We start from the raw sequence: 57,671 nt of genomic DNA on the forward strand, positions 1-57,671 counted from the left end.
ATTATCGATAGATGCCACTATTCATCTCCATTTTGCCCATGGCGCGAAACCAACCCCAAGAACCGCTCAAAGAACGCAATGAGCTTCGCCAAAACCCGCTGCTTCTTCTGCCCGTGCCCACCGTCCGAGGAGAACCGGCTGGTCGGCGGCATGACCTTCGTGATAGCAGTTCCCGTGGAACGAATCACGCCGTCGCGGAAGGCTGATTCCACAAAAGCACGGGTTTCCTCGGGCTTTAAGCTCTCTTCTTCAATGATCTGACCAAGCTCCTCTTCGCGCTTTCGGTCAACAAATGCTCGCCACTCTGCATCGAGCTCACCTGATGCAGAGACCGAGTCTACGAAGTTCTCGATGAGGTCTTTCTTGTTCCTGAGGGTTGGCGAGGAATCGACTGCTCTCGTGATCTGGGCACGAATCTCCACATCATCGCCGTTGCCCTTCGCTTCGCGGAACTTCGCGACAAGCATCAAAATGAAGTCAACGTTGATCTCGACCTGTTTGATCAGCTCGATCTCAAAGACGATGTCGTCGAGAATTTGCTCCTTGTCCGAGTCCTTGCCGGAGCGGAAGTCAGCGTAGATATCGAGGTAGATGCTTCGGTAGTCCTGACCTTCTCGGTCTGAGAGGACTGCGTTGCCTTCGAACTCGTCGAACGAAGTGAGAATGTTCTGGAGCCGGAGAATCGAGCCAAAGAGAGTTACGAACTCCTTTTGAGCCTGTTCACCCACAATCCGTTCATCGAGCGGGAATTTAGCGAGAAGCTCCTGCACTTTGGCTTCGTAGTCAGCAAAGTAGTCTCCATACGGCTTGAGAATGGCGATGCCCCGAGCTTCCTTGTTGCCAAAGAGCGAGAGCGCATCGTTCGTCTCCGCCTCAAGGTCACGGAAGCTAATGATGTTCCCGTACGCTTTCACCGAATTGAGAATACGGTTCGTACGGGAGTAGGCCTGGAGCAGACCATGGGCGCGAAGTTGCTTATCCACAAAGAGCGTGTTCAATGTGGTCGCATCGAAGCCGGTGAGGAACATGTTGACCACGATCACAAGGTCAATCTTTCGCTCCTTGAGATTTAGGGAAAGGTCTTTGTAGTAGTTCTGAAACTTGTCCGCTGATGTATCGAAGGACGTGCCGAACATCCCGTTGTAGTCTTTGATTGCCTCGTCAAGAAAGTCACGGGCCGCACCAGAGAGGTGGTTGGTCTCAAACTCCTCTTCCTCAAGTGCTCCGTCTTCAACGGCTTCATTCGCGGCGTACGAAAAGTTAATTCCTACCTTCAGCTGCTTATCAGGAACTAGCCCGGCTTGCTGACGTTTGAACTCTCCGTAGTAGGTCCGGGCTGCGTCGATTGATGCGGTGGCAAAGAGCGCGTTGAAGCCTCGCAAACGACGCTCTCCAAGGGAGTACGTGCTAGTTCGCTTCGTCTTCTGATCGAAGTGTTCCAGGATGTAGCTGGTCACCAAGCCGATTCGTTCTGAAGCAAGGAGTGCCCGTTCGGTGTCAATGGCTGAGACCTTCTTATCCAAAACGTCTCCCATCTTCACCGTGTTCACGTAGTCGATCCGGAACGGAAGGACGTTCTTGTCAGTAATCGCATCGACGATGGTGTAGGTATGGAGCTTTTCCCCAAAAGCCTGTTCGGTCGTCTTGAGGTTCGGGTTTCCGCCACTCGACATGTTCTCGGTGAAGATCGGGGTTCCGGTGAAGCCAAAGAGGTTGTACCGCTTGAAGGCGCGGGTGATCGCCGTGTGCATATCACCGAATTGAGAGCGGTGACACTCATCAAAGATCACCACGATGTGACCGCCAAAGACTTCATGTCCCTTATTGGCGTTAATGAAGTTGGCGAGCTTCTGGATCGTCGTGATGATGATCCGCGCATTCTTGTCCTCAAGCTGTCGCTTCAGAACTGCCGTGGAGGTGTTGGAGTTGGCTGCACCTTTTTCGAAGCGGTCGTACTCGCGCATCGTCTGGTAGTCGAGGTCTTTGCGGTCCACCACAAAGAGCACTTTGTCCACGCTCGGCATCTTGCTCGCAAGTTGAGCGGTCTTAAACGAAGTAAGCGTCTTGCCTGATCCAGTGGTGTGCCAAACGTAACCTCCTGCTCGCACCGAGCCTAGCCATTTCATGTTCGACGCCACCTCTATTCGCTGGAGGATTCGTTCGGTTGCGGCGATTTGGTACGGACGCATCACGAGGAGCATCCGATCTGCTGTGAGGACGCAGTATCGAGTGAGGATATTCAGCAGGGTGTGCTTCGCAAAAAACGTCTTGGCGAAAGCACTCAGTTCCTGAATCGGCTTGTTCTGCGAGTCGGCCCACCACGATGTGAACTCAAACGAGTTGGAGGTCTTCTTGATCTTCTTCGTTCCGGCAGCATCGGCAATGTGCTGGCGGCGGGTGGTGTTGCTGTAATACTTGGTCAGCGTTCCGTTGCTGATCACGAAAAGCTGGACGTACTCAAACAGGCCCGAACCAGCCCAGAAAGAGTCTCGCTGGTAGCGGTCGATCTGGTTGAAGGCTTCGCGGATGTCCACCCCGCGTCGCTTCAGTTCGATGTGAACCATCGGCAAGCCATTGACCAAAACTGTCACGTCGAACCGAGTGGCGCGTGTCCCGGCGGTCTCATACTGGTTGATAACCTGCAACCGGTTGTTGTGGATATTCTGTTTGTCGATCAGCTTGATGTTCTTGGTCGTGCCATCGTCGCGATGGAGAAGCTGAACCGAGTCCTCCTGGATGCGAATTGTCTTTTCAGCAATGCCGTCGTTCTGCCCGGCGATGTTACTTTCAAAGAATCGCTTCCATTCGGCGAGGCTAAACTTCACATCATTCAGAGCCTCTAGCTGAGCCTGTAGGTTTGCGACGAGCTGCTCTTCTGAGGTGAACTTGAGGTAATCGTAGGCTTGCCCCTCTAAAATCCTGATGAGTTCCTTTTCCAGAGCGTCTTCACTCTGGTAGCTCGTCTCACGAACTTTCGATTCTGGGATGTACTGCGCAACGACCGTGCTCTCGTTGGAAACAGCAATCGGATCGTAGTTGTAAGGCGCTCGATCCTCGCTCATGCGGTCGCCTCCTGGAAAGTTAGGAGCTTGTCACGGTAATACTCGTACTGCTGGCGGCGGGCGTTGAGTTCGGCAGGAAGACCTGAGCTGAGATCGTTCACGAGGGCATCGAACTTATCTAGTAAATCAGCAATCCGCTTCTGCTCTTCAATCGGCGGGACGGGCACGAGTACTTCAGCCAAGTTGCCGACTGCCAAACCAGGCTGAGCGCCAGATGATTTAAACTTGTTTAAGTTCATGGACGTAAGCATGTAGTACGCAAAATCGACATCCATGGCGTCAGAAGGCTCCGTAACTACAGCATGTTCAGTCGCGTAAAACTCACCCGACGCTCTCTTTACATTTCCGCAGAGTGCGCCTTGCCGTCCGATCAGCAGGTACTTCCCGGTGTGACTTGCCGATCTTCCATAACCGCGTAGTCCATTCCCCCCATAGACTGGAAATCGCGATTCACTAGACTTCGCAGAAGCGATGGCTGTCGCGGAAAGATGTTGTCCAGCTTTCATGCTAAATATCTCGCTCATTTTCGCCCATCTGATCCGTCTTGTTGATTGATTGATTGATTGATTGATTGATTGATTGATTGATTGATTGCTCGGCGAAGGTCAATAACTGGTCACGGTAGAAGGTATACTGAAGTCGTCGAGCCTCCAGCTCAGCCTCCAGCTCAGCCTCCAGCTCAGCCTCCAGCTCAGCCTCCAGCTCAGCCTCCAGCTCAGCCTCCAGCTCAGCCTCCAGCTCAGCCTCCAGCTCAGCCTCCAGCTCAGCCTCCAGCTTACTGAAGGTATCGAGCACTTTCGCTATTTCTCGCTGAACTTCAATTGGCGGCACGGGAATCCGAACCTTCAAAAACCTTCCTTTGGAGATGTTGATTCGAGTTACTCCACTTGACGCTCGTTCAATTTGTTTGCGAATTAGGCTCGACCGAAAAAGGTATTTGCTAAACCCTGGCTCGATTAACTGAGAATCCCTAAATCGTAGACAAAAGCAGAAGCTATTGAGATAGAGAGGCTCTACCGGCTCTGTCGTTACAACGGACGACATGCCAACCTCTTCGGCTGTTTCTGAACTGCCTGTAAACAAGACATCGCCAAGGCGCAACCTGTTTTGACGTTCAGTAACTGTTACTTTTACGAAGTCTGGAGCCAACTGATTGACGGCAAGGTTAGCAAAAATGTTTTTGTAGCTCACATAGCGAGCATTTCCATCGGTAAAGTCTGCCTTTGATTTGCCACTCAATCCGGCGACTGTATCAGCAACATCCGACAGGGTCACGAAGGCGACACCTTCAGGGCAATGATTCTTGATCAGGCGTTCAATACTGCTCATTCCGAGTCCTCCATTTCACTTTTCTTACCAGCTTCCAGAAAGCGGTCAAAGTCACTCTGGAAAATCCGATCCTGGACAATCCTGTACTTCTCGAACTCCGTTTCCGCGTGGAGCTTGGCTTGCTCGTGGCTAATCCGCCCTGGCCCGGTGAGTACCTCGCGCTCGTTGAATTCCAGGAACCCATCGAGCCGCTTGGCCCAATCCTCCATCGACATGGGAATCTTTCGCTTAGCTTGGTCCTCGGCGTAGTCGAGGTACATGGAGACGATCCGCTCCATGTGTTCCATCTCCTCATCGTTTAGGTAGTTCTTGGCAATCGAGACGTCAGACTTGACGATTTTTCCCACGGGAGCGGACTCCCACGTCGTGAGACCCATGTGCTCTTTCTCGGCGTCTGCCCGTTCGATGATGAGTTCGGCGGCAGTGTGGCGGTGAACTGCCCAGTGCATCTTGTTTTGCACCAGAGCGAAAAAGAGTTTGGTTGTTTGGGCCGCCTGGTCGTAGTCAAAGGCAGAAGCGTAGAGGTCGGTGACTTTTTGGTAGAACTTCCGCTCCGACAGACGGATTTCTCGGATAAGCTGGAGTTGTCGGTCGAAGTATTCGTCCGTGAACATGTGCCCCTTCTTGAGGCGATCCACGTCCATGACCCATCCCTGGATGGTGTAGAGCTTCACAATCTGACCAGCCCACTTTCGGAACTGCACCGCGCGTTCGTTCTCGATCTTGAACCCGACTGCGATGATCGCTTGCAGACTGTAGAGCTTGGTGTTGTAGGCCTTGCCGTCGGCGGCAGTTATCAAATGCTGTTTGATAACTGAAGATTCTTCGAGCTCGTGATCAGCGATAATCCGAAGCAAGTGGTGGTTTACGGTTTGCACCGTGACGCCGTAGAGGGTCGCCATCATCTTTTGAGTCAACCAGAGGTTCTCTTCTAGATAGAGCAGCTCGGTAGATTCAGATTCGCCGCCAACCGATGCGATGAATGTCAGGTATTCCGCCGCCGAAGCGCGCATTTTATCCATGTCCTGCTTCGGCTTTTCGGGCTTGTCGCTCATGCTGGACTCCCTTCGAGGTCGGCTACGATGGCGTCAATTTGGGTGCGTAGCTCAGATTGGCGAGCCACGATACCTGCGATTCTCGCGTTGAGGGCCGTGATGTCGATGGCTTCGCTCGTATCTTCCTTCTCCACGTAGCTGGAGACCGAAATGTTGTAGTTGTTCTCCTCGATGTCTGCCGCTGTGACCAACCTCGTGAAGTGCTCCTCAGTCTGACGGGCGTTGAACGCATCGAGAATTCTCTGCTGATGCTCAGGAAGGAGCCTGTTCTTGTTTCCCACACGCTGAAAGAGTGCGGAGGCGTCGATGAAGAGAATTGCGTTATCCTTCTTCGACTTTTTGAGGACGATGACGCACGTGGCAATTGGTGTCCCGAAGAACAGGTCGGGCGGAAGCTGAATGACAGTGTCGATGTAGTTGTTGTCGATCAGGTACTTGCGAATCTTCTGCTCGGCCCCGCTCCGATACAGGACACCGGGGAACTCAACGATTGCGGCGGTCCCGTTGACGGCAAGCCAATGGAGCATGTGCATTGTGAACGCAAGGTCGGCGGCTTTCTTTGGAGCGAGCACACCGGCTGGTGCGAACCGTGGATCGTTGATCAGGAGCGGATTAGCGTCTCCGTCCCATTTGATTGAGTAGGGTGGGTTGGAAACAATCGCTTCAAACGGTTCATCATCCCAGTGGAGCGGATCAGTCAGGGTGTCGCCGTGTGCGATGTGGAACTTCTCGTAGTTCACGTCATGCAGGAACATGTTGATCCGAGCCAGGTTGTACGTCGTCAGGTTGATTTCCTGCCCATAGAAGCCTTGGCGAACGTTTTCCTTGCCGAGCACTTTGGCGAACTGGAGCAAAAGTGACCCGGAACCTACAGCGGGGTCATACACCTTATTGACCTGAGTCTTGCCAGCCACGGCGATCTTCGCCAAAACCTCGGAGACTTCCTGCGGGGTGAAGAATTCACCTCCCGACTTTCCGGCTTGAGAGGCGTACATGGTCATCAAGAATTCGTACGCATCACCGAAGAGGTCAATCGAGTTGTCTTCGTAGTTGCCGAGCGGTAGGTCTCCGATGGCATCTAAGAGTTTTACGAGCTTCTCGTTGCGCTTTGCCACCGTTGGCCCGAGCTTTGCACTGTTTATATCAAGGTCATCGAACAGACCCTTCAGGTCATCTTCGCTCTCCGTCCCTACAGCCGAGCCTTCGATGTTGTTGAAGACTCTTTCAAGGGTCTCATTGAGGTTTTCGTCACTCTTGGCTCGTTTGCGGACGTTTACGAATAGCTCAGACGGCAGAATGTAGAACCCTTTCTCAGCAACCGTTTCGGTGCGCCCAAGCTCCGCATCCTTGTCGGACAGTTCGGCGTAGTTGAAATCTACTTCGCCAGCCTCCTTTTCGAGCTTATTGATGTAAGAAGACAGGTTCTCGGAGATGAACCGATAAAAAAGCATCCCGAGTACGTAAGACTTGAAATCCCAACCATCCACCGAGCCACGAAGATCATTGGCGATTCGCCAGATGGTCTTGTGAATCTCCGCCCTCTGAGTCTCGCTTGTGGTTGGCGGCATCAGACCCTAGCCGCTCCTGGAGGAGAGCCGTTTAGCCGGTGACTGCCTTCAAATGAAATCATAATTCTAGCTTCATTTTGACCCATTTGCCGGGTGCTCACATGGTAGCGAGATGCAAATGGGTTAGAAAGGCCTTCGCACGTTTGAAGTTACTTTTGGTTTGAGCTGAGAATGAACCAAGAATGGGCGCATGCCCCGTTGCTACCTGTGCTCCAAACTGATCCCGGTCGAGGAACGTCCATTGCGGCGGCGGGTTCGTGTTGGCGAGATCGAGAAGAAGAAGTACGGCGCGGAGCGAGCCAGGTTCGTGCAGAGCCAGTACGGGATGAGGGTCGTCTGCAAGTCGTGTGCGGCGTTCCAAGATCGCTAGGCGCGGCAGAGGGAGCTTCATGAGCTTCACATGTTTCTGACGGCGGTCGTGGTGATCGGATTGGTCTCTCTGACTCTGTGGATACGCTGAAAAGACCCCGCTGGTGGTGCGGGGTTTTGGTGGGTGTCAGTTGGAGTCGTACTTGACTCCTCGGATATAGTCGGCGGCCTTTTGTGCCTGGGCGGCGGCAATCACGACGGCCTTGGGACCAACTACGCATACTGGCGACTCCTGGAGTTTCTCCTCTTCGGTACATGGGTCGATGAAATCACCGGCAAACTGGTGCTGAGCGCCAAGCAAGCCGCATATCTCACCGGAAACGAACGCAAGTGGCTCAGCCACCGTTTCGCTTTGCAACCTCTGCTCGACGACTTCTCCCGAGAAGTCTTTCCCTTGGACACGGAGGGAATTGTCTTTAACCATTACTTCTTAGCTAACCGGGCTGGCCAGGTTGTAACCGACATTCCAGATTGGTTGTTGAGCGCGGCCAGCGCCGAACGACGGAGCACAGGTGGAAAGCGCGTCGAGTTCTCGACGGGTAGGGACTGGACGCCGAGAGAGTCTGCAAAAGTGTTGAAGTCGTTGAGAGAAGAAGCGACTATTGCGGCCGTCACGGCCGGTTGTGCCGAGACCCAGCGCCTCCTTTCCTACTTGAACAGCCTCGCTCCGAACACCTTTGTGAAGATTCGAAAACGCGTTCCCCAAGCACATGTGGTAGCCGATGCGGTCGAAGCAGACGTCGAGCGGCAACATAACCTCCTTCAGGCCATCGAGCAAATGTGTCAACCCTTCTACAAGCCGGTTGAGAACTCGCCCCGTGCGTACACGCTCAACGAATCGTTCCCACGCCTAAAGCGGGAAGTTCGATGTGTCCTCACAGAGGGCTGGTTGAAGGCCGACTTAGCTTCTGCACAGCTTGCCATTGCAGCGCACATCTGGAAAGTACCCGTCGTCGTGGAATTCCTGGCGTCAGAGCAATCCATCTGGTTGGAACTACAGGCTTGGATGAAGACGACAGGTGACCCCGAATCGAAATCTAACCTGAAGGAAATGATGTATAGCCTGCTGTTCGGGATGTCGCGTAAGAACCTGAGCGCGAAAGCGAGAGGCATGTTTCCAGGGTACAAGCACCCTTGGCTACGCCTGAGGCGACATAATATTGTCGCAGCGATGTTGAAAGCGCGAGAGGACCAGTTTGAAGTGTTGCGGCGCACCGGCAAGACTGAGGATGCCTTTGGACGCACGCTGATTCTTCAGCCAAAGGGTCGGTCACACGGTAGCCACCAGCCAGATACTGCAAACCGTATCCTGGCCCAAGTTGCACAAAGTTGGGAACTCCGATTGATGTTGCCAATCCTAGACTTGGCCGAGGCTCATCGAGGTACGAACGGATTCACAGTCACCATGTGGCTTCACGATGGCGTATGTATCAACGTTCACGATGCTAGGCGCATCGAAGGTTGGAAGGAGAGAATATCCTCGGCAGTTGCAAAGCAAGCTGGTGAACTCGGAATTCCGACCAGATTAGTCTGGGAGTAGTTTCCTTATGAGATGCAATGCTGGTTCTGGTTCTACTTGAATCAGCATTGCTAATCTCTGATTTCCATTTGTTAGATTCAGTGATTTCATTTATCCATTCCCTCTGTTTGCTATGCTTCCAACCATTCTCTTTCCTTAATCTTCTAGCAGTTCCTTCAGATTCTCCAATAGCCCGTGACGGGCTTGCCCCTACCTACTTCTCTGGTTTCTTCCTCTTAACTCTCCTAATTGGGATTACCCATAACTATTCATCCCTAAGCGCCGCACTTTGAACCTGAGAGCCTGCAGAAATTTCGCACCAGCGCACTAAGGCAGGTCGACCACAAACGCGGTTTTGCGAGCCAAATGCTTTGCATGAAGTGCTTCATCAACAACACACCTCGGTCCATAATCACTCAAGGCCATGGAGTCCATCATCACCATCCCGGAAGTAGGTCAGCTCGTCGAGGTGCGTCGGCGACAGTTCGTGGTGACCAGGGCTCGTCCATCCGGCCTGGACGGAGTAGAAGCGCAAACTGTGCTTGAACTCGCCTCTGTAGAGGACGATTCCTCTGGAGAGCAACTCACCGTAGTCTGGGAATCTGAAATCGGGGCCAGACTCGGCGAAGCCGCATCAATTCCAGAACCCACTCGATTCGACGACCCGGCCCAAATCGACGCATTCCTGTCCGCAGTCCGCTGGGGCGCCATCAGTTCTGCGGATACTCGCACCCTCCTGGCCCCTTTCCGCAGCGGAATCGAAATCCACGACTACCAGCTTGAGCCGCTTGTCCGCGCGCTCCAAATGCCGCGCGTTAATCTGCTCATCGCAGATGGCGTTGGTATCGGTAAGACGGTGGAAGCCGGACTCGTCGCGCAAGAACTCATTCTCCGCAATCGCGCCCATAACGTCCTCGTGGTTTGCCCGGCCACACTGCAAATTCAGTGGCGCGACGAAATGCGGGACAAGTTCGGTCTTGAGTTCCGCATCGTGGACAGCGATACGCTCAAGCAACTTCGGCGAGAGCGCGGCATCCATGTCAACCCCTGGAAACACTTCCCACGGCTCATCACCAGCATCGACTTCCTCAAGCGTGAGCGTTCGATGCAGCTGTTCCGCGAGCTACTCCCACCAGATGGTCGACCAACCTACCCTCGGACCTTCGACTTGATGATTCTTGATGAAGCCCACGGCTCCGCGCCATCCGGTTCAGGAAAGTATGCGACCGATTCTCAACGAACGTTGGCCATCCGAGAATTAGCCCCTCACTTCGAGCACAAGATGTTTCTCTCGGCCACCCCGCACAACGGATACTCCGAATCCTTCACCGCGCTCCTTGAACTCCTGGACCCCCAACGTTACGTTCGTTATCGAGGCTCAAATGATGCAGACAAGGTCGCCCAATACATGGAGCGCATCAAGGACCAGTTGCAATCGGTCACGATGGTGCGTAGGCTCAAGGACGACATCCCGCCGCATGGCGATGGCACACCACGCTTCCCCGCGCGAAAACTTGAGCGGCTAGAGGTCGACTATATGGAAGCGGAGCGGAATGCCCATGAGCTCCTGGAGAATTTCTTCAAATCGAGAGCAGAAACTCAAGGCAACCACTCCGGTCGCTATGCGACCGAGTTCATGCATAAGCTGCTCAAGAAGCGGCTGTTCTCGAGTCCCCTGGCATTCCACGAGACGCTGTCCAAGCACGCCAACACGCTACGACATGGCCGCGGAGAGCAGGCAAAGAAGGTTGACCCCGACCTCCTCAAAAAGCGCATCGCTGCCCTGGAAGAATCCACGTCGAACGAGCAAGAACGGGAGGAGCGAGAAGACGACGCGGTCGTGGAAACCACGCGTGCAGCGGCCCCGCTGACACCCGAGCAAGATAGTCTGCTCAACGAGCTACTTCGCTGGTCAGAGCAAGCTTCTCGGAGCGCCGATGCGAAGACCCGCGTCCTCTTGTATTGGCTCAAGAAGACCCTGAAGCCCAACGACCAGTGGAACGACGAGCGGGTCATTCTCTTCACCGAGTATCGCGACACCCAGAACTGGCTGTTTCAGTTGCTGAATCAAGATGGCCTGGGTGATGTCGGTCGACTTGAGACCATGTACGGAGGCATGGATGACGACAAGCGCGAGGCGCTCAAAGCCGCCTTCCAAGCCAACCCCGCGCAATCACCCCTACGCATTCTCCTCGCCACCGACACGGCTAGCGAAGGCATCAACCTTCAGAACCACTGTAACAAGCTCGTCCACATCGAAATCCCCTGGAATCCGAACCGGATGGAGCAGCGCAACGGGCGCATCGACCGCCACGGCCAGAAGCGACCTTGCGAGGTGTACCACTTCGTTGGCCGAGGATTTGAAAGAGGCGGACTTGAAGCAGACCTCTACTTCCTATTCCGAGCTTGCCAGAAGGTCAACCAAATCCGAGAAGACCTCGGCAAGGTCGGTCCCGTCATCGAGCAGCAAGTCGAGGAAGCCATGCTTGGCAAACGAACCGAGCTTCAGACGACTCAGGCCGAGGCCGCATCGACTCCCATTCGCAAGTTGCTCACCGCAGAGCGCAAGATGCGAGAGCAAATCGAGTTGCTTCGCAACCGACTGGAGGAGACCAAGCGAGACCTTGGCATCTCGCCCGAGGCCATCCAAGCCGTAGTCGAAGTCGCGCTCGCACTTGAAGACCGTCCCGGACTAGAGCCGGTGCAAGTCATCGGAATCCCGAAGGCGTTCAAGATGCCTGCGCTCACCGGACCCTGGGAAGCCGCCCGAGCAGGCAACCCCCATCCGTACACCCAAGAGCCGCGGCCCATCGTTTTCGACCACGCCTACGTGGAAGGCCGTGATGATGTCGAACTCATCCACCTCAACCACCGCCTCGTTCAAATGTCGCTCCGACTCTTGCGTGCGGAAGTCTGGAGCAGCGGCAACCGTCGAAAGCTATCTCGAGTTTCCGTCAAAGTCGTCTCCGACACGTACCTAAGCACACCTGCTTTGATTGCCTTCGGTCGACTCGTCGTTCTAGGTGCGACCCACCAGCGACTCCACGAGGAAGTCATCACCGCAGGTGGCATTCTCAGGCCGGGTGGGATTGCCCGCATGAAGGTCGAGGACGTCCAACTTGCCCTTGAGCATGCTGAGAATGGGCTTGTAAACAAAACCTATCTTGAGCAAATCCAGACAGACTGGCCAAGCCTCGGCCCCGCGCTTCAGAACGCCCTCGACATCCGCATGCGCGAAGTCACCCGCAACCTCGAAGGCCGCTTCCTAGAAAAGGCCGACCGAGAAAAGAAGGACGTCGAGAAGATTCTCCGCGAACTCGATGCCACCATCCGCGCCGAACTCAAAGAGCCAGACAACCAGCTGACGTTCGAATTCAACGAACTTGAGCGCGACCAATACCGCCGAAACGTCGATGCCATCCGGCTCCGTCTTGAGGAAATCCCGGCTGAAATCGAGGAGGAGAAACGACTGGTCGACCGCCGCTACGAAAGCCCGACGCCACGCCTTTTCCCGGTCTGCGTCCTGCTCGTCGTGCCCGACACCATGGTAGAGGGAGCGAGATGAGAAGGCCGCCGAAACTTGAGTGGATGGGGTTGATGGATGTCGTCGGCCCCTTCGTCACCCCTGCCATTGTCGCCGAGGCATTCCCCAGCGGCCTCGAAGGTCACGACTCCGGTTTGCTCAAGGGACTCCGTAGCGCCTACAAAACCTGGGAAGACTCCGACGACCCCGTCTGGCATAGAGAGTGGGTCAATGTGGTCCTCAGCAACGTCCTGGGCTACCAAGAAAAGCACATTCTCCAGGACCAGGCCATCCCCGAGTCCATCAACTACGTCGACCGGACCCATCACACCACCATCCGGCCAACCTTCATCATCCATCAACCCGAATTCCCCGACCGGGGCCGCATTCTCGTCATGCGACTGCCCAAAGGTGAGTCGACCTCCAAGCCCAAAGCGGAAGCCAAGTGGCAAGCCTCGCCCATCAGCCAGATGCAGATGCTGCTCCAGGCGAACAACGAGAAAGTCGGCTTGGTCACCAACGGCGAAGAATGGGTTCTGGTCAACAACTGCGGAACCGGTGCCGTGGGCTTCGCCACCTGGTACGCCTATCTCTGGCTTGAGGAGCACGACACGCTCCGCAGTTTCCGGTCGCTCTTGTCCATCCGACGTGTCTTCGGCGGCGAGCCCGGAAGTCGACTAGTCGACCTTCTCGCGAAGGGTGCCGAAGACCAACAGGATGTCACCGACCGCCTGGGCTATCAAGTCCGCCGAGCGGTCGAAGAACTGGTCGGCGCCTTCGAGCGGCTCGACCGCGACTCCAACCGAGAACTCCTCAAGGGCGTTGGAGAAACCGAGGTCTACGAAGGCGTGCTCACCGTGATGATGCGTCTGGTGTTCCTCTTCTGCGCCGAGGAACGCGGGCTGCTCCATCTAGGCGAAGACCTATACGACCGGTTCTATGCCGTCTCCACGCTCCGCGAGCAGTTGCATGATGACGCAAGCAAGCTCACCGAGGAAGTCCTCGACCGTCGCTCATCGGCCTGGTGTCGGTTGCTGGCGACCTTCCGCATGGTCTACCAAGGAGTCGCTCACGAAGACCTGCGCATCCCTGCCTACGGCGGAACGCTCTTCGACCCCGACCGATTCCCGTGGCTCGAAGGCCGGCATGCCGATGGAACCAACGAGCCGCCTCACGTCAGCGACCGCATCGTGTTGCACCTGCTCGACTCGCTCCAGGTGCTGCGCCAGGGCCAGGAAGCCCGCAAGCTATCGTTCCATGCCCTCGATGTCGAGCAAATCGGCCACGTTTACGAAGGCCTGCTCGACCACACAGCGAAGCGAGCGCTCAAGCCCGTGCTTGGTCTGGTCGGCAAGGAAGGCGACGAACCCGAAGTCGACTTGGAGACGCTGGAAGCCAAGGTCGCTGAAGGTCGCGACAAGTTCATCGTGTATCTGAAGGACCAAACCGGCAAGACCGAGCGTGCCCTGGGCAACTTGCTAGACCAAGTAACCGATGCCGAGAACCTCCGTAAGTTGCGGGTGGTCTGCGGCGACGACCACGACCTCTTCGAGCGGGTCAAACCGTTCGCCAACCTGATTCGCGAAGACAGCTTTGGCAACGTCCAGGTCTATCCCGAGGGCGCGCTTTACGCAACCGTGGGGAGCGACCGGCGCAGCACCGGCACCCACTACACGCCGCGCATGCTCACCGAGGAAGTCGTCAAGTACGCTCTGGAGCCGCTGGTCTATGTCGGCCCCGCCGAGGGGTTGCCCGAGGAGGAGTGGACGCTCAAAGATGCCAAGGCTATCGTCGACCTCAAGGTCTGCGACATGGCGATGGGTTCGGGTGCATTCCTCGTGGCGGCCTGCCGATTCCTTTCCATCAAGTTGGTGGAGGCGTGGGCGGTTGCCGAAGAGAAAGCCGCCCGCCGACTGGGCTTCTCGGCCGAAGGTCACTTCTTCACCCATCGCATTGAGGGCGACCACCACGCCAAAACGCCTGGCACGACCGTCGCAACACCGTTTGGCGATATCGCCGTTGCCGACCCGAGCCAGGAGTTGATTCCAAACGATGCCGAGGAGCGGTTGGCGATGGCGAGGCGCATCGTCGCTGACCGATGCCTCTATGGCGTCGACCGGAACGCGATGGCGGTGGAGATGGCGAAGTTGTCGCTCTGGCTTACCACCCTGCGCAAAGACCGGCCGTTCACCTTCCTCGACCATGCCCTGCGCCATGGCGACTCCCTGCTCGGCGTCACCGAGCGGCAGTTGGAGTTCTTCAATGTGAACCTAGAAGAGGATAAGCAGTCACAAGCCCTCTTCTTAAGGTGGGTGCCGGAGTACGTCGAGAAGGTGCGCAACCTACGCCAACAGATTGCCCGCATCCCCAGTCACGACCCCGAGGCGATTCGGCGTAAGCAGAGGTTGTTCGACCAGGTGCGAGAATTGGAGAAGCCGCTCAAGTTTGCCGCCGACGCTCTATTGGCGTGCGAGCTTTCGGAAGGCAATGCTCAGAACACATTGGTAGGACGGACAAAGGTGCAGATGACCTTGACCGAGGTTCCCGCAGGAGACCGCGTCAAGACGGTCTATCCAGAACTATCTGGACGACCGACTCTTCACTGGGAACTTGAGTTCCCGGATGTGTTTGACCAGGGCGGATTTGATGCAGTCGTTGGCAACCCGCCTTATCAAGGTGGCAGGCAAACCGCTACACATCAAGGACCAGACTATCACGCTCTGATTTGTCTTATCAACCTAGTGCCCGGAACGGTCGACCTAGTTTGTCACTTCTTCAAAAGGGCGTTCCTGCTCATCGGCAACGGAGGTGCTGTTGCAGTTGTTTCGACAAATTCTGTTAAGGAGACTTCGAATCGGGAGGCTTCGCTAGATTTCGTCCTTAGTTCCGGGGGGGCAATTTACCGTGCCACATCCGAGGCTCACTGGGGCGGAGCGGCGGCGGTGACGACTCTAAATGTCTGGATTTACAAGGGGCCCTGGGATGGTAACTACTTCATCGACGGAGCAAAGGTCGAGACAATCCATAGTTCGCTCGATGCTGATGTTGACTTGGCTCAGATTGAAAAACTGAAGCACTCTTTCCGCTACTCAGAAGGAACCAAACTGTATGGAGACGCCTTCATAATTAGCAAAGCCCAGCTAGGTACCATTCTGCGTGACAATCCAGGGCTCGGCGATTACCTACGTGTCTATGTTAACGGAGATGTTTTGAATGACACTCCCGACTGCGTGGGAACGGATGTCGTTGTGGACTTCGGTGAACTAGACGTCCAAGAGATTTCTGGTTGTGAAAGTATCATCAGAACTCTTTCATCGCAAGTAGCATACGAGCGCAGAAATCAGACTCGACAAATCCACGAGCATCGCCCTTGGCTTCATTGGGATAAGCGCACAAGATTCTTTGAAGAGGCAAGGAGCCGAGAACGCATTCTTGCCTGCGCAATCGTTTCGAGGCGACTGATGTTTGACTATGTCGACCCTCAAAAACTGTTCGCCCACGGTATCAAGTTGTTCTTGGATGATACTGGCTACCTGCTTGCGGTGTTGCAATCGAGTATTCACACTGCGTGGTCTCGGGTGGTCGCTTCGCGCATGAGACAAGAGACGCGATACTCGACCACCGACTGCTTTGATACTTTTCCATTTCCGCCATTTTCCCGCGAGTTAGCCGAAGCTGGCAATCAGCTTGATGAGGCAAGGAGAGCTAGTCGTGAGAATCGGCAAATCGGACTTAACGGGCTATACGCGCTCGTCGATGATATCAACTGCCAAGAGGAGGACATCGTGGCAGTTCGACACGCAATTGTTTCGGTTGACGTGGCAGTTGCGTCGAGTCTTAGCTGGGACCCGACTTTCCTTGAGCATGGCTTCCACCCTTGGCATCCTGGAACGAGATTCACCATCTCGCCCCAGGCCCGCAAAGAAGTCCTCCGCCGCCTGCTGAAGCTGAACCACGAGCGCTACACCGAAGAAGTCGCCGCCGGCCTTCATGACAAGAAGGCTAAGAAATCCTCCGCCACCCCCGGCTCAACCCCCAAACGCGGCCGCAAACCTAAATCCTCGCAGCCGGATGCTACCGACCTCACCTCCCCCCGCCGCAACCTCTTCGACACCCAACTCACGTTCGGTGAGGTCGACAACTAGACAATATGGGTCGGCCAGAGACGCTCAATTTGATGGTACATCTCCATCAAGAGGAACTTCTCGCGTCCGATTGCGTCCTTAAGGTCCTTCGGAAAGCGGGCCATATCTTCATAGGTTGCTAAGACCACGAACTCCACTTGGTCGTACTCAAACTTGAAGTCGTACGGAACGCGCCATTCACGCTCGTGGGAGTAGTCGCAAGTCGACTTGTTCTCCCAATGGGCGTCTCGATACGCCTTAGGAGCATAGCCAGGCAGGAATGGCGTGATGAATGAATAAACATGAGAGTGAAAGCCTTTGCGGGGCTTTTCAATATCGCAATCCTCTTGGTGAATGAACTCACCCTGCTTCGTAAACAGGTCAGGTTTGACATACAGGGCCGGACCACCTCCTGTAGCGAAGATTCTAGGCTTGGCAAACCCGACCCCATAAGCAGAATAGGCGTCGCAATGACTTGGAAACGACCACCAAGGGCACTCCGTCAAACATACGGCCTTTGCGCCTGTCCAAGGCATATTGGTGGCATAGACTGTTTTGGACTGCAAGATGCCGACGAGCCGGTCAAAAGCGGAAGCTGGAATCTTAGAATAAACTTCGTTCTCCGCGCCCTCAGACTCACCATAGGGTCTAGCGTCTTTGCAGAAGTGTGCAACATAGTCTGAAAAATCGGGGCGATTTCCACGCATAGCCCATTATGAATGAGGCAACACATCGTTTCAACTGGCTCGAGGTGCCAAAATCGGGATTCAGGTTGGTTCGAATCTCCGCGGCGTTCCGTCCTGAATCTTGCTCCTCTCCAAATGGCCGAGTATCGCGACCCCAAATACCTTTCTGATGGCGACAATCCGATTGACCGGGTGCGTTGTCCCATTCACGGGTTTATCAAATATTCGCCCAATGAGCGACTCATCATCGACTCGCCCTACTTCCGACGACTCAGGCACATCCGGCAACTAGGCCTCACGGAGTACGCGTATCCGGGTGCAAACCACTCTCGCTTCGAACACTCTCTCGGTGTGATGGCCATGGCATCTGCCATGTTCGATAGCCTGGCCGCCAAGAAGGGTGAAACCATGGAGAAGGAACTCGAGCAAGTTCCCTGGTTTGCGGAGGATACGCTAGCCAAAGCACGCCAGGTCGTCAGGCTTGCCGCACTGCTCCATGATACTGGCCATCCTCCGTTCAGTCACGGCGCAGAGCATATGTGGTCGGCGGGTGGGCATGAGGAGTGGAGCATCAAGGTCGTCAAGGACCCTGAGTTCCTCGGCAAGCTGATTGATGAGACATGGGTCGCAGGAATGGCCGAGCAGGTTGCGAACCTGCTGGTTAGCGACGAGTCGAAAGGCGACCTCCCTCCCCAGTCGATGTTCCTGAAGGACATCATCTCCGGTCATATCGACGCCGACCGAACCGACTACCTGCTTCGGGACTCGCACCACTGTGGAGTGGAATACGGTCGCTTCGACCACCGACGCCTCATCGAGTGTTTGACCTTACGTCAACTGAGTGGTGGAGGAGTTGAAATCGCTATCGAGGCCGATGGAATTCACATGGTCGAGGCGCTCATCATGGCTCGCTTCCAGATGAACGCCCAGGTGTATTTCCACCGGATTCGTCGCATTTACGACCACTTCCTGATTGAGTATCACGACGCTTTGGACAAGAGCAGGGACGGCTTACCGCGAGATGACGTTCTGTTGCTTAACGACGTGACGATGATGAATAGGATGTATGCCGACGGAGCCAGACCGCCTGAGGGATGGGAGACTTCCTGGAACGAAGGATACACCGGGGATGAGTCCGCTGACGAGGCGGTTGCTTTGAGGAAGCGGGCATACTTCGCGAAGCGAATCCTTGAGCGAAATCACCCCAAAGTAGTGTTTCAGACTGGGGATTTTGCCAATGCCAAGGCGCTCGATGAGGCGCGAAGGGTTGCAAAGGCACTGAAAGCAATGTATACTGATGTCTACATATATTTGGACGAGATGGGGAAGAAGCCTGTCGCCATCCACAAGTTCGAAGTGCCGGATGGGGACGACTTGGACTTCAAGGGTGCCGAGTTTATGGTCATCGACAAGGTGGGTCAAGAGAAGCTTGTGACCGCCGACAGCAAGGTTTTGTCACGAATCCCTCGCGGCTTCCGGTGCCTGCGTTTGTTCGCCGACGTGGCGAACCAGGCTCAGAAGCAGGAGATTGAGGCGTTTGTGGCCAAGGTGAGGAGTGGTAAATGAAGGTGAAAATTGAGTTCGATTGGAGTTTGAGTCCAGAACAAGCAGTTCTGGCCGAGGTCGTGAAGCGGAGTCACGAACTTAAGCATCCCCTGGGTCGCACGGCGTTGCAGAAGATTCCTTACTTCCTGAAGCGCCACGGTGTTCCCCTGTCTTACTCATTCGACCTTTACCACTATGGGCCGTTCTGCCAGGAAATCCTGTGGGATGCCGAAATGCTGGCCTCAATGGGAGTGATTGTCGACAAGGGCGGCTACAACGGCGGTTCTAGTTACGAGGTTGGGGAGAGCTTTGAAGCTCGAGTTACCGAACATCGAGAATTCTTGAATGAGCATGCCGACAACATCACGGCAGTGGTGAACTTGCTTTCAGGCTTGGACGCCTCCACCTTGGAAGTAGCTGCGACCATCGACTATTTCTATCGTTATGTCTCGGCCAGCGATGCTCCGAGCCCACGCAAGCTGGCCGTTTTGGAGCGTTTTTATGAGGCCAAGCCCAAATACAAAGCTAAGCAGAAGGACGTAGAGCGACTGTATGACCAAATGGCAGCCATCGGCATGGTCGGGGCGTAATGTCTGTTCCCGAATCCCAAATCCGCGACGAGTTGCTTGAACTCGCCATCCGCGACCTTCTAGGGCCAGCAGGTGGACCGCACGAGGAGCTATCCCTCGACGCTGAGTACGGTCGGCTCATGAAGCCGACCGACCGGTACTTGCTCGGCATGCTCGCGCCTCGAGACACCGCTCTTCCCGAGACTGAACTCAACGGCCCTGTTCCGACCGAAGTTGAAGACGACACGACCGATGACAACGTCGACCTCCAAACTCCAAAGGGCAAAGTAGACCCAGGCAAGTCGAAGGGAGGCGGGTTTGGAAAGTGTGTTGAGGAGGATGACGAGGAACCTGAAGTCGACCCGAGCAAATCCTACTTTCCCTCATCATTTGGCTTGACCTTTTGTGTCCGGAAGGACGTCGGCCGCATTGTCGTACAGGGCGAATGGGGACAATATATTCGCGAAGAGAGCGAGACCCTGACCGCCAAGGACGACCCGAACAAGAAGCTCATCGTTTGGAAGCGCTATCCGCGTGGTGGCAAGGTTGAGTTGACTTTACGAGCAGGGCCCATTCGAGGTCTCCAACTCGATGCAGGATTCCCGAATGTCGTGGTCACGGGCCGTGTGGTCGAGCGTGAGGACGACTGGCTTGTCACCCTGCTTCTCACCAACAACCAGGGTCCCGCAGAGAGCAAGGTCGAGACCATCACCCGATGGTTGTTCCAGCCGGTTCTAAGCGTGGAGTCCTTGGATGGCTCCGGCGCCTTCATCAAGCGGCGCCGACGCATTCGGTACGAGAACCTTGACCCGTTTGAGAAGAACGAGGTTGAGGAACTTGAGATGTCGTACCGCAAGCGGGTCGAGTTCGCGGTCGGCCACGGAGTTGCTGTCGATTGGAACCGCAACCTCGGCAAGTGGGATTCTACCGACCGAATCTGGACGACTTGCGTTCCGGTCACGGAGGTTCCCAAGGCCACCCACAGCGGGCCCGAGAACGAACCGCTACTTAAGGGATTGGTCACCGACATGAAGGTGCTGTCGGAGACTCCAACCGATGAACTTAAAGACAAGCTCATGCCGCTTGTCGACGGCTATCGAAAATGGATTGAGAGCGAGGAGGCTAGAGTTGAGGTTGCCACCGAGGGCTTGGGCGAGTTTCGAGATGCAACTGAGCGAGTGCTCAAGCGAAGTCGCGAAGCCGCCGACCGCATCGAAGCGGGGATTCAGATTCTGCTTGACGATGAGAAGGCCGCGGATGCCTTCCGATTTGCGAACCGGGCGATGTATCTCCAGCGCGTCCACACGATGCTCTCTGAGGCTAAGCGCCGCGAGGAGTCGAAGACCCTGGCCGACTTCGACGAACCCAAGAACAGAAGTTGGCGCGCATTCCAGCTCGCATTCGTGTTGTTGAACCTGCCGTCCTTAGCGAAGCCAGGGCACTCTGACCGATTTGAAGACGGGGCAAACGAGCAGGTTGCCGACCTCTTATGGTTCCCAACGGGTGGCGGAAAAACGGAAGCTTATCTCGGCCTGACGGCATTCACGCTCGGCATCCGCCGACTTCAGGGTGATTTGGGTGGTTTGCGAGCAGATACCGGTGTGGCAGTCCTGATGCGCTACACGCTCAGGCTCTTGACCCTTCAACAGTTCCAGCGAGCAACCGCGCTTATCTGCGCTTGCGAGAGCATCCGACGTGATGAACCGAGTAAGAAGTGGGGTACTTGGCCGTTCCGAATCGGATTGTGGGTTGGGCAAGCAACCACTCCAAACAAGACGTCTGATGCTCAGGACCAAGTGAGCAACGATGGGTGGGGCCGTGGTTCGGTTCGGCAGCTCACCAACTGCCCGTGGTGCGGTAGCCCCATCGACTTCAAGCACAACGACATTGAGGTCGTCAATTCGGTTGCAACCAAGAGGACGTACATCTTCTGCGGTGACGATGAGGGGATTTGTCCATTCAGCAAGGCGAACAGTCCGAAGAACGGTTTCGACGGCGGCTTGCCGGTGGTGGTGGTTGACGAGGAAGTCTATCGGCTGCTTCCCAGTCTCGTTATCGCAACGGTCGACAAGTTTGCGCAGATGCCGTGGAATGGAGAAACCCAGATGCTTTTTGGCCGCGTCGACCGGTTCTGCGTTCGACACGGGTTCTTGTCGTCCGAGAGCGACCACGACTCGAACATGCACCCAGCGCATCGAGGACTGCCTGCCGTTACTGTGCAGCCCCACGGCAATCTCAGGCCTCCCGACCTCATCATCCAGGACGAGTTGCACCTAATCAGCGGGCCGCTGGGTTCTCTCGTGGGAATCTATGAAACGGCGATTGACGAACTCTGCTCCTGGGAACACGATGGAGTGAAGGTTCGCCCGAAGGTCATCGTGTCAACCGCCACGGTCAGACGCGCAGGCGACCAAGTCAATCGGCTCTTTGCGCGCAACCTTAAGGTGTTTCCACCAGCGGGGATTGATGTCGAGGACAACTTCTTCAGCAAGCAACCACAAGCGACTCCCGACAATCCGGGCACCAAATACGTTGGAATCTGCAGTCCCGGCCGGAGGCTGAAAGCAGCTCTGATTCGCTCCTATTGCGCGGCGATGGCTTCGGCGCAGTTGATGTACGACCCTTCACGATACGGCAAGACTGCAGACCCCTGGATGACGGCGGTCGGCTACTTTGGGTCTATTCGAGAGCTGGCGGGCATGCGCCGTCTTATCGACGACGACATCCATCAGAAGCTTTGGAGGATGGACAGAGTCGGTCTAGGACAGCGGTCGATTCGGTCGTACGAGGAGTTGACTTCGCGGAAGTCGGCCGGCGACATACCTTACATCTTGGACCGCCTTGAGAAGCAATTTACAGTGGAAAAGACTGGGGTTACTCCATACGACATCCTGCTCGCCACGAACATGATTTCAGTCGGTGTCGATGTGAAGCGCCTTGGTCTGATGATTGTTGCGGGGCAACCCAAGATGACCGCCGAATACATTCAGGCTACTAACCGCATTGGCCGTTCTCATCCGGGTTTGGTGTTCACCGTTCAGAACTGGGCGCGACCTCGCGACCTGTCTCATTACGAGAGCTTCAACTACTTTCACTCGACTTTCCACAAGCATATTGAGACGCCTTCATTGACGCCATTCTCGGATGGAACTCGAGAGCGAGCCCTGTCTGCCGTGCTGGTCAGCGGAGCGAGGCTACAAGGTCGCGAGCTCAATCCGAACTCCTCGGCTTCAACCGTGGACAACCACCGCCCCATAACCGATGTGGTCGTCGACGCCATCGTTCGGCGAGCAGAAAACGTACAGAGCGCAGAACTCGGTCAGCTTGTGCGGAGTGAGGTTCGCAGCCGGGTCGACAAGTGGAATCTTGAGGTGCGAAGGCGCCGCGACGCTGGCGCCTCGGTTGCCTACAGGCAGTCTGGAACTGAGGTGGCCCTTCTCAAGAAACCCGACGACGGGAAGTGGCAAGACTTCACATGCCTCAACTCGCTCCGGGAAGTTGAGCAGAGTTCCGCGTTCGTGATGCACGAGCTGAGTTCGAACTCGGAGGATGAGGAATGAGCCGGTCCAACGTAGGTCAGGTGAGACGAAGTCAAGCCATCAGCCCGTTCGGAGTTGGGGCGATGGTCGACTTGCCGTACGTGTCCGGAATTGTGCTCGGCCTCGACTACTGGAAGACGCGCGCCGAGGATGAAGTCAACGAGCCACGGCTATTGCAGACCATTCGACGGATGTATCCCACGGTGGAGCGCATCATGGCACCGGCTCTCTTGCACGAAGACTCTTCGGGGCAGCAAGTCGAGACAGTTGGTGTTCCGGTTGCTCCGTTTCCTCGTTGGATGGTCTGCTCGGCTTGTCGACTACTCGCCCGCTATGACTCGGGATACTTCCAGTCGATTTCAAATCCTTACCGACCGGAAGAGTTCAAGTACGTGCATAAGCACTGCACGAAGCAGCCAAACATCGCCGACAAGAACAAGCGACCGGTCATTCCAGCCCGCTTCTTGGTGGCCTGCGAGAACGGGCATCTCAACGACTTCCCATGGCGTGAGTTCGTCCACGGTGGCCCGTCGGACTGCAACAAAGAACTCCGACTCATCGAATATGGCCTGGTAGTTGAGGCATCCGACATCGAAGTCACCTGCGCATGTGGTGCCAAGCAGCGCATGTCCAAGGCCTTCGGAACGAATTCGCTCCTCAACATCATCCGGCCAAAGTGCGATGGGCACCATCCTCATCACCGCTTGAGGAGCGAGGTTGCGGCTGATGACTGCAACGAGGTGCCACGGACAATTTTGCTGGGCGCTTCTAACAGCTGGTTCCCAATCACCCTGTCTGCCATTTCCGTTCCCAGCGCCATGAGCGACTTGGAGCAAAGGCTTCAAGACAACTGGCCCGAGTTTCGCGACATGGTCGATATTGGCGACCTGAAGTACGTCATGCGAAGGAACCAGTTCGACTGGCTAACTGGGCTCGAAGCTGAGCCAGTATGGGAGGCAATCGGCAGGGTCAAAGAATCAAGCGAATCTGAGGAAATCGGTTCGCTCAAAGACCCCGAGTGGACTGTCTTGAGCGCGGCAACCCCAACGCGGCATCCTTGGCTGCGGACCGCAATCACTCAACCACCTCCCGGATTCGATGATGTCATCGAAAAAGTCGTCTTGGTTGAGCGGCACCGCGAAGTGAGGGCGCTTGTAGCATTCTCAAGAATTGATGCCCCTGGCGACATGTCTGAGTTGGATTCGCTTCCAGCGGAGCGCAGAGCCAGGTTGTCCCGAGCTGCTCCCAATTGGGTACCTGGAGTTGAGTTGCGTGGCGAAGGAATCTTCATCCAGTTCCGGGAGGATGCCCTCCGTAGTTGGGAAGGGCGCGACGATGTCAAGCGGAGACTTGGGGTTTTGAACAGCGGGCACGACCTCTGGTGTGACCGGCGACCATGGCTTGACCCAAGGCCGCCCGGTCGCCCGGCTCGCTACTATCTGCTGCACTCCCTAGCCCACCTCCTCGTTCGCGAGATGTCGATTCGGTGCGGCTATTCTGCGGCCAGCCTGCGAGAGCGGCTCTACGCATCGATTTCCCACGATGGAGGTGGCAACATGGCCGGAATCCTCATCGTCACATCGACGCCGGATAGCGAGGGGACGTTGGGTGGCTTGGTAGGGCTTGGGCAGCCAAATGAGTTGGCACCACTGTTGCGGTTGGCACTTGAACGTGCGTCCTTGTGCAGCTCGGACCCTCATTGCTCCAGCCACGACCCAAAGCACGATGCGAAGCTTCATGGGGCTGCATGCCACAGCTGCCAGTTTCTCCCCGAAACGTCGTGCGAAACGGGAAATCGGTACCTTGACCGGGTTTTGGTGGTGCCAACCTTGAACGAACCCGAAGTGGCATTCTTCAGGGAGCATCACCTTGAATGATTCGTATGATGTCGTGGCCGATGTGGCAGCGAAAATTGCGAGAACACTCTCGGCTGGCAACTTGAGCAAACTGCTGCAACAGGCAAATCGCGAGACGCCTGCCGTATCATTTCTGAACACGTTGGCCGCGGACTGTCGCCAACTAGAGCAGCGTTTGGTGCTGCAAAGTTCAGCTTCAAAGCTTGGTTTGGATTGCCTAGACCTTCGAGCAAGTGAGGTTGCAATGGTGGTTGCTGCTGCTCGTAGACAGATGACCGCGACAAGCCTGGAGGTCGTCTGGACGGGCCCCGCAAGCGTGGCTTCGGCCATGCGCGGGACCGAGCAGGTCTTGCTTGAGGTTATCGACAGCGCCAAACGAGAGTTGTTGGTGGTCGTCTACGCCGCATTTGATATTCGAAACATCGTCGCCGCGATTGACCGAGCGATAGCCCGTGGGGTTGTCGTCACCGTAGTGGTCGAGAGTCTCAATCCAAAGACAGGAGAGCAGAAACCGAACTTCATGGCCTCATTTTCGGAGCCAATCCGAACAAGGTCCCGGCTACTACATTGGCCGCTCGCCACTCGCGACACCGATGAGAATGGACGAGCAGGATGTTTGCACGCGAAGGTTGCCGTTGGGGACCGAGAGGTCGTATTCGTCACGTCGGCCAACTTAACGGGGGCCGCCATGCGCGAGAACATGGAGATGGGGCTTCGAGTCGACAACTTCGAATTGGGTGAGCAAGTCGTCACCCACTTTGAGCGGATGCGAGATGATGGCGTCCTGGTCCAGCCGACCTAGGTTATCGACTCACGGTACGAGCGAAGCGCATCCAGAAAGCCCGGCGGGAATCTGAGCGAGCTGTTCTCTGCTCGAGTAACAAAGCCATCACAGGCCCTGAAGCTGAGAGGAACCAGAGGCTCAGTTAGGAACTGTTCTAGAGGAGTCAACGGCTCTAGGTCAACGTGGGTAGGCAGGTTGACTCCAAAACGACCACTGCCAACGTTCCACGCTGCAGTGGGCCAACTGCCATCAACGACAGGAACTCCATCAACTTCCGGTGACTCAGTCGAGCTTGAAGTCGCAAGCCCCTCACCAATCCAAGCCGACATTCGAACATTGACTGCGTTCCCAACGAGTCGCCAGCGTGCGTTTCTACCCAAGCCCTCGGCCCGCTCAGTCCATCCGGGCTCGAACCCTTGAAGTCGCTCAGCATCGGCTATGGTCGGAGTGCCAACTTCACCGGATGGAAGTAGGATGGCCGGAGAACTTTTGATGCCGAGTCGAGACCCAGGCTTCAGAGGGGGAATGGCATCGCAAACCAAACCGGACCCGGTGTTTCCTTCCGTCGAGTAGAAACCGATGGTGTTCATGCCCACGACTGGCTTGCGTTCGTTTCGGGACTCAGCGGCAAAGTCCCTGAACATGACCGACCGAGGGTCTCGTTCTCGAGATGCATACAAAATGACTCGAGGGCGTCGTTGAGGGATACCGAACGAGCGGGCGTCAATCGTGCGGTATGCCCACCGGAAACCGGCATGTTCCAAAGCCTCCGTGATTTCCTTCATCGCCGCACCTTTGCCAAGCCTCAGCATGAAAGGCACGTTTTCAAGGAGCAAGTTCTTTACTTCACTTGATGCGACGACCTGCAAAACGTGACGAATCAACCCTGATGACTTTCCGTCCAACCCAACCATCGGCCCGGCTTGCGACAGGTCGACACATGGGAATCCTGCGGTCACCAGGTCGATTGCAGAGTCAATTCTTTTCAAGGAAAGAATATTGTCGTGGACGCTTACCAAAGGGAAGCGATGTCGAAGGACCACCTTCGCGGCCTCGTCGATTTCGTAGGCACCTACTGTGTGGTGTCCTGCAGATTCAAGGCCTTGTTCTATTCCGCCGACGCCCGCGAACAGTGCGAGCACATTCAATCTCTGGCGCGGACACTGTGTAAAAGCACTGTCCGCGCTTACCTCATTTGCAGTCAGTGACATCGCCATCAGGCCAAATTGTACAGTAAAGTGCTTCTAAATCTCGAGCCCCCTTGCAACCCGGATTCCAAAGAACTGATTGATTTTCAGAATAGAATCGACGAGGGACCCCGGAGTGTCTGGTCTTCTAGCTTCCTCCCTGTTCGAGTGTTGACCGATAGAATGTTGAGCGTGAACAACCGAGGATTCGGCATGCTTCGTCGACTGGCATGTTGCGGTCTCCACGTAACTTGCGTGCCAGCTCCAGTTTTTTGCCTGTGAGGACGGCTCGGCGACCGCCGCATCGTCCGCGCGCACGGGCGGCGGCAAGGCCAGCGAGTGTACGTTCGCGGACGAGGTCCCTTTCAAACTCCGCAAGGCTCGCTACGATGTTGAAGAATAGTCGACCGGATGGATTGGTTGTGTCGATTCCTTCGGTGATTGAGCGGAAGCCGACTCCGCGTTCCCGAAGTTGCTCCACCAGGTCAACCAGGTGTCGCAACGAGCGACCAAGTCTGTCCAGGCGCCAGACGACGATTGTGTCACCATCACGGGCAAACTCCAACAGTTCGTTGAGACCCGGCCGGTCGATGACCGACCCGGAGACCTGGTCGCTGTAGATTCTGTCGCAACCGACCTGGTTAAGTGCGTCGGTTTGAAGAATAAGGTTTTGTTCGTGAGTGCTTGTGCGCTGGTACCCAAGGTTCATTTCTGCTCCTGCATGCCATCACTCATCAACTTGACGTTCAAAGTCCTCGTTGATTGTGGGATGCAGGATTGGGACGCAGCGTTGAGTTCACGTCCAGGGCCGCAGATTTCGCTCCACAAGCGTGCCGCAACCGGTCGTTTGTGAGACGCTCAGATGGCGCGTCGACGAGCGACAATGCATCTTTGAGCTCAACTGCCTTTTCTGAACACCCGGTCGATAATCCGCTTTCGCAACTCCTCGTGGTCGTCGGGGTCTAGAACCTTGTTTATCTCGTGCGCAGCGAACTCGGTCATCCCGACCCTGCTCCAATCGCTGACCGTCCGATTGGCAAAACCTGCGGCCTTGATGATGTTGCTGTGCTCTTGGGGACTGAGACGAATGACGATTTGCTTCGTGCGGTTAGGCTTGCGGTCCATTCTGTATACATTGTAATGCAGTATTGCAATGTCATGCCAGCCGAAAAAATCTCTATTTCAACCTAAATTCATGCATTTTGGTCGATTTCGCATCGGCCCGGCCTCGGAACCGCGTTTGCGACAGTGAGTTGAGATGCTGACAAATGGGGCGGCTCTAATACTGCCTGCCAGCAAGGAAAAATCTATGAGGAAAGTACAAAAACGACAATCGACACTTGATATCAAGCTCTCAACTTCACTCTCCATCGGGCAACTGCGCAATGAACAGTCCAAGGCCATGCAACGCTTGATGACCTGTCTGGGCCACTCTCGACCGGTGTACCACTGTTCGCATCCGATTCATGACATTCAACTCCTCTTTCTTGAGGTCATCGTTGCTGCAACCAACTTAGGTAGTACGGCGAGGTGGAAGGAAATGCCTCAGGTTGGTTCCAACCCAAGCCCGGAAGAGCTCAAGGAGCTCTTCAAACTCTTCGGTCAACTCAACGAAGTCATCCAGCCGCGAGCGAAGATGTTCGAGCCAATCTCTGGGAAAAACAAAGAGTGGCGGCGCTTGGGCGAGGCCATGCATGCGCTATATAGGTGCTTGCAGTGTGAGAACATGATTGTTGGGGGCGAGGAATGGGAGGACACCGTGATGACTCAGCAACTGGCAGAAGGCTTGAGTCGGGCAGAGGCGGGTGAGCAAGCCGCGGTGGACTTCGTAAGGGAAAAGTGGGGTGTAGCGAGCTAGACACTTGACTTCAGCCTGCGCGTAATGCGCAGGCTGATTCAATCGAAACGGCGAATGATGGTACTAACGTCGGAGACTGCGCATGCGCGCGGCTGAAGTTCGCATACCCGACCGGGTCTCTGCACACGCTGCCGATGGCAATTCCGGCCCGTTGCTTAGGGAAAGTGTCGCCACCCAAAAAGGAGAAGGGCTAACCAAACGCCTGCCGCAACCACGAATGGGATGCCCCAAGCTCGGCCATCACCGCCAGTACGACGAAAAATCAGCCAAGGGACTAGCCAAGAAATCGCGACTAAGAATACGGGAACTACGACCCAGCCAATCAGTCCCGAGTCACTCGCGACCCTATGCGGAATCAAGACAACTCTAAAAATCGAGTCACTCTCTAGGCTTTGCGGTGACCGGTTGTAGTCCCCGCTTCTGAAGTATGGCTTTGAAATGATAGTTTGCGGAATTCCATAGGATAACAGCGCAGCAATTCCCAAGAAATACAGATACATCAACAGTTGCTCTTTGGTGTTTGGCGAATTCGGGGTTCCGTATTGGCCATCAAAATCCTGAACTTTTCCGGTGCACCTTTCTGCGCTCGGTTGGTCAAGCTCAGGTGTAAATATGGAATCGTCGCCTTCAACTCGTTGAATGTCTGTCGCTGGCCCTGAGTTTTGGGAGTGGCGCCTGAGGAAGAAGACATCAAGGCCCGGAACTACAACAGCGGGTATTCGTCGTTCTTCGCCCTGGATTGATACTGCCGTTTCCCTCGTCACGATGCCGGTGGTAGCCCACTCCTTGAGCGTGGCGACATCTACTGGACCAAAGGTCGTTCCGTCAGGTTGGTGGACAATGTAGCTGGGGAAGTCAGACACGTCCCACCTGCCTAAGTGAATTCTGCCTTCGCCAGCAATAGATAGCGAATGCAATCGGCACCAGCCAGACCAGCACGGTGAAGCCAGTATCAAGCCCGCCTTCTGACTTACTTGGGGTCTCCAAAGCTCTTCCGATAAAATTGGTTACTGTCCCCAGGCAGCCTGCCACCAAACCAACCGAGAATGCCCAAGGTCGAGAGCGAATCAGCCCGATGAAGGCGGTTGCCATCACAAAGTTGACTAACCAAGTAAGAACAGCGCCTACCATATCTCCGGCAGACATGGTGTTGCCCCCCAATGCGACCACGAGAATCAGGCCGAAGAAGACGAGAACGCTTAGCAGGACACCAATCCATCCGACAACAACATCAGATTTGCTGCTAGTGAATATATTCCGACCGGAGCCTTTGATTATCGGCGTAACACTTTGTGATGGAGACAGTGGTCGTGAAGGCTGAACCGGAGCCGGAGCTGAAGTTGGACCGAAAAGTCCCTGGATTGACACGGCTGGCACGCGTACTTCCGAGCCGACAATGCTTAGAGCAGTTGTCTTGCTAACCACACCAGCTTCGACCCAAACGCAAAGGTCATCTAGCGAAGCTGGCCCCAGTTCACTCCCGTCAGGCATGTGAACTAGGTAACTCGTGCCTGGATTGTGGGTCATGCCACGACTTCCATATGTCTATTTTGGACATGTCAGGGTTGGAAAGTCAAGCTCATGCAGCGACGCTCTGCATGCTTAAATCAATCTATTCCCCCGAATACCGAACGATGGTTCGCCTGCTCCGCAAGACGCGGGAGCAACGCGGCCTGACTCAAGAGCAAGTTGCCAGGTCACTTTCCATTACTGCATCTATGCTCAGTAAATGGGAGTTGGGGGAAAGGCGAATCGACCTTCGCGAGCTGGACTTGTATCTGCGAGCATGCGAGGCTGACCTGGTCGACTTTGTTGCCTCCTGGCAGCAAGCTATCCGGGAGAACAATGTAGTTGTGGGCATTGAAGTCAAGCTCAGAAAGGGAAGACCAGTTCCCAAGAGTGCGAGGTAACACCAAGAGCATTGGGGTTAATGTTGGGGTTCTCCGCGAATACCTGCGGATAATGGCGAACAAATCACCCCAACAATCAAGAAATATTTGAACCTATTTGAACTGGCGGCCCCGGAGAGATTCGAACTCCCGACTCACTCCTTAGGACGGAGGCGCTCTATCCACTGAGCTACGAGGCCGGAATGAGATAAGTATGACCGATGCCGGGCGGAAGGCGCACCAAATGCCATTGGGCGCGCACGGAAATCAAATTTTTGTATCCACATCCAAAAATCGCACAACATTGATGGCAAATCAGTGTAAAGTCAGTGTATGAAATTGCCCAACTTGTTTCAAAAGAAGCTGACGCCAGAAGGATTTTGGACTTGGTTTGCCGCCAATGCCGAAGCGTTGAAGACTGGCGATCTAGAACGCAACATGGTTCAAATCGGAGAAAAACTGGCGCAAGTCGATGCGGATTTTTGCCCCGGATTGGCCCCGCTTCCGACTCATTTTCAGCTTGAAATCAGTGCGGGTGGCATCAAATCCGTGGCTCCAAGGGTTCTTGAAATGGTCCGCGCGGCGCCGTCCATCCCGGGCTGGAAAATCGTCGCTTTTCGCCAGCCGATGGATCCGCCGTGCATCCGAATGGGTAACCAAGAGATTGACCTGGCGCACACCAAGTTCGTCGTCACCGGGCGCGACCAAAACCTCCTCAACATTCGCTTGTTCGTGCCTGTACCGGTGGATTGCCCCAAGGATATCCTCGGCGAGATTGGGTTTCTGGGGTTGGATCACACGCTCGGCGAAGAGATGGTGATGACAAGGCTCGGCGAGATCGAGTTTGACAACATCGTCAGCGCCCCACCCACCGCGCAGTTGATTTCTGAATTGGCGATAATACTAAGCGGTTCATAACTATGCGGTTATTTCGCAAAAAGCCTTCTCCTGATCATCCATTCTGGAAGTGGTTCAGAGAGAATAGTTCGGAATTGCACCGGACCCAAGATTACGAAACAATCGTCAGGCAATTTGGAACGCATGCTCAAAATGTGTTGGTCGAAATGTTGACTGGAGACGGTGTGCGAAAGTCGACTCTAGTAATTACTCCTGACGGACAATTTCAGGCGTTAACAGAGGCCTACCAGTGGTATGAATCCGCTCCAAATGTTGCAGATTGGGATTTTGTACTATTTAGGCAGAGGTTACCGCGCGGCTCAGGATTAACTTTTAACGCGGTCGAATTCGATCCTTGGGATTGCAAAGTATTGATCACGGGAAAATCGAAGTGGAGGCATATGCCAGTCGTAACCTACGCAATTGATGTATATCTTCCAATTCCGACTCAAAGTAGTGCATTTCTTAATGCGGCAGGAGTGCTTGCGCTTGATCATGCACTTGGTGAAGAACTCCACATGTTTCGGCTTGCAAAAGCAACTTTCTATAGCGCCCAGAATTTGAATCCGAATGTCATGAGCATGCAAGAGTTTGTTGACTTCTTAGAGGAGCACCCAGGCCACGGAATCTGGAACGAACCCAGATTCAGACGATGATCCGACGATGACTCTAACCAGTTTTCACTACTTTTAGATGCGTTACTTTGGCTAAAACCGAACCGAAGTCCCGAAGCTCAGATAGTTGAATTGTGAGAAGTTGTACACCTTTGGGACGTCGGCACCGCCTTTCAAAACTTTCGTTCAGAGCAATCCAGCAGAGAAACTTTGCAAGTTCTTCTGATTCAACTGCCCAAGAGGGATTCAAAACGTGAATAATCAAAGCATGCGTTTGATCGCAAAGCGTCTTGTTTGTGTCTTGCTGGCATTTGCGCTGACTACATTTGCCTTTGCCAAGGTGGTCGAGAGTTTTGATTGGCTAGTTAGAGGCTCGCAGCATAAGTGGCTGGACACCTTGCAGGACGAGTTTGGGACGCCAAACACCGAAATGCCCGAGGGAATGGCGGTTGTAGCAATTGAACTGGGCGGTGACCGCATGCAGGTGCTGGTCGTAGGCCCAGTGAGTGGTAACGCAAGAAAATATGCCGAAGCAATTGATCAGTGGCGACAACGAATCGGGCTGAAAGGCGATGTATTGTTCTCCCAAGAAAACGACTGTGCGGCGGCAACGTATTCATTCCAAACCAACAAGCTTTGGGCAACTTCGACAGATATTCGCGTTAACTTGAGAGCGCTCTTCCAATATCTGACCCCATTGGAGAAATCAGTTTCTTTGACCTTGCGAGTTCGGCAGACTTCAAAAATTGATGGCCTGCCGGATCCTAATTACACGTCAACCAGCGGAATAAGATACTGGAAATTTGAGCAGGCAGACACCGCGCCAACGGAGGTTACGGCAAGAATCACCGCCGGACCAAACGATGGAATCTTCGCGATGATCTGGCTCGGATTCATGCCTGTTGTTAACTGGATTCTAGCGCCCCTCTCATGGTTCGTAAGCGTCCGATTTGGGTCCAATATTCGAGAAAAGAGAGAGGCCTATCGCAAAGCACTGATGTATGGGGTTTTTGGATCGATTGTTTTCCATGCGATTTGGTCGATGTTCGTTCTGTTCAATCGCACTTTCGACCCTATCGCACAGGTGTGGTTCGCGGAGCGATTCAGTGCTGTCGCTATTCCTGTGGTACTGCTCGGTTTACCCATTGGTATTTTCCCACTCTTTTTGTTGTCAAAGTGGGAGAAGAAGCTATTTGGTCCTGCGGAAGATGAAGTCGTCATCGATGCGCCAAAGGTAATAGAGTCCATTGATCCTGAGGGCGAAAAACAGCATAAGAAGCTCAAACTTTGGGCCAGTGTCGGTTGCATCGTTGCGGCAATTCCCTTTTACACCATGCGCTCATGGCTTCCGAAAGATGTGTTATTTCGAGAGTACGGGTCTATGATCGGAATATTTGTTCTGATTATGCTGCCAAGACTAATACATTCGCGACTCGATCAAAAGCGAGCGAAAGTAGTCGATGCGAGTTCAAAAGTTATTGAACTTGAGGCGAGGCTTCAGTCAAGAGGAAGTGAAGTGAACAAGCTCATGAACTCATCGGCGAAATTCCGAATTGGCACTTCGGCAGACATCGGAGTGGGAGCATTTGCCGGAACTGGCGGTTTAGTCACAATCAGCGCAAACCTCGTGGAATTGCTCTCCGATGAAGAACTTGACTTTATTCTTGCGCATGAAGTGGCGCATATACAGCTGAGTCATCCTCGTAATCGGATTCTTATCAGCTTTGTACCTGTCGTGCTTACGTTACCTATAGCAATCTTTTTGTTTTCCACAAAAAACTCCAGGGGTGTCGCAGTTGCAATGCTGGTAACCTGCCTTCTCATGTTGCTTTCGCTTCCGTTGAGGTCTCGCCTTAATAAGAAGCAAGAGTTTCAATGCGATCAATTGGCACTAGCAGCACTTAGAACCAAAGATGCTGCTAAGTCCGCACTGAAAAAATCTACTGCCGCGTCAACGATGCCTGGAGTGCATTCGATCGATTCAGAAACCCACCCATCAATCCAACGAAGGCTTAAGGCCATTGATGAGATCGCTATCTAGCGATATTATCATCAAAACCGCACTGATGTCCCGAAGCTCAGATAGTTGAATTGTGAGAAGTTGTACACCTTAGGAACGTCGGCGCCGCCTTCCAAAACCCTCTCGGCGAGTCGGATTTCCACGTCCGGATTAACCTTATATCCCAGGGCGAGTCCTAGATCAACGGCCCGGCCCTGTTTGGCCCATGCCGCATCGATGTCGAGGTTCGCGGTAAATCCTCCGCCGAGCTCGCGTCGCCCGGATAAATGCAAAAGCGGTACTAGCCCTACATTCGATTCACTCGCCGAGGTCGCGCCTTGCTTCAGTGCAATTCTGGCATCGCGTAACTTTAGGGTCGCGCCGAGGCTCCAGCCTGGCGAAAATTCCCGCCGCCATGTGAGTCGGTACGAGTTGAACTTGTAGGTTCCCTGCGTCGTTGTGCTCGAAGCGAAAACTTGGCCCTGAAAACTCACCGGAGCCGCCAAGGTCCCGTTGCCGGAATATCTGAGCGGCGCGACGAGCAGCCTCCACTCCGTCGCCTTTCCACCCGGACGATAGATCAATTCTCCCCGAAAAGCTCTTTTTGATCCGGTTCCAGTAAGGTCTCGAAAACTGAACCGCGTCGCTCCGTTCGGCACCGAAATCTGGTTTTTGGACATCCAGACCGATTGCGCGTCGAAGTTCAGCGTCCACTCCTTGTCAGAATTCGCGAAGGACGTTGCGCTTACTGCGGCCAGAAGACCGATGGAGAGAAGAGATTTCACTCTCATTCGTACGAGATCAACCGCGAATTCATAGCGTCGAAAATCGGAACCGCTGATTCAATCTGCGTGTTGACATCAACAAAGTGGAGCGTTGGAGTCGCCTGAGTCGCGAAGTTAGAGTGCTTGGAACATCTGGGATTGCCGCGGTCTTGGTCTCAATCGGATTGCAGATCGCACCTCTTCCCGGTCTCTATCGGTACGGGCATCTCCTTATCGGTCAACCCTTCAGTGCCTGGAAGTGTAATGCGAGTGAATACACCGCTATCACGCGTTGCCGAGGACCGCAAAATGAGGACTTTTACTTAGCACGGTCCGAACAAGAACTTCAAAGGCTTACAGGAATGCGTTCGCAATCACTATCGAATATCATAGGCGGCCCGATGGTTCTTCCATGGGCAGAGGCGACGATTACGCGGCAAGGTAAATATGATCTGCTCCAACTGCCGACTGAGGGTTTCTACGCAATCACTGAAGTCAAATCAGGCAAAACTTCGATCCATCAACTTGAGACAAGTATCCATGCCTGGCATCCGTATTCGATGTTAATTGGATTTGTTGGGATTTTCTTGCTGTGGCTTTGCCGAGGATTTTACAAACTGGATGCGATTAGCTTAAACGGGTCCAGGTCTTAGAAAGTAAATTCCTGCAGTCTGGGACGAAAATGCAAACCGAGTAGAGCAGTTACGAACTCCCCTGCAAACTCGAGATTCCTACTTTGGGCTACTTCTCAACGATGGTCACAATGTTGCTGCATCTGGCCGCGACCATTTTGTTTCCAGTGTCCAAGATCACCCATTGCGAATCAGCCTGAACGATCTTCCCGCTGATTTCGTCTTTTCGCACTTCCGAGGTAGTCGCGGTAGTGATGACGGTGGGCTTTAGGTTGACTTGGACCTCTTTGCCGATCAACGGAGTTAGGCTCGTGCGGGCGGCGGGCTCCCCACAACTGAAAAGCACAGGAAGCAAAACTAACGCGAACACCCGTCTCATGAATCCTATTATGTGCACAAGATTGCACTCAAAAGACGCTTGCCCATCCTGACGAAGTTGCCCCAAATCTGACTTTGGGACAGATTGGGCCCCGCGATGCGGGACAAAATAGAAGGTAGATGATCACTGCTCTCGCTCTCGCTTCGCTCGCGCATATCCAGCCAGCAACGTGCAGTTGCCACGCGTTTCTCCCCCAAGTAGAACTGTTGCCAGCGCTAGGGATTGTGCCAGATCCGACACACGAAGACCTCCCGAACAACCCTGCCGAACCGAACCTGGTCAATGTACGGCAGCTGACTTTTGGCGGGCAAAATGCCGAGGCGTACTGGAATGTGGATGGCACCAAGATCGTCTATCAATCGCGCCAGCCGAACTTCCCGGACGAACAGATTTTCACCATGAACCCCGACGGTTCCGAGAAGACGCTCGTGAGCACTGGGCTCGGGCGATGCTCCTGTAGCTACTTCTCTCCCGATGGAAAATGGATCTATTTCAGCTCGACTCACGAGTTCAATCGTGGTGCACAAGAGCACCCAGACATGAGCAAGGGCTATGTTTGGGTTGTGAATCCTTGGTTCACGTTGTACCGCTCGCCGGCAGTTTGGACTGGCGACGGGCCACGTCCGGTTGAGAGAGTTCTGCGCCGATTTGGCTACATCGCCGAGACCACAATTGCGCCCAACGGCCAGTACATGACGTTCACTGGCGGGTTCGATGGCGACCTCGATATTTACCGCGCCGATCTGGATGGTGGCAACGTTCGCCGACTGACCGACGAAGTCGGCTATGACGGTGGACCATTTGTAAGCTGGGATAGTAAGAAGATCGTTTTTCGCCGCGATCTGATCGAGAGCAAAGAAGAATTGCACGATTATCAGGAGCTCTTTAAGCAGAATATGGTCCGCCCTGGCAAGCTCGAAATCTGGATCATGAACGCAGACGGATCGGGCAAGAAGCAGCTGACCAATCTAAAATCGGCTTCGTTTGCCCCGTTCATGCACCCGAACGGAAAGACGATTGTTTTCAGTTCGAACTACGGTGACCCGAAGGGAAGGGAGTTCGACATCTTCGCGATCGATGCGAACGGAAAGAACTTGCGACAAATCACCAAGACACCGGAGTTTGATGGCTTCCCGATGTTCTCAAGAGACGGCAAGAAGCTGATTTTTGCCTCGAATCGCAACGGCAAGGTGAAGGGCGAAACCAACATCTTTGTCTGCGATTGGAAGGACTAGTTGCTGGCTAGCCGTGTGCTGATGGTCCGCCCAGACCACTTCGGATTTCATGCCGAAGCTGGAGAAACTAACGCGTTCCAGACGACTGGGCGAACGGATCGTGTGGTCGCCGAGTTCGATGGTCTCGTCGCGGAATTGCGGGCAAACGGTATTCGCGTGGAAGTCGTTTCCCCGCGCTCCAACTCACCGGATTCGGTGTTTCCGAACAACTGGTTGGCGACTTTTGAGGAAGGACGTGCCGTACTCTTTCCTATGGCGACGGCATTGCGCCGACAAGAAGTCGATCGACTGCTGGTGAGTGATTTAGGATATGCCAATGTCACAGATTGGACGGAGCGCGCCGAGCGAGGTGTGTTCTTAGAAGGCACCGGGAGTTTGGTGCTGGACCGGTGGAATCACACGGCGTTTCTGTGCCGCTCGCCGAGGTCAGATGAAAGATTGGCGGCGGAAATTTGTTCGCAATTTTCTCCGAATTATGACTTGGTCGCTTTTGATGCCGTCGACCAAGAGGGAGTTCCGATCTATCACACGAACGTGATGCTTTCGGTGGGTAGAAGTTATGCCGTGGTTTGCACCGAGAGCATGCCGGATGCTTCAATCTTAGTTGACCGACTCGTTGAAAAACAGATCATTGAGATATCTATCGAGCAGATGAATCATTTTTGCGGGAATATTTTGCAATTAAACGGTCCGATACTGGTCATGTCGTCCCGAGCGATAGATGCGTTCACGGATCAACAGAAAAAACAGCTAGAAAATCACGGAAAAATAGTTTCTGCCGACCTGGAGCAGATCGAAAATGTCGGCGGTGGATCCGCGCGGTGCATGATCGCCGAGCTATTCTGACTTCGCTGGGGAGAATGATTCAACGTCAAACTCAATCCGGCGATTTTGGAATCGTCCGAACTCGGTCTCATTAGACGCGATCGGTTTGTCGGCGCCCATGCCCTCGGCTCTGACCTCAGAGTCTTCAACACCAAGTCGTTTCAAGAAGTCGACCACTGCTTGCGCTCGCTTCAAACTCAAAGCCTTATTGGACTCCGGATTTCCGGTTGAATCGCTGTGCCCGATCACAACCAGAGTGGATCTTGGCTTGACGTAGTCCATCAATTCCGCCGCAAGCGAGAGGATTTTGCGATTGAAATCGGGAATTTCTGCGCTGCCAACCTTGAAGTTGATCGTCTGCAAGTTCAACCCAGCAATCAATTGGGCCGGAGTAGTCTCTTTCTTCCTCACCAGTCGGTCCAAGGCTTCGTATGCGCGAGAATTATTAGTTCGAGCTACTTCCTCAGGGTCGTAAACCACGACCGTCATGTCTTCTGCCACAAGATTTTGAAGGGATTCAAATTCCGATTGAGGCATCTCTCCGACGATCATCAACGTGTTGCCAACAAATTGCAGTTCTAGCCCGGGTTTAAGGTAATCCGCGATGATGGCTCGAAGGTACTTCGACCATTTCTGATCCCCGACGCCCATATCTACTTCCAGATCGCCCCGCTTTGCACCTGAGTCAGTCAGGATTTTTTGTAAGCGTTCCTTATCATTCGTTTCTTTGACGATTCCGGTGAAGGAGATTTCACCGCGCTTGTTCATCAAAGTCAGCGCAGACGGTTCCAAGGCAGAAGTTGCAGTAGCAGATGCGACCGCGGTTTCTCTCGGTTCCTGCGTTGATCCGTTCGTGGAAGCAACCGCCGATGGCGAAGCAACCGGCGCACGATTTGGCCGGCTCACCGAAAAGTATCCAACCAGCCCGACGATCGTTGCGAGTACGAGCGGCGTTCGCGCAATGAGCCAAAAATCAGAGCCGCTCTTCACCGGTCTGGCCGCGATCCGAGTATCCGGCGAAGTCACGGGCATTTCGTTAGAATCGATCTCGACTGCAGCGTGGGTTGGTAGTGGTTCCCGGTGACGCACCGGCTCACTTCTTGGCCGGACGACCGGCTTCTTCGTGGAATCCACAGGCTTGGCCGTGTGAGTGTGCGTGCTCGTAAAATAGCCCGTCGCCCAAGCAGGAATGCTCGCGGGGATGTCCGCATTGATCGAAAGTTGATCGATGATTTGAGGCAAGGTAAAAGCGCAAATCTCAGCGAATGTGTCCCGATGAATCCCGCATTGATCCCCCGCAGATTCCAGCCAGCTGGCACCAAAAAGGTCGAAAATCGTCTCCTCAGAGATCGCTTGATTGGGGCCATAACCGATCCAACTCCGAACCATTTCGTCATAGCCGCGAGCCTGGAGGTCTTCAATCAGCCCGCGATATCCGCCGGAATAGTCGGTCGCAATGTGGGTAAGCAATGCATTGATTGCTGGTCCGGCATTAGCACCGATTCCAAAGTGCTGGGCAACCTCCTTTGTAAGCTGATCTAAAAACATGGTGCAACAGGCACAATCAACAGGTGATGTACTACTAGTTTGGACGCGGAAAAACTCAAACTGTTAGCAAACTCTGCACATATGGCAAAAATTACAGGGAAGGTAGACTCTGCAAACTATGCTGTTCCGAAAAGGGAACTCCAGTAAAGACCGATTCGAAAAGATGGTTGAACAGGTGTTTCCGGCACTGTTTGGAACGGCCCTGCGCCTCACCCGAGACCGCGAAGATGCGCACGACCTCACCCAAGAAGCGGTCGTTCGAGCCTACGAGGCGTTCGACAAGTTCGACGGGCGGAATTTCAAAGCGTGGATGCTTCGCATCCTCACGAACCTCTATATAAATAGGTATCGCCAAAAGAAGCGGGAGAGCCCGAGCGATTCCCTGGAAGAAGAGCACGTCCTCGAACCAGTCGCTCCAGAAGGCGAGATACCAGACCGAGCCCTATTTGACAACCTCGTCGAAAGCGAAGTAGAACAAGCGCTTGGCAAACTGCCCGCCGATTTCCGAACAACAGTCCTGCTCTCCGATGTGGAAGGCATGACTTATGAGGAGATCGCCGAGGCGACGAAGGTTCCAATCGGAACGGTTCGATCAAGACTAGCAAGAGGACGGGCAATTTTGCGAAGAGAATTGGAACTCTACGCCAAAGAACGTGGTTACATACGACAGGACGAAACAGAATGAGTGAGTTTTTGGATATACACGCGCTAGCCGACGAGCAGCTTTCCGCAGAAGAAGCCACCAGGCTTCAATCTGCCATGCAATCCAATCCACAGCTTTCTGCCGAATACCATTCTGTTCTTCTCCTCAAAACCACCCTAAAGCGCGGCTGCCAGAACCAACACGATGAAGCGTGCTGGCAGGCCTGCCGTGCTCGGCTGAATGCACTCGAAAGATCCGACCGAGCAGGCAACTTCGTCGCCCGCTACGGCTGGGCGATGTGTGGTTCGCTCGTGCTCCTCATCGGTGCTGCTGGCGTCATTTCCAGGCAGTCCGGCGCGCGAACCATGGACCCGTCGCAGATCAGTCAGTACGCCTCTGTGCTCAACGGCGGAAGCCGCGATGCCACCGCCAAAAGGTACAACGACTGGCTAAACCGAAGCTGGCAAGTCAAGAACGTCGCGGGCGGAACCTACAACGGCCTGCAGATCGTGCGCTACGATCTCGCCGATAACTTTGGCAATTTCTCGCTCTACGTGATTCCCGGAGTATCTCGAATCGAAGGCTCGGACCGAGGCCAATGCTTCCGCCAAGTTCACGGTCAAAACTGTGTGAGCTGGGTCTCCAACGGAACCGGTCTCATGATCGTGGGTTCGCGCTCACAGTCTGAGCTCCAGGCGCTCGCCGAAAAACTTCAACGATAGAGTGCGCTGGCCCTTTAGGTCAGCCGCCTCTCTGCCAATCATATCCATAAGCCCGTAAATTTTCTGGGATTTCGCCAGAAACGTTAGCTTAAAAAGGATTGGCATTGAAAACCACTTTCACTCGATTCGTTCGCGCCGCTGCGCAATTGGTCCCAGATTTGGCATGGGTCAATATCGCCTTGGCGGCCTCCCTTTGGATCGCCGCCGATCAAGTCTGGAATCCAATCGTCGAATCGGAATTCTTCAGCATGGCGCCAAGCGTTAATCTTGCCGCGCTCGTCGTGCTGACCTGGAGAGGAATCCACCGAATCCAAGCCCGATACCTCGGACTGTACGACCAGCTCAATCTCGCGATCGCCTCCAGCATCCTCACCGCCTTCGCCGCCGTCCGCTACTCCTTCCCAGAATCGATCAACAATCTCGGATTCTTACTTCTGTTTGGATTCAACGTTTTCGCCGGACTCACCGCCACTCGCGTTGCGATGCGAATGTGGAATTGGCGCATCTCTCCGCTCAATTCCAAGCGCACCGGTGAACGCAAGGTCCGAACGCTCATCGTTGGTGCCGGAGATGCCGGTGAATTCGTCTTGCGCGAACTCGGAAGAGCAAACGAACGAAATCGAATTGTCATGGGGTTCGTCGACGACGACCCTGCCAAGAGGAACCTGATCATCCAAGGGGTTCGCGTGCTAGGGAACGTCGCCGAAATCCCGATGCTCACCGATAACCTGAACATCGACGAGATTCTCATCTGCATCCCAAGCGCGCAAGGCGACACCATGCGCCGGATCAGCGATATCTGTATCAAAACCAACGTCCGAGTCCGAACCCTGCCAAGCGTCGCCGGATTGCTCAACGGACATTGGAATACCGCCAAGAACTTGCGCGAAATCGACGTCGAAGACCTCCTTCGCCGAGAACCTGCCGAAGTCGATCCAAACGTCGTGGCCAGCATCACCACCGGCGAATCGGTGCTCGTCACCGGAGGTGGAGGATCTATCGGTTCGGAACTCTCTCGCCAGGTCGCACGGCTCAGTCCAGCGCGACTGACCATCCTCGGCAAGGGCGAAAACAGCCTTTACGAAATCGAACAAGAACTCGTCCAGACTTCAGCGCTCGCACCAAGCTGCGTCGTCGCTGATGTGCGAAACCAGGATTCGATGGAATACGCGTTCCAAAAATTCCGCCCGACCGTCGTCTTCCACGCCGCGGCCCACAAGCACGTCCCGCTCATGCAATCGAACCCGATCGAAGCGATTCGAAACAACGTCTTCGGAACCAAGTGCGCGGTCACCACATCCATCAAACACGGCGTCAATCGCTTCGTTCTGATCTCGACCGACAAAGCGGTGAATCCGACTAGCGTAATGGGAGCCACCAAGCGCGTGGCAGAAATGATCGTCGGCGCCTATGCCAACACCAGCGATACCAAATTCGCTGTGGTTCGGTTTGGCAACGTCTTAGGTTCTCGTGGGTCGCTGATTCCGCTTCTCAAGAATCAAATCGCGCGGGGAGGGCCAGTGCGCATCACCCACCCAGACATGACGCGCTACTTCATGACGATCCCAGAAGCGGTTCAGCTGATTTTGCAAGCGGGAGCGCAAGGCGATCGTGGGGAAGTGTTCATTCTAGATATGGGCGATCCGGTCAAGATCATCGACCTCGCCTACGACCTCATTCGGCTTCACGGCCTGGCGCCGCACGAGGATATCGAGGTCAAATTCGTGGGGCCACGCCCAGGCGAAAAGCTGCACGAAGAGCTGACCTACGGCAAAGAGGAATTGGTGCCCACTCAGCATCCAAAGATCAACATGGCGCACACGTCGCCCGTGGATTTGCCTTGGCTCCTCGGCGAGTTGGAACAACTCTCCGAGCTGTGTGAGCAAGGGGATCAGGACGCGGCGCAGCAGTTCTTGATGGAGCTCGCCTGGGGCAAGCACAACCTCATGCCAGACAGTTGGGACAAACTCCGAGCGGCTTAGGAACCTACTCCCAAGCCGCCCACTTTGGCTAGCGAATTAGCGCCTTTGGTGCTTCTTGCGTCGCCGGAGTGCGATGCCCACCAGCCCAACTCCGAGAACGATTAGTTCCGATGGCTCCGGCACTGGGGTGAGGAGGAGGTTAAATTTGTAGACACTCCCAACGTAGCCGGAAGCAATGATCTCTCTACGGTTATTAAATCCTTTGACCAAAAGTGCACTCACGCCAGCACTGTTTTGTAGGGTCGACGAAATATTTTGTAGTCCCATTGATTCTGACCAGAAATAGGCATATGAAATTCCATTCGTTACCCCAGTTACAACAACCTCCCCGTTATCATTGATGTAACTAAGTTCACTTAATGGATTCGCAACGGTTCTTCGGTTACCGATATCGATTTTCTGAACTAATTGACCAGAAGCGTTCCAGATTGCCAGGAATCTTCGTGTGGAGTTGCTGATTACGCCACTGATCATGCCGCTGGAGTTGATGCTACTAGCAACTCCGAAATGCCCCGCAACGGCAATGGTGGTGTAGCTACCATCAGGATTCCACCGAATCGGATTGAAATTTACACAGCCGACTATGGTCCCAGCTTCATCGATGTCTCTGGCCAAGTTGTAACCGTCCCAGTATCCGGGATCAAGTAGTGCGCTACTACTCGGTGAGTAGTACATCGCCTTGCCGATTGTGCCGTTGGAATTGTCCGGTCCGCCATATTCTGCTCGCCCGACCGCCATATGGGAACTATTCATCGCATAGGATTGGAATTCGTAGTTCTGCCCGTTGTCTTCAACAAGTAGATCCGACATTCCCACTCCAGGAGTCCAATAGCTCATTTTGGTTCGGCCAGATCCGGGTAGTGGATTGCCATAAACGACCACATCTCCGGCTTCGTTTATTCCTCCTGTGTTGAAGTACTGATGTTGGTGAACCGACTGAGGAGCGAATTCCACTTGACCATTGGTGTTGACTCGGTAGACACCCTGCGACGTTTGGCCCTTAGCTGACATCTGACCCGCGTTGTTGATGCCAGAAATGTACACAGCGCTCTCGCCAGGCAATGCCACCTCACGCATTGACCAAGTCAGCGCAAGCGACTGGGAACAGAGTGCAACCGCACACGCAACCACCAGTAACCTCGTCCTCAACGCAAAGCCCATCCCCATCAGTATATGACGAAACCGCCAGACACACAACAAGAAGCGTGCCGATTAGCAACAAAGCAATGGAAGGTAAGAACGAGAAGGTGGTCCGAAGAAAGTGAGAATGGCGGGGGCAGCAGGGATCGAACCCACGACCTACGGTTTTGGAGACCGCCGCTCTACCAGCTGAGCTATACCCCCGAATCGGACCCAACGATTATACCCGCACGGACGGTATTCTGAGCCAGTGCGGATTCCAGAATCCCTGATCGTCGGCCTGCGCGATGTGCCCAAACCGGAATCCACCGAAGAAGCGTTTCGCCTGTTTTGCCTTCCGGTGAGAACCCAGCCCCTCAAACGCGAGCAAGAGCTGTTGGCGGACGCCCGAGAATTCAAGATTCAGTGTCACGGGCAAGAGATCGTGGTGAACGAGTGGGGCACTGGTGATCCGATCCTGTTTGTCCACGGTTGGGGCGGCCGAGGCACTCAGTTTTCGAACCTGATTTCGGCGACGGTTGAGCAAGGATTCTCAGCAGTGGCGTTCGACGGGCCGGGCCACGGCAGGAGCGAAGGCGAGTTTTGCACGGGGCTGTTGATGGCCGAAATCGTGGGAGAACTGAGCCAGAAGTACGGCCTATTTGCCGCGATTGTGTGCCACAGCTTTGGGGCGATCGGGGTGAATGTGGCGATGTCGCGCGGCACCCAAGCGGCCAAAGTGGTTTATCTCGCTCCTCTGATTGATATCGTGCTGCGATGCGACCAGTTCGCCGCCGCAGCTGGGATGTCGAACGAAGAGACTCGGGAATTCTGGAAGCTGATCGACGCCGAATTTGGCGAAGGAACTCTTTCGAGGCTATCCGGCGATGCGTTAGCCCCCGGATTTGAGATGCCTGCTCTGGTGATCCACGATCCGGAGGACAACGACATCTGGCCGGAGGAGATTCTCCGATTTGTCGAAAACCACCCCAACGCGGAGTTTGTAGCTCCCGAGGGAGTCGGGCACCTTCGCATCCTACGCGACCGAGCGATTCATCAAAAAGTTTGCGAGTTCCTTTTTGGCAATAACACGGGCGTATAGTCCACAATAGAACCTATGTTCCGAGTGCTCCAGTGGGTGATGCTTTTAGGGCTATTTTTGGTGGGTTGCCAGCAAGAAATTCCTGTCGGGGGCACCCCGCGACCGAAGTCATATAAGACCGCTGTTAGCCTCAGCCCTGGCACAAGCGAAATCATGTCGTCGTACATTTTTGACGCTCAGCTGATCGGGCGGACGTCGGCTTGCAATAGCCCTGGAATGGCCGGCGTGCCGATCATGGGCGACGTGAAGCCGAACTACGAAAAGATCGCCAAGGCCAAGCCAGACATCATTGTCTACGATCCAAAGCTGTACAACGCAAACGATATCGAGAAAATCAAATCGCTGAAGATCGACACGTTTGAAGTGACTGGCGACACCATCGATTCATTCATTGATTCGATTCGCAAACTAGCCACCAAGGTCGGGAGCGAAACCAAGATCAACGATTATGTCGAGCGCATTTTGGCGGCTCGCGCTGCGAACCTCGGCGAGAACTCGGCGAAGCGCAAGATCATCATTCTGATGGGTGGTAACGGCGAATACATGGCTGCGGGTGAAGGCTCGATCCAAGCCGACATCATTCGCGGCTGTGGCTACGAACCGGTCGGACCTTCAGGCAACAAGTTCTCGGTGATCAACGCCGAATCATTGATCCGCTGGAACCCGGATGTCATCATGGTCGCTGGCGACGTTTCCCAAGTATCGAAGGACAGCCGTTTGCAATCTTTGCCCGCCGTGAAGGGTGGCCGCGTGATGCGAGTTGATCCTGACGCCATCTTGCGGTCTGGAACTCGTATCGATCAACTTTTATCAAATCTTCGCCCTGCCGTTGAGGGCTTGTTCAAGGAAATCTAAACTAATATGTCAGTTGCAGAAATTGGAGTTTTTGGAGGTTCTGGGTTTTACAGCCTCCTCGAGAATGTCACCGAAGTCAAGGTTGACACGCCTTATGGCCCGCCGAGCGATTCGGTGTTCTTGGCGGATGTCGGCGGTCGAAAGGTTGCCTTCTTGCCACGACACGGGCGCAAGCACACCATCCCGCCGCACAAGATCAACTATCGTGCGAATGTTTGGGCGATGAAGCAACTCGGCGTCAAGGCGATTATCAGCCCGTGCGCCGCGGGTTCCCTGCAAGCGCACGTCGCTCCGGAGCATTTTGTGGTTTGCGATCAGTTTGTCGATCGGACCAATTCTCGCGCCGATACGTTCTACGATGGCCCGATCGTGACTCACGTTTCGCCGGCCAATATGTACAACCCAACACTTCGGCAGATCGCGATTGACGCGATCAAGAAGAACGGAATCACTTGCCACGAAAAGGGTACGGTGGTGGTCATTCAGGGCCCACGCTTCAGCACAACCGCGGAGAGCCTTTGGTTCCACAACCAAGGCTGGGAAGTGATCAACATGACCCAGTACCCCGAGGCTTATCTCTGCCACGAACTCGGAATGGCTGTGGTCAACATCTCACTGATCACCGACTACGATAGCGGTGTTCACGCGGGAGCCGAGGCTGTGGATGCGCACAGCGTCCTCGAGGTCTTCCAGCGAAATAGCGAGCGAATCCGAAACGTGGTTCTTGATATGATCAAGAATATGCCTTCTGATTTGGACTCATTGGGCGGAGCAAAACATTTAGAATTCACGCGCGGAGATGGGCACGCAATTTCTGCCCATGACATTCGTCTGTACCAACAGTGATTCATTTTCCCCGGCGACAACGTTTGCGAGGAGTGCTTGTTGGCTTGGCACTCCTCCCCGGCTTGGCCTTAGCTCAAGCATCGGTCTCACAAGTTAACGGCTCCTACATTTTTGGCAAGGAATGGGCCATGCCCGTCAACCTGGCTCACTGGGGAATCGAGCAGGCCGACGCCAAGCTGAATGCCGACGCGAAGAAGATCAAGATTCTCGTCGTCGTTCGAACTCGTGGCGAGTCGATCGAATCAGGCTCAGAGTTTCGCCAGAACCGCTACTACATCAATCAGTCCGAACTCGACTTTTTGAATTCCGAATTGAAGCGGTTCGAAAACTGGTTTGAAAACCTTAACCAGGGCAATGCCGATCTTCAGTTCGTGGTGCAAGCCGACTCGTCGCCTGTGCTTCAGTACCCCGGCGAAGATTTCTCGAAACTGGTGGATCGCCGAAGCCGAGTCGCCTTCAACGAAGCCACGTTCGAATCGGATGACCAGACCTTCCGCGGGCCGTATAGCGGCGTTTGGATTCTGAGCCCGATTCCTGGACAAAAGTCCGTTACTTCGGGTGCTCTTCGATTCGGCACTCCGACATCCCAATTTTCTTTCATCCAGAACCCAGAATCGGTTGTTCCCGGCGCATTGAGTTCGGGATTTGCTGCTGCGCTCGCAGGAAATCTGGACCAGCGGTCAGCAAGTGGATTCGTCGGACTAGGATCGCCTTACGCAGAATTTTGGAAGACCATTTCGGATGCAGGCGAGGACCTCCGGTTTACGGGAGAACCTGTATCCGGCGCCAAGCCGCCAAGCCCCTACCAGTTCAATTATTTCCCGCTCTATACAGAGGGCGAAGGGCAAGTTTGGCTGAACGCGTTTTGGATGAGCCAGATGAGAGTCAAGCCCGCACCAACGGGAATGCGTTCCAGCGAGCAAGGACCCGTCTACGGATTTTCTCCTTCGGTTGTCGCGTCAATGCAGTCTGCTGCTACTCCAGTCACGCTTCCCGCTCCGAACGATCTGCCTACTGGTGGGTTCAAATCGCGCTCCGTTGAAGGCGATGTTCTCAAGATCAGCGTGGATTCCAATACAAGATGGGGCGCATGCCCAATCGGTAATTTCGCCGACAGGTCTGGCGGTAATAACGGCAAAACGACGATCAAGTTTGAGCTCAACACGGACCTCCAAGACCTGCTCGAACTGCGAACGCTGGATTCCAATGGCAAAATCCTGGCGCGAAGAACCTTTGGGACTGGAACCGGACTCGGCCTCCAACTCGAACCGCTTCAGGCACCTTCCTGGCAGCCGATTCGGTTAGTGCTCGATCTTTCCGGCGCAGAAGTTTTGGAGCTTGGATTCGCTCCCGAGGCGATGGCCTCCGAGCCTCGAAGTCTCGGGCCACGGTCCATTGCGATCCGTTCGCTAGAGTTCAATGCTGGTGTTCCTGCAAGCGCAGACAACGATCAATTCTCGCCAGATTCTATTTCTGGGATCAATGAGCTACCGACCGACGCGCTAGTCACGATGCTCACCGGATCGGCACCAAAAAAGACCTTGGCAGCTCTGGTGAGCCTCTCCAATCGAGAGGTGCCAGCCACAGCGTTTGCGAGGCTCAAAGAGCTCAGCCGAAACGCCGACCCTGCGACTGCGTTTTATGCCATCAAGTGCATCAGCAAGTCAGAGTCTCCTGAGGCCGTAGCTCAGCTCCAATACAACCTGCAGGTCGGACCATTTGACCATTGCCGATTTGCGGCGGCATATTTCGTTACTCCAAAGGCAAATTCTGCCTATATTGGTTCGCTCGCAACGTTCATGACCTGTTCAAGCGCGCTTGCCAGACAAGCAGCAATTGAAGCGCTCGCCAAAATCGGTTCCAAAGAGTCGCAGATCATCGCAATTACGATGCTGCCCGATCCTGATCCAAGCGTCCGCCTCGCAGTTGCAGAGCACGCCGATACAAGCCTAGAACTCATCAATCGAAGACTGCTATTTTCCGCCGTGAACGATCCGGTCGAAGAAGTACGGCTCGCCTGTTATCTGAAGCTCATTCGCTCGACGATCAGCGACTACGTGACGGAAGGAATAAAAGGGGTTCGCGATGAGAGTCCATACGTTCGATTTGGCATCGTTCGATCGGTCACCCAAAATCCAGCTCCAGTTCTCCGAACGATTGCTTTGCTTGGCGTAATCGACTCGGATGCACGAGTGAGGGCAGAAGCACTTTATGCGCTCGCCGCTCTTCCAGGAAACGTCAAGAAAGATGAGCTGGGGCGAATCGCGAGCGACTCCGATCCAAGGGTCCAAGCCGCCTTCGCCGCGCTCAAGAAAGCCAAGGTCATCGAATGAAGCTAGCGTTTTCATCTGACCACGCTGGATTCGAGTTCCGACAAGCTCTGGCCGATTGGGCGCGATCTCAAGGGCACCAGGTTGACGAATATGGCGCAAAGAGCCATTCGAGCTTCGACTATCCGGTCGCGGCAGATGAGGCGGTCGCGTCTATCCTCGCTGGTAGTCACGATCTCGGCGTTTTCATCTGCGGGAGCGGGATTGGCATCAGCATCCGCGCGAACCGATATCCAGGAATTCGATGCGCGCTTTGTTGCGGCGTCGAAAGCGCTAGGCTCGCGCGATTGCACAACAACGCGAACGCGATTGCACTAGGTGCGCGCATGATGTCCGCTGAAGATGGGATCGCAATTCTTGCCGAATTTCTCAGCACCGAACCGGACCCCGATGAACGGCACGCTCGGCGGGTGCGCCAGTTAGACTCGCCGCTTTCCTCGTAGATTCGCGGGTGCCCTAAGGACTGTTAGTCCCGATAATCAATGAGTCGAAAGAACTCTGCGAACGATTTCGATGTTGAGCAGTGTATAAAGGTTTATCAATGGCGAAAATGAGTCCAATTTGGGCAGGTGCTTCGGTACTGCTGATCATCGGCGGTGGAGTTGCAGGCAGCCTCGTCCGGCAGTCGCGAGAGAAAGGCGAGAACGCGATCAACGCTTCGGTTTTGGTCGACAGTCGGTCGCTGCTCGCGAGCACGGGCAACACACCCAAGGATGCCGAATCCGACATGTTCTACAACTTGCTCGACATCCTGAAGAGCAAGTATGTCGAAGAGGTCAAGGATGAACGCGCCCTAGCGGTCGGTGCAGTGCGAGGCATGGTCAATGGCCTTTCCGACCCCGCTGCGGTGTTCATGAATAAAGAGCAGTTTGCAGCCTTCTTGAACCGAGAAAAGGGCGAGTTCGAGGGGATTGGCATCGAACTAGAACTCCGACTCAGCCCCGAAGATCTCAAGAAGTTCAAAGACGCTCGCAAGAAGATTTCAGATTGGAACGCCAACGGACGCCCTGAAAAAGACGGATTGCCCGAAACGATGCCCGAGCTAGAAGCTGGGTCGCTGATTCCAGACGTATTGGTCACGGCGGTTCTCCCAGGCTCACCGGCGGAACGGGCTGGAATCAAACCGGGCGATTTGATCGACGGCGTCAATGATAAATGGGTCATCAGCCGCCGGGAAATCAAGCAGATCACAAATCTCGTGAATGATTTACGCGAGAAGAAGGTCAGCGAAGATCAATATGTGAAGCTGCGCGAAGACTACATGAAGCGCATTGAGCACACGATTTCGGCTTCCCGAGTGATGGATGTTCTGACCTTGGGCAAAGAAGGCACGGTCAAACTCTCTTGGCGCATCGGTGACTCGGACAAAGTCATCACAAAGACCATTGAGAAGCAAGTCACAAAGGTTCCTTCGGTTATCGGCGACTCTGTTCGGTTCTTCGATTCGGGTAAGGCTGAGATCGTCAACGCGCTCAAAACCAAGAAGAGAATCGACCTCCGCAACAGCACTCATGGAAACTTGATGGTGCTTTCCTCTTTGCTGGAGCAACTCGTTCCAGCTGGCACCTATGGCTACATTGCCGTTGACCGAGGCAGTTCGCGAGTTCCGGTCAAGCTGGATGGCAAGGTGACCACCGCGCCAAAGTGGACGCTCATCGTCGACAAGACCACACGCGGTGCAGCAGAGGTGTTTGCGACGATGCTGAAAGCCAAGGGTTACGCAACACTCGAAGGTGGGCCAATGGCAGGCGATGTGACTCAATATGAAGTCGTCAAGCTCGCAGACGGCTCTGGATACACACTCCCGACCGGTGTTTTCACCACGGAGGCTAAGTAAATGAATGGATTGGTAAAGTTCCTCATCGTCGGCGCGGCGACATGTGCGAGTTTCGCTCTCGGGTTCGGTTGGAAAGATATCAAGTCTGGACAACCGCCAAAATCCCCGGTTCAAACCGCCGCTAAGTCCGAGATTGCACCAACACAACTGGTTATGGAGGAGTACCGCCGAATCCTCAATTTGTACGGCGGGGAAGTGGACTCAAATCAGCTCATGTACTCCGGACTGAGTGGCATGGTCTCGGCACTCGGTGATCCGTATACACAATTCTTTGAGCCATACGTAGCCCAACAGTTCGAGAAGATCACGATGGGAACGGAGTCCTTTGGCGGCATTGGAGCGCGACTCGCGCCCGATCCACTGGGGGTCAAAGTGATTCAAGTATTCAAAGGCGGTCCTGCCGAACGCGGTGGCATTACTGGCGGTGACATTATCATCGGCGTGAATACCGAAACGGTTTCTGGAATGGCCAGCGACGATATTGTCGGCAAGATCAAAGGCAAGATCGGAACTTCGGTTTCGCTCAAGATTCTACGAGGCGGCAAGCAAACCCTCAACTTCCAGCTTAAGCGCGGCCGAATCGAACCTCCGAGCGCCGACGGAAACATCTTGGAAGGATCCAATATCGGCTACTTGATGGTCACTGGGTTTACCAGCAAGACGCCACGAGAGTTTTACGAATCGATCGACCGGCTTGAAAACCAAGGCATCGAAGGGCTGATCATTGACCTTCGCGACAACGGTGGTGGATTGTTAGAGTCGGCACAAATGATGCTGGCCCGCTTCTATGAGTTCAAAACCGTGGTCACTATGCGTGAACGTGGTGGGTTCGAAGAAGTCGTCAAAACGCCGGGTGGATACTTGCATCCGTTCAATTATCCGGTGGTTGTGCTCACCAACGAGCAATCGGCAAGTGCTTCAGAAATCTTTGCGGGCGGACTTCGGGACTACAAGAAGGCAACTCTCGTCGGTACCACTACCTTCGGCAAGGCAAGCGTGCAGAACGTTCATCAGCTCGGTGATCGAACACAAGTCAAGGTGACGATTGCCAAGTATTACTTGCCGAGCGGAGAATTCATTGGCCGTAAGGAAGATGAAGACGGAGTCCGAATCAGCGGCGGAATCAAGCCCGACGTAGAGGTCAAAATGAGCCTCCGGCCGAATGTGGCCATCGGCGATCCGAAGACGGATAATCAGCTTCAAGAGGCGATGAAGGTCATTCGGCTCAAGAACCCAAGCGCAAAGTAATTGCCGCACCAAATCCTGTAGGTTCAGTTTGAACCTACAGGATTTCTCATTTAAATCTTAACAGACGCATGTATAATCACCGGTAAGCAACGCCATGTCAAACCGAGTTCTTGTTTTTGATACCACTCTCCGGGACGGAGAGCAAAGCCCCGGTGTGCACCTTTCCATGGATCAAAAGCTGGAGATTGGACACGCTCTGGTTGACCTCGGAGTGGACATCATCGAAGCCGGATTTCCGATCAGTTCGCCTGGCGATTTCGAGAGCGTCAAAACTTTGGCCACCGAACTCAAAGGTGTCACGATTTGTGGCCTCACTCGGGCGAAAGAAAAGGACATCGATGTTGCTGCTGAAGCGCTCGCACCAGCGGAGAGTCGACGAATTCACACAGGACTTGGAGTCAGCGAAAATCACCTCAATTTCAAGCTGCGAATGACCCGAGAGCAGGCCATCGAAGTCGGCGTCGCTGCGGTCAAACGTGCGAAGCAGTACACCGATAACATCGAGTACTTCATGGAGGACTCGGGCCGAGCAGACCGCGAGTACGTCTATCAAGTCGTCGAAGCGATCATCGGTGCTGGCGCGACCACCATCAACGTCCCCGACACAACGGGATTCACGTTCCCAACCGAATATCGTGACCTGTTCAAGGGCATCATCGAGAACGTGCCGAATAGCGACAAAGCCGTTTTTAGCTGCCACTGCCACAACGATCTCGGCATGGCAACCGCGAACACTCTCGGCGGCGTCCTGGGTGGTGCGCGGCAAGTTGAAGTGACGATAAACGGCATCGGAGAACGGGCCGGAAACACCTCGCTCGAAGAAGTAGCCACCGCTCTTTATATTCGCAATGATTTCTTTAATCTGGAGACTGGGATCAAGCTCAATCAGCTTGTCCCGATCTCACGTTTGGTGAGCCAACTCACCGGGATGGTCGTCCAGAAGAACAAAGCTATCGTGGGCGCGAACGCTTATGCGCATTCGAGCGGAATTCACCAAGACGGCGTGCTCAAAGAGCGCTCGACATATGAGATCATCGATCCGAAATTGGTCGGTGCAGATCGTTCTGAGATCATTCTCACCGCGCGAAGCGGTCGTCACGGTCTGAAGTACCGATTGATGGAACTCGGTTTCGATATGAGTGGAGAGCAGTTCGAAGATATCTACTCACGATTCCTCGCCATGGCAGACGTGAAGAGTGTCATCGGCGATGACGATTTGCGCGAACTCGCAGCTCGATAAGGCAGTTTATCGATCGTGCGCGTTCTGTTTCTTTGCCAAAATGCTTGGACCAACCCGGCAGATGAAACCGCGCGTAGTTTTCGCCAGTTCGGCAAGTGGCTCGCCGAAGCTGGACACGATGTTTCTTGCCTGTGTGGCGGCACCTTTCCGCATCTCATTGACGCTAATTTAGAGTTCGAACTTCGCCTTCTTTCCGTGATCGGAGCCGGGCGATATCAGGTCGGCTCACGTTCCCTGGTGATGTTCAAGGACGGAGCAATTCGGGGGAACCTGGTTTGCACTTCTTGGACGGCTGTCGATGACGTCACGGACCGGAGGACGCTCGTCAACCACGGTCAGAGGATCATCCGCGACTTACGGCCCCAACTCGTGGTGGTTAGCGGGCACAGTCCGGCACTTCAAGAAATCATCCGAATGGTGCACGGCGCAAAAATTCCGGTTCTGACGATGCTTTGGACTGATCGCCTACCGCCGGCTGACTTTTTGAAAATGGCGTCTCGCGTAGTCGCCGCAGGTCCGAAACTTGGCGAACGGATATCGAAGGGTGGAGGACCAAAGCTGCTGGCATTCCCTCCGCCAGTTGTGGGTGGATTCGCGCTGAGCGAAGGGACAGATGTCGTGCTCCTGCGCCCGACAGAAGCCATGGTGGACATCGCAGAACAACTATTGGGGGCCAACATAGTAGTGAAAGTCGCCGGGGAACGTGTGGTCGCAGGTGCGCCATTCACATTCATCCCGAACTACCGCTCCGCCGCAGACTTTTTGGACCAAGCCAAGGTCGTTGTCGATTCCGAATTCTCTGCAGTTCTCGAAGCAGAATGCGAAGCTCGCGGAGTGGGTTACGTCGTTTGTGGCGATCCCGAAACGACGATCTCTTCAATCAAGGAGCGGTTGAGCCAATCCATTGACCAATCAGAAGTAGACAGGCTTTCGCGGACGTATGACGCGGGAATCCAATCTGCGGCCTATGTTCGATTGGCCGAGTCTCTCGTCAAGGTTTAGCGATCCTTGGGATCAAGCGCCGCTCGTAGCTCATCGCCCACAAAGTTGAGCGAGAAAATCGCTAGCGAAAGCACCAAGCAAGGCCATACCAACATCATCGGATTTGAGTTGAGATATGCCCGTGAGTCGTTGATCATGCTCCCCCAACTGGGTGTCGGCGGCGTGATTCCAATGCCGAGAAAACTGAGCGCGCTCTCCGCAAGGATCGTCCCGGCCAAATCGACCATCGCTACTGCCGCCAGAATTCCCGCCAGGTGAGGCAAGATATGCCTTCGAACGGTATATCCGATCGGGGCGCCAAGAGCACGAGAAGCCACCACAAACTCACGGTCTTTCAGACTCGCAACCTGGGTTTTGACGATTCGGGCTACCGCTGGCCATGATGTCAGCGATAGCGCCACGATGATCGGAATCAAGCCGGTCGACCAAACGCCAATGATCAGAATCGCAAGCAAAATATCGGGAAACGCAAACATCCCATCAGTCAAACGGAGCAGAGGTTCTCGAATACACTTTGGAGCAAACACGCCTAGTACTCCTACCAATGTTCCGATCGTCAAGGAGATCAATTGAACGGAAATTCCGACCAAAAGCGACATCCGGGCGCCATATGCCAGCCGAGCGAAAATATCACGCCCTTGCTCGTCGGTCCCCAACCAATATTCTGAACCCGGAGGCATGAAGGGTCTGCCCGCGGCATCCAGATAGTTGTGGCGCATGGTTGGCCCCACCAGTGCGAATACAATGAGGAGTCCAAGGAAAGAAACTCCAGTCCAGAATAGAAATTTGGACCGCTTCATACTTGACTCTCCCGGATCCGTGGATCAATGAGCGGCGATACGATATCGACCAGCAAGTTGATGCCAACAAACATTGCGCCCGCGACCAGAGTTGTGGCTTGGATCATCGGCGTATCGCCTTTCTTGATCGCTTCTATGGCTCGGCTACCAATCCCAGGGAGCAGGAAAGTGGTCTCCATGATGTACGACCCAGTCAGCAAGTAACCAAAATTGGTTCCAATCGCAGTGACCACCGGCAAAATTGCGTTGCGAAGCCCGTGCTTCAAATACAGCTTGCTGGCAGGAACTCCCTTTGCCCGCGCGAGTTTGATGAACTCCTGCTGAAGGGTTTCGATCATGCTGGCTCGTGTAAGCCGGGTGAGTTGAGCAGCGGGCCGTGCCGCCAAAATCACAATCGGCATGATCACATAGAAAACGTCTGGTGCCACCCGATCGGTCTTCCAAACTCCGGGAAGAAGGTCGAGGTACTCGGTGAAAAATTTGACAAAAATCGGCGCAAGAACAAAGGTCGGTACCGTGACGCCAAGAGTCCCGACCACCAAAATCGTGCTGTCAACCGGATTTCCTTTTTTGATGGCTCCGATGGTGCCGAAAACAAGCCCAATCAGCGATGCCAAAACGATCGCGCTGGTCGCCAACGTAGCGGTCATTGGGATGGTTTGGCGGAGCGAATCGATGATCGGCTCCTTTGTACCGAAGTAACTCTTGCCAAAGTCCCCTCGCGCAAGACCTCCGATGTATTCGCCATAACGGACCGGCCAAGGTCGATTGAGTCCTAACTCTTCGCGCAACCTGAGAACGGTTTCGTAGCTTCCTTTGTCACCGGCAAGAACGGTGGCTTGGTCACCCGGTGCAATTTCGTCCGCCAAAAATGTGACCAGCGAAATGAAAAACAGGCTGATCGCGGCATAGCCGAGGCGGAGCAAAATGCTTCTGAGAAGGTTTGGCACTTGGAGGCCAAAGGTTACCCAAGCAAACTCGCGGATGCCAGACGCTGCTCGGCCAGTTCCGCGCTGATTAATACCATCGGCAGACCATTGCCCGGCACCGTGCTAGCGCCGACAAAGTACACGCCATCTTTGACGTTCTTTGGCCGGAAAAACGCGCTCTGAAACAGATCATGGGAAAGTCCAAATGCCGCGCCTTTGTCGAGGTTCAGTTCGCCCTGCCACTCGTTTGGGCCGTACGACCTCATCTCTTCGATCAGATCCGGATTCAGACCGACTTCTTCGGTCAGCCGAGTGATTGCCGCTTGCGAGAGAAACTCCTTTTCTTTTTCGGTGAATGGCGCATCCAGGTTCGAACACGGCACCAAAATGAACAGATTCTCATAGCCCGCTGGAGCGCGCTCGGGTTCGGTTTTGCAACTGGCGCAGACGTAAAACGCCGGGTCTTTGGGGAGTTGGTGCCGGTCGAAAATGTCGTCGAGATTCTGTTTGAAGTCCGCCCCAAAGAACACGCTGTGATGGTTCAGCGGGGTCTCTCCTCGGTACTTGATATACAACACCAACGCGCTACACGAATATCGCCGAGGCTTTGAGGGTTTTCGCATCAGCGAGGCTTCGGCGTAAGGCAAATCGGCGTTACTGACAACCGCTTTCGCTTCAATGACTTCACCTGATTCCAGCTTCACCGAATCCCTTTGGATTGATGCGACGGCGGAATTCAGGCGTATCTCTGCACCACGCGATTGAGCGAGCCTCGCCACAGCCTCGCTGATTGCGGGCAATCCTCCTTTTGGATACCAAACCCCAGAGCCGTATTCCATGTAAGTCAGAGTCGCATAGACCCACGGGGCATTGAAAGGGGACAACCCGAGATACATCGTCTGAAAACTGAAGAGCATTCTCAAGCGCTCGTCAGTGAAGAGCTTTGATATCCGACCTCCTAGACTGCCGAGCATATGATGGCGCAGCACCAGAGCCAGAGCCTTCGGGTTGACGAGCGTTTTCCAAATCCCGTCGTAGTTCTTCCGAACAAAATTTGGCACGCTCGCCTCATAGAGCGCGGCGAGCTCTCCGATAAACTTGGGATAACGCAGAGCGTCATCATCGGCGCCGATAGCCTCAATCTGCCGGATCATTCGGGCAACGTTGGCGGTTGCATCGATACGGGTTCCGTCACGAAAATAAGCACGGTATGAAGGATCGCAGAGGGCGATCTCGACGTGGTCCGACATCTTCTCGCCAAGGTCTGCGAACAACCGCTCGAAAGGATCAAGCATCATGAGCAGAGTTGGGCCGCCATCAAAGCTGCATCCGCCAAACTCGACCCGCCGATTGCGACCACCGATTTGGTCGGTCTTTTCTAGAACCAGGACGTTTTCGCCGCGATGAGCCAGCCTTGCAGCCAAGGCGAGACCACCGAGACCCGCACCTACAATCACAATCGGCTTACTCATTCGAGCGATTCTACGAACTCTGCCTCAGCGAGTTCCCGCCAGCGCCGCGATTCCCGCCAGCCCAATAACGAACAGCAAGAAACTGCCGAGGACGAGCTTCGCGTTTTTTTGGGCGATCACCTCACCGTAGCGCATTGACCCAAGCATGAAACTGCCGGCGGTAGCGGTCAAAAACCAGCCGACACTATT

At 54.5% G+C, this 57,671-nt stretch carries 47 protein-coding genes, 2 tRNA genes and 1 pseudogene (2 of these 50 running past the window's edge); 28 read left to right on the forward strand and 22 right to left on the reverse strand.

Annotated elements, in window-relative coordinates; translation table 11 throughout:
- The 6 genes and pseudogenes from J0L72_08530 to J0L72_08555 form a co-directional block, all read right to left on the reverse strand.
- On the reverse strand, window positions 1-18 hold the 5' end (the start) of the coding sequence (locus J0L72_08530; GenBank protein ID MBN8690824.1) for an AAA family ATPase. Its footprint begins 2,658 nt before the window's first position; only the first 18 of its 2,676 coding nucleotides appear in the window; its start codon is at window positions 16-18; the stop codon falls past the left edge of the window.
- Window positions 18-3,062, reverse strand: coding sequence for a type I restriction endonuclease subunit R (locus J0L72_08535; GenBank protein ID MBN8690825.1), 3,045 nt, complete (start codon window positions 3,060-3,062; stop codon window positions 18-20). The genes J0L72_08530 and J0L72_08535 overlap by 1 nt, the downstream gene beginning before the upstream one ends.
- Complete coding sequence (locus J0L72_08540) at window positions 3,059-3,568, reverse strand: restriction endonuclease subunit S (GenBank protein ID MBN8690826.1); 510 nt, start codon at window positions 3,566-3,568, stop codon at window positions 3,059-3,061. The genes J0L72_08535 and J0L72_08540 overlap by 4 nt, the downstream gene beginning before the upstream one ends.
- Before the next feature lie 235 nt (window positions 3,569-3,803).
- Window positions 3,804-4,391, reverse strand: a pseudogene (locus tag J0L72_08545) (restriction endonuclease subunit S).
- A complete protein-coding gene (locus J0L72_08550) occupies window positions 4,388-5,446 on the reverse strand; it encodes a virulence RhuM family protein (GenBank protein MBN8690827.1) in 1,059 nt (352 codons plus the stop codon). Before J0L72_08550 ends, J0L72_08545 begins: the two are co-directional and overlap by 4 nt.
- Window positions 5,443-7,014 carry a type I restriction-modification system subunit M gene (locus J0L72_08555; protein ID MBN8690828.1) on the reverse strand — a complete coding sequence of 524 codons (1,572 nt, stop codon included), beginning with the start codon at window positions 7,012-7,014 and terminating at the stop codon, window positions 5,443-5,445. The genes J0L72_08550 and J0L72_08555 overlap by 4 nt, the downstream gene beginning before the upstream one ends.
- 190 nt (window positions 7,015-7,204) lie before the next feature.
- Here J0L72_08555 and J0L72_08560 point away from each other — a divergent pair, with 190 nt between their 5' ends.
- From J0L72_08560 to J0L72_08575, 4 genes are all read left to right on the forward strand, one after another.
- Complete coding sequence (locus J0L72_08560) at window positions 7,205-7,384, forward strand: hypothetical protein (GenBank protein MBN8690829.1); 180 nt, start codon at window positions 7,205-7,207, stop codon at window positions 7,382-7,384.
- 123 nt (window positions 7,385-7,507) lie between these two features.
- Window positions 7,508-8,923, forward strand: coding sequence for a hypothetical protein (locus J0L72_08565; protein ID MBN8690830.1), 1,416 nt, complete (start codon window positions 7,508-7,510; stop codon window positions 8,921-8,923).
- 403 nt (window positions 8,924-9,326) lie between these two features.
- Entirely contained in the window at window positions 9,327-12,467 is a 3,141-nt protein-coding gene (gene drmD, locus J0L72_08570; protein MBN8690831.1) for a DISARM system SNF2-like helicase DrmD, read from the forward strand.
- On the forward strand, window positions 12,464-16,570 hold the full coding sequence (locus tag J0L72_08575) for a restriction endonuclease (GenBank protein ID MBN8690832.1): 4,107 nt from the start codon (window positions 12,464-12,466) through the stop codon (window positions 16,568-16,570). The genes drmD and J0L72_08575 overlap by 4 nt, the downstream gene beginning before the upstream one ends.
- Here the strand turns inward: J0L72_08575 and J0L72_08580 are convergent.
- The gene (locus J0L72_08580; protein MBN8690833.1) at window positions 16,567-17,256 is read right to left on the reverse strand and encodes a terminase; all 690 of its coding nucleotides are present in this window, start codon (window positions 17,254-17,256) and stop codon (window positions 16,567-16,569) included. The two genes, J0L72_08575 and J0L72_08580, sit on opposite strands and share 4 nt — an antisense overlap.
- 114 nt (window positions 17,257-17,370) lie before the next feature.
- Here J0L72_08580 and J0L72_08585 point away from each other — a divergent pair, with 114 nt between their 5' ends.
- The 5 genes from J0L72_08585 to drmC are packed head-to-tail and all read left to right on the forward strand — an operon-like array spanning window position 17,371 to window position 25,546.
- Entirely contained in the window at window positions 17,371-18,801 is a 1,431-nt protein-coding gene (locus J0L72_08585; GenBank protein MBN8690834.1) for an HD domain-containing protein, read from the forward strand.
- Complete coding sequence (locus J0L72_08590) at window positions 18,798-19,370, forward strand: hypothetical protein (GenBank protein ID MBN8690835.1); 573 nt, start codon at window positions 18,798-18,800, stop codon at window positions 19,368-19,370. The genes J0L72_08585 and J0L72_08590 overlap by 4 nt, the downstream gene beginning before the upstream one ends.
- The gene (gene drmA, locus J0L72_08595) at window positions 19,370-22,909 is read left to right on the forward strand and encodes a DISARM system helicase DrmA (protein ID MBN8690836.1); all 3,540 of its coding nucleotides are present in this window, start codon (window positions 19,370-19,372) and stop codon (window positions 22,907-22,909) included. Before J0L72_08590 ends, drmA begins: the two co-directional genes overlap by 1 nt.
- Complete coding sequence (locus J0L72_08600) at window positions 22,906-24,765, forward strand: DUF1998 domain-containing protein (GenBank protein MBN8690837.1); 1,860 nt, start codon at window positions 22,906-22,908, stop codon at window positions 24,763-24,765. Before drmA ends, J0L72_08600 begins: the two co-directional genes overlap by 4 nt.
- A complete protein-coding gene (drmC, locus tag J0L72_08605) occupies window positions 24,758-25,546 on the forward strand; it encodes a DISARM system phospholipase D-like protein DrmC (protein MBN8690838.1) in 789 nt (262 codons plus the stop codon). The genes J0L72_08600 and drmC overlap by 8 nt, the downstream gene beginning before the upstream one ends.
- On the opposite strand, the gene J0L72_08610 is transcribed toward drmC, so the two are convergent.
- From J0L72_08610 to J0L72_08620, 3 genes are all read right to left on the reverse strand, one after another.
- Entirely contained in the window at window positions 25,543-26,739 is a 1,197-nt protein-coding gene (locus J0L72_08610) for a DNA cytosine methyltransferase (GenBank protein ID MBN8690839.1), read from the reverse strand. The genes drmC and J0L72_08610 overlap by 4 nt on opposite strands.
- A gap of 124 nt (window positions 26,740-26,863) precedes the next feature.
- A complete protein-coding gene (locus J0L72_08615) occupies window positions 26,864-27,424 on the reverse strand; it encodes a recombinase family protein (GenBank protein ID MBN8690840.1) in 561 nt (186 codons plus the stop codon).
- Between the two features lie 188 nt (window positions 27,425-27,612).
- Window positions 27,613-27,840, reverse strand: a complete 228-nt coding sequence (locus tag J0L72_08620; protein MBN8690841.1) for a hypothetical protein — start codon at window positions 27,838-27,840, stop codon at window positions 27,613-27,615.
- Between the two features lie 184 nt (window positions 27,841-28,024).
- Between J0L72_08620 and J0L72_08625 the strand changes: the two genes are divergently transcribed.
- Window positions 28,025-28,573, forward strand: coding sequence for a hypothetical protein (locus J0L72_08625; protein MBN8690842.1), 549 nt, complete (start codon window positions 28,025-28,027; stop codon window positions 28,571-28,573).
- Between the two features lie 155 nt (window positions 28,574-28,728).
- Here the strand turns inward: J0L72_08625 and J0L72_08630 are convergent, their stop codons facing one another.
- Window positions 28,729-29,436: a hypothetical protein gene (locus tag J0L72_08630; GenBank protein ID MBN8690843.1), complete on the reverse strand. Its 708-nt coding sequence runs from the start codon at window positions 29,434-29,436 to the stop codon at window positions 28,729-28,731.
- Window positions 29,429-30,100: a hypothetical protein gene (locus J0L72_08635; protein MBN8690844.1), complete on the reverse strand. Its 672-nt coding sequence runs from the start codon at window positions 30,098-30,100 to the stop codon at window positions 29,429-29,431. Before J0L72_08635 ends, J0L72_08630 begins: the two co-directional genes overlap by 8 nt.
- A 71-nt stretch (window positions 30,101-30,171) precedes the next feature.
- Here J0L72_08635 and J0L72_08640 point away from each other — a divergent pair, with 71 nt between their 5' ends.
- Window positions 30,172-30,483 (forward strand): helix-turn-helix transcriptional regulator, encoded by a 312-nt coding sequence (locus tag J0L72_08640; protein MBN8690845.1) that lies wholly within the window; start codon window positions 30,172-30,174, stop codon window positions 30,481-30,483.
- A gap of 103 nt (window positions 30,484-30,586) precedes the next feature.
- Here the strand turns inward: J0L72_08640 and J0L72_08645 are convergent.
- A tRNA-Arg gene (locus J0L72_08645) sits at window positions 30,587-30,662 on the reverse strand.
- Between the two features lie 133 nt (window positions 30,663-30,795).
- On the opposite strand from J0L72_08645, the gene J0L72_08650 reads away from it, so the two are divergent.
- The 3 genes from J0L72_08650 (at window position 30,796) to J0L72_08660 (ending at window position 34,014) form a co-directional block, all read left to right on the forward strand.
- The gene (locus J0L72_08650; protein MBN8690846.1) at window positions 30,796-31,380 is read left to right on the forward strand and encodes a hypothetical protein; all 585 of its coding nucleotides are present in this window, start codon (window positions 30,796-30,798) and stop codon (window positions 31,378-31,380) included.
- Window positions 31,381-31,760: 380 nt separating this feature from the next.
- Window positions 31,761-32,015, forward strand: coding sequence for a hypothetical protein (locus tag J0L72_08655; protein MBN8690847.1), 255 nt, complete (start codon window positions 31,761-31,763; stop codon window positions 32,013-32,015).
- A gap of 226 nt (window positions 32,016-32,241) precedes the next feature.
- On the forward strand, window positions 32,242-34,014 hold the full coding sequence (locus tag J0L72_08660) for a M48 family metalloprotease (GenBank protein ID MBN8690848.1): 1,773 nt from the start codon (window positions 32,242-32,244) through the stop codon (window positions 34,012-34,014).
- Between the two features lie 11 nt (window positions 34,015-34,025).
- Here the strand turns inward: J0L72_08660 and J0L72_08665 are convergent, their stop codons facing one another.
- Window positions 34,026-34,757 (reverse strand): hypothetical protein, encoded by a 732-nt coding sequence (locus J0L72_08665; protein MBN8690849.1) that lies wholly within the window; start codon window positions 34,755-34,757, stop codon window positions 34,026-34,028.
- 720 nt (window positions 34,758-35,477) lie between these two features.
- Entirely contained in the window at window positions 35,478-35,747 is a 270-nt protein-coding gene (locus J0L72_08670; GenBank protein MBN8690850.1) for a hypothetical protein, read from the reverse strand.
- A gap of 119 nt (window positions 35,748-35,866) precedes the next feature.
- Here J0L72_08670 and J0L72_08675 point away from each other — a divergent pair, with 119 nt between their 5' ends.
- Both J0L72_08675 and J0L72_08680 read left to right on the forward strand, forming a co-directional pair.
- Window positions 35,867-36,982 carry a PD40 domain-containing protein gene (locus J0L72_08675; protein ID MBN8690851.1) on the forward strand — a complete coding sequence of 372 codons (1,116 nt, stop codon included), beginning with the start codon at window positions 35,867-35,869 and terminating at the stop codon, window positions 36,980-36,982.
- Window positions 36,983-37,828, forward strand: coding sequence for an amidinotransferase (locus tag J0L72_08680; GenBank protein ID MBN8690852.1), 846 nt, complete (start codon window positions 36,983-36,985; stop codon window positions 37,826-37,828).
- On the opposite strand, the gene J0L72_08685 is transcribed toward J0L72_08680, so the two are convergent.
- Window positions 37,820-39,355, reverse strand: a complete 1,536-nt coding sequence (locus tag J0L72_08685) for an OmpA family protein (GenBank protein ID MBN8690853.1) — start codon at window positions 39,353-39,355, stop codon at window positions 37,820-37,822. The genes J0L72_08680 and J0L72_08685 overlap by 9 nt on opposite strands.
- A 118-nt stretch (window positions 39,356-39,473) precedes the next feature.
- On the opposite strand from J0L72_08685, the gene J0L72_08690 reads away from it, so the two are divergent.
- The 3 genes from J0L72_08690 (at window position 39,474) to J0L72_08700 (ending at window position 42,702) form a co-directional block, all read left to right on the forward strand.
- The gene (locus J0L72_08690; GenBank protein ID MBN8690854.1) at window positions 39,474-40,040 is read left to right on the forward strand and encodes a sigma-70 family RNA polymerase sigma factor; all 567 of its coding nucleotides are present in this window, start codon (window positions 39,474-39,476) and stop codon (window positions 40,038-40,040) included.
- On the forward strand, window positions 40,037-40,720 hold the full coding sequence (locus J0L72_08695; protein MBN8690855.1) for a hypothetical protein: 684 nt from the start codon (window positions 40,037-40,039) through the stop codon (window positions 40,718-40,720). The genes J0L72_08690 and J0L72_08695 overlap by 4 nt, the downstream gene beginning before the upstream one ends.
- A gap of 98 nt (window positions 40,721-40,818) precedes the next feature.
- A complete protein-coding gene (locus J0L72_08700; protein MBN8690856.1) occupies window positions 40,819-42,702 on the forward strand; it encodes a polysaccharide biosynthesis protein in 1,884 nt (627 codons plus the stop codon).
- Between the two features lie 36 nt (window positions 42,703-42,738).
- Here the strand turns inward: J0L72_08700 and J0L72_08705 are convergent, their stop codons facing one another.
- Window positions 42,739-43,779 carry a PEP-CTERM sorting domain-containing protein gene (locus J0L72_08705; protein MBN8690857.1) on the reverse strand — a complete coding sequence of 347 codons (1,041 nt, stop codon included), beginning with the start codon at window positions 43,777-43,779 and terminating at the stop codon, window positions 42,739-42,741.
- Between the two features lie 191 nt (window positions 43,780-43,970).
- Window positions 43,971-44,046 (reverse strand) — tRNA-Trp (locus J0L72_08710).
- A gap of 46 nt (window positions 44,047-44,092) precedes the next feature.
- Here J0L72_08710 and J0L72_08715 point away from each other — a divergent pair.
- From J0L72_08715 to J0L72_08755, 9 genes are all read left to right on the forward strand, one after another.
- On the forward strand, window positions 44,093-44,923 hold the full coding sequence (locus tag J0L72_08715) for an alpha/beta hydrolase (GenBank protein ID MBN8690858.1): 831 nt from the start codon (window positions 44,093-44,095) through the stop codon (window positions 44,921-44,923).
- Between the two features lie 15 nt (window positions 44,924-44,938).
- Window positions 44,939-45,778 (forward strand): ABC transporter substrate-binding protein, encoded by an 840-nt coding sequence (locus J0L72_08720; GenBank protein MBN8690859.1) that lies wholly within the window; start codon window positions 44,939-44,941, stop codon window positions 45,776-45,778.
- Between the two features lie 6 nt (window positions 45,779-45,784).
- Complete coding sequence (locus J0L72_08725; protein MBN8690860.1) at window positions 45,785-46,624, forward strand: S-methyl-5'-thioadenosine phosphorylase; 840 nt, start codon at window positions 45,785-45,787, stop codon at window positions 46,622-46,624.
- Between the two features lie 44 nt (window positions 46,625-46,668).
- Complete coding sequence (locus J0L72_08730; protein MBN8690861.1) at window positions 46,669-48,957, forward strand: HEAT repeat domain-containing protein; 2,289 nt, start codon at window positions 46,669-46,671, stop codon at window positions 48,955-48,957.
- The gene (locus tag J0L72_08735; protein ID MBN8690862.1) at window positions 48,954-49,397 is read left to right on the forward strand and encodes an RpiB/LacA/LacB family sugar-phosphate isomerase; all 444 of its coding nucleotides are present in this window, start codon (window positions 48,954-48,956) and stop codon (window positions 49,395-49,397) included. The genes J0L72_08730 and J0L72_08735 overlap by 4 nt, the downstream gene beginning before the upstream one ends.
- Window positions 49,398-49,504: 107 nt before the next feature.
- A complete protein-coding gene (locus J0L72_08740) occupies window positions 49,505-50,791 on the forward strand; it encodes a PDZ domain-containing protein (GenBank protein MBN8690863.1) in 1,287 nt (428 codons plus the stop codon).
- Window positions 50,792-52,039 carry a S41 family peptidase gene (locus J0L72_08745; protein ID MBN8690864.1) on the forward strand — a complete coding sequence of 416 codons (1,248 nt, stop codon included), beginning with the start codon at window positions 50,792-50,794 and terminating at the stop codon, window positions 52,037-52,039.
- A 94-nt stretch (window positions 52,040-52,133) separates the two neighbouring features.
- Window positions 52,134-53,279 carry a 2-isopropylmalate synthase gene (locus tag J0L72_08750; GenBank protein MBN8690865.1) on the forward strand — a complete coding sequence of 382 codons (1,146 nt, stop codon included), beginning with the start codon at window positions 52,134-52,136 and terminating at the stop codon, window positions 53,277-53,279.
- 15 nt (window positions 53,280-53,294) lie between these two features.
- On the forward strand, window positions 53,295-54,281 hold the full coding sequence (locus J0L72_08755) for a hypothetical protein (protein MBN8690866.1): 987 nt from the start codon (window positions 53,295-53,297) through the stop codon (window positions 54,279-54,281).
- On the opposite strand, the gene J0L72_08760 is transcribed toward J0L72_08755, so the two are convergent.
- The 4 genes in view from J0L72_08760 to J0L72_08775 are tightly spaced (at most 24 nt apart) and all read right to left on the reverse strand, a layout consistent with a single transcriptional unit that may run on beyond the window.
- The gene (locus J0L72_08760) at window positions 54,278-55,081 is read right to left on the reverse strand and encodes an ABC transporter permease (protein MBN8690867.1); all 804 of its coding nucleotides are present in this window, start codon (window positions 55,079-55,081) and stop codon (window positions 54,278-54,280) included. The genes J0L72_08755 and J0L72_08760 overlap by 4 nt on opposite strands.
- On the reverse strand, window positions 55,078-56,031 hold the full coding sequence (locus J0L72_08765; GenBank protein ID MBN8690868.1) for an ABC transporter permease: 954 nt from the start codon (window positions 56,029-56,031) through the stop codon (window positions 55,078-55,080). Before J0L72_08765 ends, J0L72_08760 begins: the two co-directional genes overlap by 4 nt.
- Before the next feature lie 14 nt (window positions 56,032-56,045).
- Window positions 56,046-57,482 (reverse strand): phytoene desaturase, encoded by a 1,437-nt coding sequence (crtI, locus tag J0L72_08770; GenBank protein ID MBN8690869.1) that lies wholly within the window; start codon window positions 57,480-57,482, stop codon window positions 56,046-56,048.
- A 24-nt stretch (window positions 57,483-57,506) separates the two neighbouring features.
- Window positions 57,507-57,671, reverse strand: partial view of a carotenoid biosynthesis protein gene (locus J0L72_08775; protein ID MBN8690870.1) — the final stretch only. It continues 558 nt past the right edge of the window; only the last 165 of its 723 coding nucleotides appear in the window; its start codon lies off the right edge, out of view; its stop codon occupies window positions 57,507-57,509.

This window comes from Armatimonadota bacterium, from assembly GCA_017303935.1.
Taxonomy (GTDB): domain Bacteria; phylum Armatimonadota; class Fimbriimonadia; order Fimbriimonadales; family Fimbriimonadaceae; genus JAFLBD01.

What these genes read in the sequence shown, in the direction of transcription:
- drmD (MBN8690831.1), top strand. Translation starts at nt 9,327, where the DNA reads ATGGAGTCCATCATCACCATCCCGGAAGTAGGTCAGCTCGTCGAGGTG.
- J0L72_08540 (MBN8690826.1), bottom strand. Translation starts at nt 3,568, where the DNA reads ATGAAAGCTGGACAACATCTTTCCGCGACAGCCATCGCTTCTGCGAAG.
- J0L72_08555 (MBN8690828.1), bottom strand. Translation starts at nt 7,014, where the DNA reads ATGCCGCCAACCACAAGCGAGACTCAGAGGGCGGAGATTCACAAGACC.
- J0L72_08580 (MBN8690833.1), bottom strand. Translation starts at nt 17,256, where the DNA reads ATGCGTGGAAATCGCCCCGATTTTTCAGACTATGTTGCACACTTCTGC.
- J0L72_08655 (MBN8690847.1), top strand. Translation starts at nt 31,761, where the DNA reads ATGCCAGTCGTAACCTACGCAATTGATGTATATCTTCCAATTCCGACT.
- J0L72_08635 (MBN8690844.1), bottom strand. Translation starts at nt 30,100, where the DNA reads ATGACCCACAATCCAGGCACGAGTTACCTAGTTCACATGCCTGACGGG.
- J0L72_08725 (MBN8690860.1), top strand. Translation starts at nt 45,785, where the DNA reads ATGTCAGTTGCAGAAATTGGAGTTTTTGGAGGTTCTGGGTTTTACAGC.
- J0L72_08625 (MBN8690842.1), top strand. Translation starts at nt 28,025, where the DNA reads ATGAGGAAAGTACAAAAACGACAATCGACACTTGATATCAAGCTCTCA.
- crtI (MBN8690869.1), bottom strand. Translation starts at nt 57,482, where the DNA reads ATGAGTAAGCCGATTGTGATTGTAGGTGCGGGTCTCGGTGGTCTCGCC.
- J0L72_08675 (MBN8690851.1), top strand. Translation starts at nt 35,867, where the DNA reads ATGATCACTGCTCTCGCTCTCGCTTCGCTCGCGCATATCCAGCCAGCA.
- J0L72_08650 (MBN8690846.1), top strand. Translation starts at nt 30,796, where the DNA reads ATGAAATTGCCCAACTTGTTTCAAAAGAAGCTGACGCCAGAAGGATTT.
- J0L72_08735 (MBN8690862.1), top strand. Translation starts at nt 48,954, where the DNA reads ATGAAGCTAGCGTTTTCATCTGACCACGCTGGATTCGAGTTCCGACAA.
- J0L72_08760 (MBN8690867.1), bottom strand. Translation starts at nt 55,081, where the DNA reads ATGAAGCGGTCCAAATTTCTATTCTGGACTGGAGTTTCTTTCCTTGGA.
- J0L72_08590 (MBN8690835.1), top strand. Translation starts at nt 18,798, where the DNA reads ATGAAGGTGAAAATTGAGTTCGATTGGAGTTTGAGTCCAGAACAAGCA.
- J0L72_08750 (MBN8690865.1), top strand. Translation starts at nt 52,134, where the DNA reads ATGTCAAACCGAGTTCTTGTTTTTGATACCACTCTCCGGGACGGAGAG.
- J0L72_08695 (MBN8690855.1), top strand. Translation starts at nt 40,037, where the DNA reads ATGAGTGAGTTTTTGGATATACACGCGCTAGCCGACGAGCAGCTTTCC.
- J0L72_08745 (MBN8690864.1), top strand. Translation starts at nt 50,792, where the DNA reads ATGAATGGATTGGTAAAGTTCCTCATCGTCGGCGCGGCGACATGTGCG.
- J0L72_08670 (MBN8690850.1), bottom strand. Translation starts at nt 35,747, where the DNA reads ATGAGACGGGTGTTCGCGTTAGTTTTGCTTCCTGTGCTTTTCAGTTGT.
- J0L72_08615 (MBN8690840.1), bottom strand. Translation starts at nt 27,424, where the DNA reads ATGAACCTTGGGTACCAGCGCACAAGCACTCACGAACAAAACCTTATT.
- J0L72_08620 (MBN8690841.1), bottom strand. Translation starts at nt 27,840, where the DNA reads ATGGACCGCAAGCCTAACCGCACGAAGCAAATCGTCATTCGTCTCAGT.
- J0L72_08640 (MBN8690845.1), top strand. Translation starts at nt 30,172, where the DNA reads ATGCTTAAATCAATCTATTCCCCCGAATACCGAACGATGGTTCGCCTG.
- drmA (MBN8690836.1), top strand. Translation starts at nt 19,370, where the DNA reads ATGTCTGTTCCCGAATCCCAAATCCGCGACGAGTTGCTTGAACTCGCC.
- J0L72_08705 (MBN8690857.1), bottom strand. Translation starts at nt 43,779, where the DNA reads ATGCGTGAGGTGGCATTGCCTGGCGAGAGCGCTGTGTACATTTCTGGC.
- J0L72_08690 (MBN8690854.1), top strand. Translation starts at nt 39,474, where the DNA reads ATGCTGTTCCGAAAAGGGAACTCCAGTAAAGACCGATTCGAAAAGATG.
- J0L72_08585 (MBN8690834.1), top strand. Translation starts at nt 17,371, where the DNA reads ATGGCCGAGTATCGCGACCCCAAATACCTTTCTGATGGCGACAATCCG.
- J0L72_08560 (MBN8690829.1), top strand. Translation starts at nt 7,205, where the DNA reads ATGCCCCGTTGCTACCTGTGCTCCAAACTGATCCCGGTCGAGGAACGT.
- J0L72_08600 (MBN8690837.1), top strand. Translation starts at nt 22,906, where the DNA reads ATGAGCCGGTCCAACGTAGGTCAGGTGAGACGAAGTCAAGCCATCAGC.
- J0L72_08720 (MBN8690859.1), top strand. Translation starts at nt 44,939, where the DNA reads ATGTTCCGAGTGCTCCAGTGGGTGATGCTTTTAGGGCTATTTTTGGTG.
- J0L72_08575 (MBN8690832.1), top strand. Translation starts at nt 12,464, where the DNA reads ATGAGAAGGCCGCCGAAACTTGAGTGGATGGGGTTGATGGATGTCGTC.
- J0L72_08740 (MBN8690863.1), top strand. Translation starts at nt 49,505, where the DNA reads ATGAGTCCAATTTGGGCAGGTGCTTCGGTACTGCTGATCATCGGCGGT.
- J0L72_08660 (MBN8690848.1), top strand. Translation starts at nt 32,242, where the DNA reads ATGCGTTTGATCGCAAAGCGTCTTGTTTGTGTCTTGCTGGCATTTGCG.
- J0L72_08550 (MBN8690827.1), bottom strand. Translation starts at nt 5,446, where the DNA reads ATGAGCGACAAGCCCGAAAAGCCGAAGCAGGACATGGATAAAATGCGC.
- J0L72_08535 (MBN8690825.1), bottom strand. Translation starts at nt 3,062, where the DNA reads ATGAGCGAGGATCGAGCGCCTTACAACTACGATCCGATTGCTGTTTCC.
- J0L72_08685 (MBN8690853.1), bottom strand. Translation starts at nt 39,355, where the DNA reads ATGTTTTTAGATCAGCTTACAAAGGAGGTTGCCCAGCACTTTGGAATC.
- J0L72_08610 (MBN8690839.1), bottom strand. Translation starts at nt 26,739, where the DNA reads ATGTCACTGACTGCAAATGAGGTAAGCGCGGACAGTGCTTTTACACAG.